The organism is Subdoligranulum sp. APC924/74 (assembly GCF_003324125.1).
GTDB classification, from domain to species: Bacteria; Bacillota; Clostridia; order Oscillospirales; family Ruminococcaceae; genus Gemmiger; species Gemmiger qucibialis.
This window is the reverse complement of the sequence record NZ_PSQF01000015.1, coordinates 1-46,462: the sequence shown is the minus strand read 5'-3', so window position 1 is coordinate 46,462 and position 46,462 is coordinate 1. Positions and strand designations below refer to the sequence as shown.

Genomic DNA, 46,462 nt, shown 5'->3' with positions numbered 1-46,462 from the left:
ATTATCTGCGCTTTTGGCTTAGCAGCTGCCGCACCTCGCTCGCCGTATCGGCACTTAGAATTATGCGGTATTGCCCTAAAAGTAAAGAATAAAAATAAAAAAGCCCCGCCTGCCGGGCAGAACATTCTGCATCCGGCAGGTGGGGCTTTTGGTTGTTGCAAATAGATAAATGAAAATTTACTGCCTTTTCTGCATCCGCAGCAGGCTGTACGGCATCAAGGGCGTGGCACAGGGAATGGTATACTGCATCATCGGGTGCGGGGTGGCATCCACCGCTTCCCCTTCCGCGTTTTTGATCCATTCAGGGGTTATGGGCACGACCGAACCATCTGGCTGCAAAATTTCCAGCGAATCTCCCAGGCAGAACTTGCTGCGCTGGGTGCAATGGGCAACGCCGTCTTCCCACGAATCCACAGTGCCGATGAAATCCCAATCTCGCACATAAGTATGGCTGGGCGTCTGCAGGGCTTTCTCTTTGCCAAAATAGAAACCGGGTGAATAATGGCGGTGGCTGGTACGGTTCAGCTCATCCAGCACGGAATCCGGTAAATCAAACGTATCACTGGCGGGGTTTGCCAGGTACTGGTCCAGCGCTTTGCGGTAAGCGGCGGTAACGGACGCAACGTAATAGAACGTTTTGGCGCGCCCCTCAATTTTCAGAGAATCCACACCAGCCTTGCAGATCAGGTCCAAAAACGGTGCGGTGCATAGGTCGTTGGCGTTCAGGATGTAGCTGCCTTCCTCATTTTCGCCAATGGGCATATACTGGCCGGGGCGGTTTTCTTCTACAAGATAGTATTTCCAGCGGCAGGGCTGGGCACATTCGCCGCGGTTGCCGCTGCGCCCGGTCATATAGCTGGAAAGCAGGCACCGACCAGAAACGCTCATGCACATGGCGCCGTGCACAAAGGCTTCCAGTTCCAGCTCCGGCGGGGTGTTATCGCGGATCTGGGCAATATCGGTCAGGGTCAGCTCGCGCGCCAGCACCACACGCTTGGCGCCCAGGTTGTAGGCCATGGTTGCAGCAGCATAATTAGTGATGCCTGCCTGGGTGGAAAAATGCACATCCACATCCGGGGCATACTGTTTGGCAAGGCTCAGTACGCCAAGGTCCGCAATGATAAAGGCATCCACCCCGGCTTCGGCCGCGTCCTTGATATACTGCGGCAGCTCGGAAAGCTCATCGTTGGTGGGCAGGTTGTTCAGGGTCAGGTATACTTTTTTGCCGCGAGCATGGGCAAAAATGCAGCCATCATGAAGCTCGCCAATGGTCAGGTTGACCGGTGCGGCGCGCATACCAAAGCGCGGCAGTGCGCAGTATACGGCATCGGCACCATACATGACGGCATATTTCAGGGCTTCAAGGCTGCCGGCAGGCGACAGCAGTTCCGGACAGGACAACATAAGATAACGGCTCCTTTGTTCAGTGAAGTTCAGCTTTTATCAGCCCCAACCGGCGATGATGCAGTTCTGATGGTGTTCATCTGCCGTTTTGGCATAGAAATATTCGCCAGGGTGGTCGCCGTTCGGGTTGCCGGTAACAAAGAAATAATAGCCTTCGTCCAGATATTCCTGGTCGGGATTCAGCGCGGCGGCAATGGCATCAATACCGGGATTGGTGATGGCACCGGCGGGCAGGCCGCTGATGCGGTAGGTGTCGTAATGAGCAAGCACATCATCCGGAACAGCACCCTGTTCCGGCCAGCCGTAATAAGCGGCGGTGGGCGAATTCCACAGGTAGTTATTGTCGCTATCGTTCATGATATAGCTGCTGGCATTGGATTCCAGCTTATGCTCTGCCCACTGCGGGTCATCGGATTCCAAACGATTGTGGAAGCAGGCGGAAACCTTGGCGTCTTCTGCGGGCATACCGGCTTCTTCCTGAATAAAGCTGGCCAGAATGACAACATCATTCATTGTGGTGCCCTTTTCGTTGATGGTATCCCACAGGTCGGAAGTTTTGGCGTCGAATTCTTTATAGAAGGTGTTGACGTAATTATAGACCGAGTCATCGGTGAAGAACTCGTAAGTGTCCGGGAACAGGTAGCCCTCGCACTTCATCAGGCGGCCTTCGGTATCCGGGATGGCATTCCAGAAATCATACTGGCTGAAATCGGAACCATCCTCGCCGTTGGCGCAGGCAAGGAAATCATCCACCGAGCACAAGCCATTTTCTTCCATCTTCTGGGCAATAGCAACGGCTGTGTAGCCTTCGGGGAATGTGATGGTAATGGTCTTGCGCTTGACCTGCTGCACGCTGAGGGTTTTCAGGATCGTGTTATAATCCATGCCGGAGCGCAGGGTGAAATCGCCATACTGCAAACCGGAAGCGCGGCCGCTGTATTTGGCATACAGCTTGAACAGCCAGTCATACTGGATGACGCCATCCTCTTTCAAAACGTTTGTGATGTCTGCAACAGTGGAACCCTGTTCAATGGTAACGGTCTGCTCCGGGCCAAGTTCGCCGTTGCCGGCAACTTCGCCGTAGAACTGGAACACTTTCCAGCCGCCGATGCCGACGATAGCCAAAATGACAACAAGAACCACAAGCCCAATGGGAAAACGGCGGCGGACGGGTTCATCATCGTCATCCTCTGCGTACTCGACTGGACCTTCGGCGTCTTCGTACAGGTCCTGCGGGTCAGGATCAGGCTGTACCGGGCGCTTTGGTGCGGGGGCTGGCGCAGCATGATAAGCCTGGCGCGACTGCGAGCCCTTGTCCTGGGAATCACCACGATTGATTTTCATTCCAAATCTCCTTTACCAGGCAGCAGAACTGCCCTGTTTCACATATGCACGGTCTTACAGCAACAGGCGGAAATAAACGTCCGTAACAGGGAACGGCTGCCCAAGGTAACAAATCATGCCGTAACCACAGCGCTTACCCTCGCCCAGGTACAAAAACTGATTTTCCGCCAGCAGCAGCCGTGCTTTGGTCAGACCGGTATGTTCCCGCGCGGCCTGCAGCAGAATATCAGCCGAATGGTCGTTATCGGCCTGCAGCTCCATAAAAAGCAGCTCGTCCTTTTCCTGGCAATAGAGGCCGTAACCGCGCTGGTTGGAAACAATGGTCATACCGCGGCGGTAGAGCCGGGTGATCATGGTGTTCATGCTGCTTTCCGGCAGGGCGATGCAGGCGGGCTGGTAGCGCATGCGGGTGTCGATCAATTTGCGGACTGTCAGGTTATCAAACTCTGCTCGTGCCCACAAATTGTGTTCAATGGGCTTGCGGATGATGCGCAGCGGGAAGCGCCCCTGAAAATTCAGCTGGGAAAACGCTTTTGCGGCCCGCGTGCTTTGCGGTGCCGCCACAGCGAAATCACACCCTTTGGCGGAAAAGGCGCGCAGGCAGGTTGCCAGCAGTTTGGGCATCAGCCCGCGCCCCTGCAGGGACGGGTCCGTTGCCATGCAGCAGAGCCATACGCCGTGGTGGTGCCCGCATTCCACTGGAACCGCACCAATCATGGCGGCTGGGATGGGCTTTGCACCGGGGGCCGGGTCCCGGGCAAGGATCAGGATATTATCCAACCCCACAATTCCACAAAGCCAGTCCAAAGCATCCTGGCGGGTTCCGCCATACGTTTTGCGGCGGAACGCAACCATCTGCTCCAAATCAGCTTCCGTTGCTTTGCAAAGCATGTTCTATCCCCTCCTTGCCGTATTCAACATGTGGCTTTTGCTGCCAACGGTTTTAGCTCAAAATCCGCTCCAGGTATGCCATCACTTCGGACTGAATATCCTCCGGCGTGCGGATGGTTTTCTGGCCGTCTACCGTTGTGGTACACTCAATGCGGTGCCAGCCCAGCTTGCGTGCGCAGTATTCAGCGGCGGCGCGGGAACGGGCCAGGTATTCGGTATCGCGTTCCTGAATATCTTTTTTGCTTTCATCGCCGTGGTAGCGCTGCGCAATCAGGCGCTGGCTGACATCGGGATCAACCGCAAGGTATACAACCGCATCCGGCGCAGGCAGGCCGAGCTTTTTGTACTCGAACTCAAACAGCCACTCCAGAAAGCCATCCCAGTGCATCGGCGGCAGTTTGGAACATTGGTGAACAGCGTTGGAGGTGGTGTAACGGTCAGAGATGATTAGCCCATTCTGGCGGTAGACATTGCCCCACCTGGTTTTGTAACTGGCAAAGCGGTCAACAGCATAAAACGTTGAAGCTGCATAAGCGTTCACGTCATCCGGGCGCTGGCCGAACTCGCCGGAAAGATACATCTTGACCAGTGCGGAGGACGGACTATCATAATCTGGGAAGCTGATTTTCAGCGGGTCATACCCTTTGCTATGCAAATTCTGGCAGGCAAGTTCTGCCTGCGTGCCCTTGCCGGAACCATCCAGGCCTTCAAAAATAATCAGTTTACCCATGGTTTTCAGCCTCCTGTTTCAGTGTTGCATATTTATCACGCACGGCGTTCTGCTTGCCGCAGCACATACCGCCCTCCGGGCAGGGACCCGCCAGGCAGCGGGGACCAGCTGCGGCAAAAACATGCGGCGCAAGCGGGTATACAAGGCGCAGCATTTCATCGGCAACGGCACGGATCTCCCACTGGGCACGGTTGCAGCAGCGCAGGTTGAAAAAGTTGTTCAGGCTGCGGCAGTTCATGGTCATTACCATTTTTGTCTCGCAGGCGTTGGGCAATACAAAGCGGGCGTCCTCGTTTGCCATTTTGCTGGCTTTGGCGCGGGCGGTCTTTTCCGGCATGCCCTGCTCCATCAAGGTGTGGGTATGCTTTTCTTCCAGTGCTTTGACCAGCTCCAGGTAGTGTTTGGCATCGGCGTTCATTGCATCAATAAAAGCCGCTTTGGCCGCAGGGTCAGCCTCAATTTCCGGGGGAATCACATAACGGAAATCTTCCAGCCGCACATAGCGCTGGCTCTGCACACTGAAACTTGCAATGCGGTGGCGGGTGACCTGTGCCAGAAAGGTGCGGGAAACGCCCTCAATGCCAAAGGTAAAGCTGGCATGTTCAATGGGGCTGGCGTGGCCGAAGTCATTCAGCTTTTGCAAAAAGGCTGCGGTCTTTTCCGGTGTTAGGCCATCCAGCAGGGTTTCGATATGTGCATCAGAATAGCACAGCTTGGCGGCTGCGGCAATGGTCTTTTCGGGGTCATTGGTGTGGGCGATCAATGTTACAAGCATGGGCCCGTTCCCTCTTTTCCTTTTTTATCAGTGGTTTATTCTTCGCTGGTCAGCTTGGTCAGCGGGGCGTAATTGGCCATTGTTTTTTTGATGCCAACGCGGTCAAACTGGATTTCTACAATACAGTCCCCCGCAACCGGCGTTACTTTCAGCACCTTGCCGCGGCCAAATACCTTGTGGTCCACAAGGTCCCCGGCTGCAAAGTTGGCGGCCTTTTTGCGTGCGGGTGCGGCGGGCGCAGTGGTAACGCCACCGCCCGCCGGAGCAACCGGAGCACCGGAATGATGGTTGACGCGGCTACTGCCATACCCGGCGCCAAAGCTACTGCTTTGGACCGTGTGGCGGCCGCCGGGGTAGTTCGGGCTTTCGTGCCCGCCGGAAGCAAACCCACTTTGGAAGCCGCCGGCATACTTGCTGCCAAAGCCGCCGCGGTTGTATTCACTGTTCAGATACCCGCGGGAAGCCCCGGAGTATCCGCTGCGCCCGCCGGGAACATTGGTGCTGTAGCTGCCGTACCCGGCGCCAAAACCGCCGCTGTAAGCAAGCTCTGGGCTTTCGGTTTCGTCCATCACATTGGGGTCAATCTCATCCAAAAAGCAGGAAGGCGGGTTGCGGCGCGTCTGGCCGAAAATCATACGGCTGCGGGAGGAAGAAAGATACAGCTCTTTCTTGGCGCGGGTAATACCGACATAGCACAGGCGGCGCTCCTCTTCCATTTCTTCCTCGCTGTAGCGAGCAAGGTCACCGGGAAAAACGCCATCCTCCATACCAATGATAAACACATACGGGAATTCAAGGCCCTTGGCGCTGTGCATCGTCATCAGGGTAACGGAATCAGCATCTTCATCATAGGAATCAAGGTCTGCAATCAGGGCAACTTCTTCCAAGAAACCGGAAAGGGTTGCGTCTTCCCCGTTCTGCTCCGCATAAGTCTTTACGGATGAAATCAACTGGCCCAAGTTTTCCAGCCGGGTCTCGCCCTCTTCTTTCTGCGCTTTCAGCATGGCTTCGTATCCGGTCTTGCGGATCACTTCACCGGCAAATTCATCCAGCGGAAGGGTGACAGAAAGATCACACAGTTCACGGTACATGGAGTAAAACGCGTTCAGCGCGCTGGCGGCACGGCCCAGTGCGGGATAAGAAGAAGCCTCCCGGATGATCTCCATCATCGGCACGCCGTTGGCGGCGGCCAGTTCCCCGATCTTATCAATGGTGGTGGCACCAATCTTTCGTGCAGGTTCATTGATGATGCGGCGCAGGCGCACGTCGTCCCGCGGGTTGACCACAACGGCCATGTAAGAGTTGATATCCTTGACTTCCTTGCGATCAAAGAAGCGTTGGCCACCCACAATGCGGTACGGGATACCGGCACGGGCAAAATAAGTTTCGATGGGGTTGGACTGCGCATTCATGCGGTACAAAACGGCATGGTCTTTTAAGGATGCACCATTTTTCAGGTTCTGGCCAATAACCTCGGCCACATGGCTGGCCTCATCCTGTTCCGAAGCCGCCGTATAATGGTGAACTTTGTCACCATCGCCGTTCTGGGTCCACAGGGTCTTGCCCTTGCGGCCGTTGTTGTTCTTGATAACGCTATTGGCCGCATTCAGAATGTTGGAGGTGGAACGGTAGTTCTGCTCCAGGCGGATGGTTTTGGCCCCGGCAAAAACTTTTTCAAAGTTCAGGATATTTTCAATGGTAGCACCGCGGAACTTATAAATGCTCTGATCGTCATCGCCAACAACGCATACATTGTTGGAACCACCGGCCAGCAGGCGCACCAGGTGGAACTGGGCCACGCTGGTATCCTGGTATTCGTCCACCACGACATAGCGGAACTTCTGCTGGTAGTATTCCCGCGCTTCGGCATCGGTTTTCAGCATCTGCACGGTATGGAAAATCAGATCGTCAAAGTCCATGGCACCAGCCGTGCGCAGCCGGTTGGAATAGGCGGTATAGATTTTGGAAATCAAAGCAGCCTTGGTATCGCGCGGCGCTTCGGCGGCGACATCTTTGGCGGAAAGAAGTTTATCTTTGTAACCGCTGATCTGGGAGATGGCTGATTTGACCGGCAGGAACTTGTCATCAATCATCAGTTCTTTGTAGATCTGCTTGATGACACGCTGCTGGTCGTCGGAATCGTAAATCGTAAAGCTTTTGGGGAAGCCAATGCGTTCGGCATCGCGGCGCAGGATCCGTACACAGGCAGAGTGGAAAGTGGAGGCAAATACATCCCCGCCCATGGTATCGCCCAGCATGGCTTTCAGGCGTTCTTTCAGCTCTCCGGCGGCTTTATTAGTAAAGGTAATGGCCAGCACATTCCACGGGCGGGCCGGGGCAACGCTCATCAGCGGCATCAGGGACTGCGGAACCGGCTGGCCGCACATGATGGCGGTGCGCAGCTGCTCCAGATCACTCTGCGCAACCGGGCGGCTGACCTCTTTGGAGCCATAGGCGCGGCCAAAACGGATGATATTGGCAATGCGGTTGACCAGAACGGTGGTTTTGCCGGAGCCTGCACCTGCCAGGATCAGCAGCGGGCCTTCGGTGGTAAACACAGCCTGCTGCTGCACCGGGTTCAGCTTAGTAAAGCAGGAAGCGATATAGCGGTCCCGCAGGGCCAGAAATTCAGTGGTAATGGTATCGGGCATAATGAACCTGTCCTTATATTATATGGCAGAACCAGCCCGGAACCATGCAGGGCTGGGAATTTTGGCAAACGCTGTATAGTATAGCACACTTTTGCCGGATAGAAAAGTAGGCTGGCGGAGGTATCCGCAGAAAATCATACTTTTTACAACCTGCACAAAAGCTGCGCTTTAATTGGAAAAACCTTCTGGGGATTGCAGTCGGTTATGCCACGCTCTGGGGGTGGCATCGCGGAAACCGGCTGTCAGGTATTGGCCCAGCGTTAAGCTGGCTGCGGTTCCGCGTGCCACACAGTTGATGGGGTCTGGTGCGATGGCAACATCCACATGCAGCTCCCCGGCAATATAACCAGCCAGGCCACGCAGCATGGAGCCGCCGCCAGTCAGCAGAATGCCGTTCTTGGCAACATCAGCGGCCAGTTCCGGCGGGGTGCTTTCCAATACATTGCGGGCAGTGGCGGCAATGCGGGCGGCCAGTTCCTGCACGGGCAGGTACAGGTCCCGCGTATAGACAAGGCGGCGGGCGGGCAGGTTGGTCTCCCAGGAATGACCACGGATCTCCATTACGCCCTCAAACTCGCTTTTGGTGCAGCAGGCAACCTGCTTTTTCAGCGCTTCGGCGGTTAGAGGGCCGATGGCAATGTTGAATTTTTCCTGAACATACTGGGCAATGCACTGGTCAAAAGCGTTGCCGGCGACCGGCAGGCTGGCGGCGCGCACCCGCCCACCCATGCTGATCACGGCGATATCCGTGGAGCCGCCGCCGATATCAATCACCATGCAGCCCATGGGTTTGCGGATATCCAGCCCTGCGCCAAGGGCGGCGGCGACAGGCTCATCCACAAGGAAAACCTGCCGTGCCCCGGCTGCCATAACGGCTTCTACCACGGCGTCAGCTTCAATGCCGGTAATGGCTGCCGGAACGCAGACCGATACGCGCGGCTTGATGATGCGCGAACGGCATACCTCATTGATAAACCGCACGATTAGTTCGTTTGTCATGCGGTGGTCCTGAATAATACCGTCCCGCAAAGGGCGGATGATATCAATATAAGAAGGCACACGCCCCACCATGCGCAGGGCTTTGTCCCCCACTGCCAGAATGGTGTTGCTGCGGGTATCAACAGCACCAATGCTGGGCTGATGGAACACAACTCCCTGTTCCTGTGTGGCAATGATAATGGAAGTTGTGCCAAGATCAAGGCCGATATCATATTGCTTCATGTTTATCTGGTACTCCTTGCTGCCAGAAGCAGCACTTTGTTATCTATTGTGAATTGCCATCAACCATCCGGCAGATAAAAGTTATTTGCTTTCTTTTGGTGTTCCGGCGGCACCGTGGCTTTTGGGCATCAGTTCCGTCGCTGCAACACACACGCCGTCCACACTCACAGCGCCACCCTCCAATAGCGCTTTGGCGCAGGCAGAGATGGTGGCACCAGTGGTGATCACATCATCCAGCAACAGCAGCCGCATTCCGGAAAGGTCAACCCCAGTACGGCAGGCGTAAGCATCCTTGACATTGGCAAAGCGCTTTTGCTGGTCCAGCGATTTTTGCGGTAAAACCTGCCGGGTCAGGCACAGCGGCTGGATGACCGGAATGTGCAGGATGCGCCCAAGGCGCTGCGCTAGCAAAAGGGGCATATTTTCCGCGCGGTTCTTCTTTACGCGCGGCGGCACCGGAACAATGGCGCTGTACAGCGAAATGCCGGATAGATTCTCGTATACCGGGCGGTACCCTGGGGCACGGGCGGGCTGTGCGCCAAAAATCAGCACAGCCATCAAATCCGCCAGTTCTCGCGCATACCAGGGGTTGCCGTTCTCCTTGCAAAGCAGGATAGCATGGCGCACACTGTCTGCATAGTAAAAGGCAGCTGCGCAGGTGTTGACAGCGTAAAAGGCGTGCTCCGTTACAGGCAGACGCGGTGGAAGATGCCGCAGACGCTCGGCTTCCGGTATACAGGAACGGCACACGGCGGCTTTCCAGGCGCTTTGCTCAAGTACCGTGCCGCACAGCGGGCAGTGCCGCGGATAGGCAAGGGCCAGCAGCGGTTCCAGAGCCGTTCGCCCACGGTCCAGCCAATCCAGAGATCTGCGTTTTCTCTGTTTCATCTGCGTTTTTCAGCCGGAGTGACTGCCTCGCGCAGCAGGTAGCGCAGCCCGCTGTAACGCATGTTCTGGCGCACATTATCCACCATGGCCTGCTCGGTGCGCCGGGTTCCCGCCAGAATGCACAGGCGGCGTGCGCGGGTAACCCCGGTGTACAACAAGTTGCGGTAACAAAGGCGCGCGGGTACATCTGCCACAGGCATAATGACGGCCGGAAATTCAGAACCCTGGCTTTTGTGCACTGTTACAGCGTAAGCGGGTTCCAGCTCGGCAAGCTGGTCAGCACCGTAAATATACTTTCGGTCATCCATCTGTACCGTCACAGCACGGCTTTCGGGGTCAACGGCAGTAATAATACCCATATCCCCGTTATAGGCACCCACACCGGCTTCGGCACCGTCCCGCTCATAGGGAATGTCATAATCGTTTTTGATCTGCATTACCTTGTCGCCACAGCGCAGCACACGACCGCTTTGCTCCCAAATGATCTGCGGCTTATCCGGTGCAGGCGGGTTCAAAATGGCCTGCAGGCGGCGGTTCAGTTCTACGCTCCCGGTGGGGCCAACCTTGGTGGGGCAAAGCACCTGGATGTCCCGCACGGGGTCATAGCCATAACTTTTGGGCAGCCGGGTACTGACCAGGTCGCAGATCAGCCTCTGGCAGGCAAGACCGGTGGATTCGATCATGAAAAAGTCATCATTCCGCCCGCCTTTTATGGGCATCTGCCCTTCCACAATGCGGTGGGCGTTCTGTACAATCATGCTTTTCTGCGCCTGGCGGAAGATCTCATTCAGCCGTACGGTGGGCAGAACGTCTGCCTGCAAGATCTCCCCCAGCACACTGCCGGGGCCAACGCTGGGCAGCTGGTCGGCATCACCTACCATAATAATGCGGCAGTGGTAACGCGCGGCGGCCAACAATGCCTGGAACAGCTTGGCATCTACCATACTCATCTCATCCAGAATGATAACGTCAAACGGGAGAAGATTCTTTTCATTATGAATAAAACGCACGCTGCCGGTAGAATAGTCCACTTCCAGCAATCGGTGGATGGTGGAAGCGCTGTGGCCGGTCAGCTCGGTCAGCCGCTTGGCGGCGCGGCCAGTGGGGGCACACAGGGCAACCCGGTCATAAATACCTTCATACAAATTCAGAATCGCTTTGACCGTTGTGGTTTTGCCGGTACCGGGACCGCCGGTCAAAACCATTACGCGGGAAGAGAGTGCTAAGCGGATTGCTTCTCGCTGCAAAGGGGCATATTCAAAACCTTGGGTCAATTCCAAAACGCGGATATCGCTTTCCAGCGTTTTGGGGCTTTCTGTCGGGAATGTGGCAAGCTCCCCCAGCCGCGCAGCAATATCCTGCTCTGCGCTGAGCAGATCTGGCAGGTAAATATATTTCGTTCCGTCAAAGGTGCAGGCGCGCATTTCGTCATGCTCCAACAGGCTTTGCAGCCCGGCCTTTACGGCATCCGGCTCCACCCGAATAAAGCGCGCAGTGCTTTCGATCAGCTTATCTGCGGGCAGGCAGGTGTGGCCGTTGTTGGCGTTGTGGCGCAAAGCGTACAAAAGCCCGGCGGCAATGCGCAGGTCGCTGCCCTGTCCTACCTGCAGCTGGGCGGCGATACCATCGACCTGGCTGAATTTCAGGTTCAGCGGCTCCCCGCACAGCATGTAGGGGTTCTTTTTCAGTGCTTCTACCGTGGCGGGGCCAAACGCGCGGTAGGCTGTAACAGCCATCTGGGCGGAAAGCCCAAACTTGGCCATCCAGGCAACCACTTCCCGCACACCGTACATACGTCGGAACTCGTTGGAGATGGCGGCGGCCTTTTGCGGGGTGATACCTTTTAGCTCACAGAGTTTGTCCGGCGTTTCGGAGATGACGTTCAATGTATGCGCCCCAAATTTTGCCACAATCTTTTTTGCTGTGGAAGGCCCGATATAGGGCAATACCCCACTGGAAAGGTAGCTCAGCAAAGCCGCGGTATCCTGCGGCAGGCTGGCCTCACAGGTTTCGGCACGGAACTGTTCGCCATAGCTGGGGTGGTTGACCATATAGCCATACGCCGTAATGGACATACCGTTATCCACGCTGCCCACGTTGCCTGCCACCACAATATCGGTGCCACCGGCATCCACTTCAAACACGGCATAACCGGTATCCGGGTTTTCGTATATCACATGCTCAACAACGCCCTCTAATTTGAGCATCTCAGCAGTTTGTGTTGTACTATTTGTCTGTAAAGTATCCGTGCTTGCCACCTCCTTCCGGGTGCAAATGGGGTAAAAACCGTTCAATACACAATTTTTTATTTTATATTATAGCCTATTTGTATCTCTTTGGCAATTTTTTTGACAACTTCCCCTTGTAGCTGATATAATAAATGTCCTTTTGCGGTTTTGAAGTGAGTGCAAAAAGAAGGCGCTGGGCAAGGAGGCGAAGCTGGAATAAAATTGCATGGATCGAATTTTCTGGCAGCGGCAAGTCCACAGTGGCGCGGACGCTGAGGTAGGAATACGCGGTGTAAATGCCTTGCAGCTTGACTGCGTACAGCATATACTGGGCAGGCAGGTACGCCCGCTGGAAGAAAAGCGGACAGCCGTACCCGCAGGCAAACTGAAAAAATCGCCAGGTTTTTGCGCAGTGCCCGAGGAAGTGCGTGTGATCAAAAAAGCAGGGAGAATTGGATGAATTTTACCGGGAAACGGGAATGCGGACAGAGCAGACTTTGCATAACATATGTTTGCACAGGAGCAAACAACGGGAAAAATAAGAGCAATTTATACATCAATGGTAAAAAATGTTTTGAGAAATTGTTATCACTTGCGGAAGGGATGCAAACAAAATTGTGTATTTTGCCAAAAATCAAGACATTTCGATGTACGGTTGAAACACACCTGAATTTGTGCTAAAATCATGTTAGCTATCTGTGGCCAAATTGCCGTAAAGCACAACTACTTTACATAAACATGCGTGCTAAGATTTTGCATGTGGGGCAGCTGCGGGCCCCAATTGTAAGAGTGGTGCTTTGCGTCAAAAAGCCGACCGAAGCGGCAGACCTGGCCAACCATCTTTGACTGGAAAACAGGAATTAAGAGATTAGAGAGGTGCCTTTTGTGGATAACGAAGAAAATGAAGTAATTGACCTAACAGAAATTTTAAGTGCGGTTCGCCAGCATCTTCTTGAACTGATTTTTGTAACTTTGGTTGCTGCGCTGGTTGGCTTTACGGCGTCTAAGTTTTTGATGAACCCAAAGTATGATTCTTCTGCCCTGATGATTGTCAATACCCGGCAGGATGTCAACGCCAATGTTACCAGTGACCAGATCAATTCTGCAACCAAGCTGGTTTCTACTTACAGCATTATTATCAAGAGTGATACGGTTCTGCAGCAGGTTATTGATAACCTGGGCCTGAACCTGACTTATGCTAAGCTGAACAAGCGCGTTACCGTAGCAGCTGTGGACGATACCCAGGTTATGAAGATCACTGTGCAGAGCGACAGCCCGGAATGGGCACGGCAGGTGTGTGAACAGATCATTACAGTGGCTCCGGATGTGATCAAAGAGGCTGTTGAAGCGGGTTCCGTCAAAGTGATCTCCAATGCTTCTTTGGCAACGGAGCCGGTTTCCCCCAACATTAAGAAGAACACGATGTTGGCCGCAGCAGTTGGTTTTGTTCTGGTGATTGGTATTATTGTGCTGCAGGTTTTGCTGGACAATAAGATCAACACGGAGGAAGATGTTACCAAGTATCTGGATATGACTGTTCTGGGCGTGATCCCGCAGTATGATCAGGGAGGTAAAAAGGAATGAGTAAAAAGCGTGAACATCATAAGCTGTTTATGGTTGGCTCAGATGCACCGTTCCAGTTTACAGAAGCTTACAAGTCTCTGCGAACCAACCTGGAGTTCCTTGCCGCAACCAGCGATTGCAAGACTATCCTGATTACCTCCTCTGTCCCCGGTGAAGGGAAGAGCAACGTCGCAGTAAACCTTGCGATTACCCTGGCAGACAGTGGCAAGCGTGTGGTGCTGGTTGACTGCGATATGCGTAAGTCTACCATCTCCCGCTACCTGCATATTCCGCGTGATCATATCGGCATTACCAACACCATTACGGGCAAGGACCGTACCCAACTGGCCAATGCACTGGTCAACTTCAAAGACCTGGGCATTGTGGTGCTACCTGTTGGCACTATCCCCCCGAACCCATCGGAATTGTTGGCAACGAAGGCGATGGAAAATACCTTTGAGGCCCTGAAGCAGGTATACGATTATATTATTGTGGATACGCCGCCGGTTTCTGTTGTTACCGATGCTGCAGTATTGTGCAAGTATGCGGATGGGGCATTGCTGGTTGTACGCCCGGGTGTTACCACCATTGAAGGTGCCCAGCTGAGCAAGAAAAACCTGGAAGCTGTGAATGCCCGCATCCTTGGCGTAGTAATGAACGGATACAATGTTAAAAAAGCCGGTAAGAAAGATGGCTACTACTATTCTTATTCTTACGGGTACAGCAATGACGACGCAGCTGGAAAGAAGAGCCGGAGTAAGGCATAATGAGTTCGCAACTGGTTGATCTCCATTGTCATATTTTGCCTGGCATTGATGACGGTGCCAAAAACCTGGATGTTTCCATGTCCTTGATCCAGAAAGAAATGGAAGACGGGGTTGTTGGCATTGTGTTCACACCGCATTTCCATTATGAGCGCATTACGCTGGATGCTTTTGTTCAGCAGCGCAAAATGGCTTATCGCAGCGTTGTGGCGCAGCTGGCAGAACGCAAACTTCCTCTTGCCGTCAAATTGGGTGCAGAGGTCTATTTTACCACAGCTTTGGCCAGCCTGGATCTTTCCAAATTGGCATTTGCAGGGTCGCGGTATATCTTGATTGAATTCCCGACCAGCATCCATCCCGGTGGAATTGAGGATACCCTGTTTGCGGTGCAAAACCGTGGGTATACTCCCATTTTGGCCCATGTGGAGCGCTACCCCTATGTTACCGAGGATCCTACCCTGCTGTACCGCTGGGTCAGCTCCGGCGCATTGGCGCAGATCAATGCTTCGGGTTTGGTGCGCAGTGGACATACGGCCAAATGGCTGCACAAACTGCTGGATTGGAACTTAGTTCATCTGATGTGTTCTGACTGCCATTCTGTTACAACCCGCCCGCCAAACCTGAAAGACGGGATGGCACAGATAAGCAGTTCAACGGCAAAACTTTTACAGAAAAATGCCATTGATGTCTACCTGAACAAAGAAATTTCCATCAAAGAACCAATTGAGCCAAAATTCCGCTTTGGGCGCTGGGTATAATAGGCTTGCAAGTTACGGTTTGCTGCTCTACTATATTCCGGGGCCATCATGCGTGGCAGAAAGCCCGTTTCACATGCCGCAAAGGGAACGGTCTTTCTTCATACTCTTGCGGCTTTTAATTGTATCATGAACCATTCTACATCAAAAATACTGCATATTCTGGATGCTTTTCTGGACTTTTTCCTGCTGTTGGGAGCGTATGAGGTTTCCAGCCTGCTACGTATGCACAGCCCCTGGGGTGAAGCGTTCTGGTGGGTCGATGTTGCCCGCTTCCGCCCGCTGGCACTTGTATACGCAGCGGCAATCATTCTGATTTATATTGCACAGGGTGAATACCGCACTTTTAAGCGGCGCGGCTTAGTGAGAGAACTGGCAAAAGCCCTTTTGGGAAACCTGGGCGGCTTTGCGCTGGCAGCAACCATTTTGTATGTATTCCAACTTTCGCAGTTTTCCCGCCTGCTGCTTGTTTACTATTACCTGCTGTCCAGCGTGGTCATTACGGTCAAGCGGTTATTGCTGCACCGGATTAGCCTTTGGTATGCAAAGCGGCGCCATATTATAGCCCGCGTTTTGCTGGTCGGCAATGGAAACCTGGCATTACGCTATTATAATGATGTTGTAAAGGGCAAGGATGTATCGGCAGAGTATGCCGGCTATGCAGCGCAGAACCCGGTAGTGGAACTGCCGAATTACCTTGGCACAGTAGCCGATCTGCATAAGATTCTGGAAAGTACCCGGATTACCCATATTGTGATTGCGGAGGAAACCCAGAACCGCAGCGAGTTGCTGCAGATCACCGCGATTGCAGAAAATTACGGCATTAAGGTTAGTGTAATTCCGGTCTATTCGGACTTTCTCTCTTCCCGCACAATGGATAATACCGTAAACGGGTTGTATGTGATCGACCTGAAAATGCAGGAAAACTGCGATATTATGGGTGTGAACATTGTGGTAACGGACATGGACAAAACCATGACGCTGCTGGAAAGCCAGCTGGAACAATGGCGTGGGAAATATATCTGCGTGGCCAATGTACATACCACCGTAACGGCGCACGAGGATGCCGAGTACCGCTATATTCAGAACCATGCGGTCATGGCGCTGCCGGACGGCGGTCCCCTTTCGCAGTTCAGCCGCAGGCAGGGGTATGCTGCTGCGCAGCGCGTTACGGGGCCGGATTTGATGAAGCAGGTTTTGGCGGTCAGCGCAGAAAAAGGCTGGCGGCACTATTTTTATGGCTCTACCCCGGAAACGTTGCAGTTGCTGCGCAAAAAGGTGGAAGAGCGCTACCCTGGTGTTGTGATTTCCGGTATGATGTCGCCACCGTTCCGCGAGATGACCCCGCAGGAGGACGCTCAGGCGGTAGCGGAAATCAACGCAACAAAGCCGGACTTTGTGTGGGTTGGCCTTGGTGCCCCCAAACAGGAACGCTGGATGGCCGCCCATGAGGAGCGCGTACAAGCCTTGATGATCGGCGTTGGTGCGGCGTTTGACTATGAGGCGGGCAACATTAAGCGTGCGCCCATGTGGATGCAGAAGCACAACCTGGAATGGCTTTACCGATTGATGCAGGACCCGAAGCGCCTGTTCCACCGCTACCTGAAAACAAATGTAAAATATCTTTTGTGGACCTGGCGCAGCGGCGAATAACGGAAAAGATAAAACAATAGCAAAAATACCATGCTGTACATTGGAAGGAGGAACCGGCCCCGGTTCCTTGCCCGATGCGCGGCATTTTTTATGGCTTTGGGGCGCCGACCGACAATCTGATTCTATGTAGAATAAGCAAACAGATTCCGGTTGTGCGACAAATCAGAATCGAAGAATCTCGACTTTTTTCTCAAGCCCCCTACCTATTTGCCGGGAGCTATGGTATAATATCTGTATATGCTGTTATATATGCAAATTTAGATGTTTGGGAAGGAGCTACTACATGCAGCAGGAAACTGTCATTGTGTTGGACTTTGGTGGCCAGTATAACCAGCTGATCGCCCGCCGTGTCCGTGAATGCAACGTTTATTGCGAAATTTATTCTTACCGTACTGACCTGGCCAAAATCAAGGCCAAAAATCCGAAGGGCATTATCTTTACCGGTGGTCCCAACAGCGCTTACCTGCCGGATTCCCCTACCATCGATCCCGAAATATATACTTGGGGTGTTCCGGTACTGGGCATCTGCTATGGCAGCCAGCTGATGATGCATATGCTGGGCGGTAAGGTTTGCAAGGCTCCGGAACGCGAATATGGCAAGACGGTTGTGGATCTGGATACCACCAGCCCGCTGTTTGACGGCCTGCCGAACCAGAATGTTTGCTGGATGAGCCATAATGACTATATCGAGCAGGCTGCCCCCGGCTTTGATATTATTGCCCACACCCCCAACTGCCCGGTTGCCGCTGCACAGGATGCCGCCCGCGGCCTGTACTGTGTGCAGTTCCACCCGGAAGTGCTGCATACCGAAAACGGTACTAAGATTCTGCATAACTTTGTTTACAAAGTTTGCGGCTGTGCCGGTACCTGGAAGATGGACTCCTTTGTGGAGCATAGCGTGAACGCCCTGCGCGAGAAGATCGGCAATGGCAAGGTGCTGTGCGCTCTTTCCGGTGGTGTGGATTCCAGCGTATGTGCTGCCATGCTGGCAAAGGCCATTGGTAAGCAGTTAACCTGCGTGTTTGTTGACCACGGCCTGCTGCGCAAGAACGAACGTGAGCAGGTTTGCGAAGTGTTCGGCGAGGGCGGCCAGTTCGACATCAACTTTGTCTGCGTGGACGCCCGCGAACGTTTTTACAGCAAGCTGGCCGGTGTTACCGAGCCGGAGCGCAAGCGTAAAATCATTGGCGAAGAGTTCATCCGTGTGTTTGAGGACGAGGCCAAGAAGATCGGTGCTGTAGACTTTTTGGCACAGGGCACCATCTACCCGGACGTTGTGGAAAGCGGCCTGGGCGGTGAATCTGCTACCATCAAGAGCCACCACAATGTTGGCGGCTTGCCGGATTATGTAGACTTTAAGGAAATTGTGGAGCCGCTGCGCGACCTGTTCAAGGATGAAGTCCGCCAGGCTGGCCGTGAACTGGGCTTGCCTGAATATCTGGTCGCCCGCCAGCCGTTCCCCGGCCCCGGCCTTGCGATCCGCATTATCGGCGATATCACCCAGGAAAAGGTTGCCATTGTACAGGATGCTGATGCAATCTGGCGCGAGGAAGTGGATAAGCTGCCCGCCGCTCAGCGCCCCAGCCAGTATTTTGCCGCGCTGACCAACATGCGCAGCGTTGGTGTTATGGGTGATGAGCGCACCTATGATTACGCCATCGCCCTGCGCGCTGTGACCACGACCGACTTTATGACCGCGGAAGTTACCCTGCTGCCCACCGAAACCATTACCACCGCAGCAAACCGCATCGTAAACGAAGTAAAGCATATCAACCGTGTTCTGTTCGACTATACCACCAAGCCGCCAGCAACGATCGAGTTTGAATAATTTGAAATGCTTTAAAAATCCAGTGTTTATGCGGGTTTGAGGTACTTCAAGAAGTCTTTTGATAACAATTTGATAACGGTTGCATGAGAGCTATTATTCTTGTAAGCCAATGGTTTTGGGGTTAGAGAATGATTGACAGGTGGTTGTGCAACAAATAAATCCATATTATTTATTTAGAAAGCCCTTAGCTGTGGGTAAAAACTCATAGCTAAGGGCTTTTTGTCGTCTCTATTTATCTGGTTTGAGCTGGTCTTGGAACATTAGACCAGCGCGTCGCTAAGTGCCTGCGATGGTACTTTCACCCAGATTTGCGTAGTATCAAACTCCGGGTAATGGTAACGCCACTCATCGTATTTGTCTTTACTGATTTCCTCGGAAGATAGCTTGTCAGCCTGCTCTTTCCAGGCATACAGCATTTTCCGGAGTTCGTGAGCGGTCTTTGCCTTTGGAAGTATCGACTTTCAGACAGATTTCTCCGTCTGATTTACTAACAGTCAGACCGTACAAATCTTCAAGGGTATGTGCTGACCAATGCGCTACAAGCCCGCGGCGCGGCGACGGAATCCCTGATTGTCAATATCTCCCGTCAGGGGCTGATCTACATTCCGTCTATGTTCATCCTTGGGGCAATCTTTCACGAAACAGGACTGATCTGGGCACAGCCTGTGGCGGATACCTTGTTTCTGCTGTTGGCTATTGGGCTGTATTTCCGCATGTCGGGCAAAGGGAACGATTAAGTTCAAAAGGGTTTGGGACTATCCCAAAAGTCATAATTTCCGGCTAAGCCGGAGGCTTGAGTAAGCCCTAGAAGGGCTTTATACCGGCGCGTATCTCAAGATGCACCGAAAAATCCTTCACTTGCATCACTCGTACCGCTGCCCACAAGTGGGCAAAACTACATTTGCTGCATGCTACACCAAATCCGACTTTTAATCACAGTTTGCTTCGCTCATTGCTGTAAATGCTAAAGCTTACAATAAAAAGTTCCTGAAACCATACAGCAACCTGCTGCGATTTCAGGAACTTTTTATTTGTGATTTATTCGGCCGGGAGCGGATCAATCAAAACTGAGCACGCGCAGCAACATTGCTGCGCACCAAAGCACGTTTCAAGCGGGCCTGGGCAAGTTCCAGCTCACGGGCATCCAGGTTTTTCTGGGCCAGCAATTCCTCGGCGCGGGCTTTGCTGCGCTCAGCACGTTCTTTGTCAATGGAATCGGCCCATTCAAAGGTGGTGGCCAGCAGGCGGCATTCGCCGCCAAACATGCTCAACATACCGCCCATGCAGGCGGCGCTGCGCTGGGTGCCATCCTCCAATGTGATGTGGGCCTCCCCCATGCCAAGGGCAGTGCAATAATCGATGTGACGGGCCATCAACTGAACCTGCCCGGTGATGGTCCGGCAGGACACCGACTGTACCTGCCCATCAAAAGCAGTGCCGTCCGGCGTCATGATTTTAAGTGGGAAACTGGACATGGTCCTGCCTCCTTACTGTTGCTTGGCCTTAGCCAGAACGTCATCAATCGTACCGGCAAACAGGAAGCAGCTTTCGGGGATGGAATCACATTCGCCGTTCAAAATCATCTTGAAGCCGCGCAGGGTTTCTTTCAACGGCACATACTGGCCGGGCATACCGGTAAACTGCTCCGCAACATGGAACGACTGTGAAAGGAAACGCTGTACCTTACGGGCGCGGTTGACGGTGATCTTATCGTCCTCCGAAAGTTCATCCATGCCCATGATGGCAATGATATCCTGCAGTTCCTTATAGCGCTGTAAAACCTGCTGCACGGCGCGGGCAATCTGGTAATGCTCCTGCCCGACAACTTCCGGGGCCAGAATGCGGGAAGTAGAATCCAGCGGGTCGACAGCCGGATAAATACCCTGAGAAGCAATATCACGGCTCAGAACCGTGGTAGCATCCAAATGGGTGAAGGTCGTGGCGGGAGCCGGGTCGGTCAAGTCGTCCGCAGGTACATAAACAGCCTGAACAGAAGTGATAGAACCCTTGCGGGTGGAAGTAATACGTTCCTGCAGTGCACCCATTTCCGTTGCCAGCGTGGGCTGATAGCCAACGGCAGAGGGCATACGACCCAGCAGTGCCGAAACTTCGGAGCCGGCCTGGGTAAAGCGGAAGATGTTATCAATGAACAGCAGAACATCCTGATGCTTGACATCGCGGAAGTACTCCGCCATGGTCAGACCGGACAGCGCCACGCGCATACGGGCTCCCGGCGGTTCATTCATCTGGCCATAGACCAGCGCAGTCTTGCTCAAAACGCCGCTTTCGGCCATTTCGCCGTAAAGATCGTTGCCCTCACGGGTGCGTTCGCCAACGCCGGTAAAAACAGAATAGCCGTTATGGGCGGTAGCGATGTTATAAATCAGTTCCTGAATCAGCACGGTTTTGCCGACACCGGCACCACCGAACAGACCGATTTTGCCGCCCTTTGCATAGGGGCAGATCAGGTCAACGACCTTGATGCCGGTTTCCAGCAGTTCAGTCGAAGATTCCTGTTCATCGAAAGCAGGGGCCGGGCGGTGGATGGGCCAATGCTCTACCCCGGTGGGGGCAGGCTGTTCATCAACCGGTTCACCCAGCAGGTTGAACACACGGCCAAGGCACGCATCGCCAACGGGAACCTTAATCGGCCCGCCGGTATCCACGGCTTCGGCACCGCGCACAAGGCCATCGGTGGCGGCCATAGCAATGCAGCGCACCACGTTATCGCCAATATGCTGGGCAACTTCTACAATCAGCGGTTTGCCGTTGTTCTGCAGTTCAATCGCATTCAGCAGTTCCGGCAGCTCGCCGTCGGCAAAGCGGATATCCAAAACAGGTCCCATGACCTGCACGACCTTACCGATGTGTTTTTCTGGCATTGCACACACTCCTTTGAGTGAATTTTTAGCGTGCTGTCGGGCTTGTTTCCGGGTGTGTCTGAAAAAACTCTCAGCACTGTTGCATCAGATATTGCCCAAAGGCATACCTGAAGGCAAAGAAATCGGATAAAATTTCGGCTTTTCTGGTGCGCCCTAGCTTTCAGCATCTGCACCGGCCACTATTTCGGTGATTTCCTGCGTGATTGCTGCCTGACGGGCGCGGTTATAATAAAGGTTCAAATGCTCGATCATTTCGCCAGCGTTCTTGGTGGCAGAGTCCATGGCGGTGCGGCGTGCACCCTGTTCACTGGCAACACTTTCACACAAAGCGCCATACACAACCCCGGCCAAGTATTCCGGGATAATGGCATCAAACACGGCGGCGCTGTCTGGCTCATAGAGCATCAGACTTTGATGCTCGTGGCCCGGCTCCGGCGGTTCGGCATCAAACGGGAGAACCGGCAGAATGATTGCAGTTTGGGTCAGCATGGAAATAAACTGGGTAAAGGCAATGCGAATTTCGTCAAAAGCGCCTTCCAGAAACTTCTGGCACACAAGGCGGGAAATTTCAAAGCAGTCGCTGACCGAAATATCCCCTGCGATGGCAAAAGAATCCGTCAGAATCCGGATCTTGTGGCGCTCAAAGTATTCCACTGCCTTTTTGCCGATGGGCAGCACACAATATTCCCGCCCTTCAGCATCCGCCTCCACGGCTTTTAAGATATTGCTGTTATAGCCGCCCGCAAGGCCGCGATCACCTGCAATTACAATGTACAGGCAGCACTTTTTCTCGCATTTGGCCAGATATGGGCTATTGAACTCAGAATCCGCAGCCGCAATATCAAACAGCGTGGCATAAAGCGTTTCGAAATAGGGACGGCTGTTTTCCACCCGTTCCTTGGCGCGCCGCAGCTTGCTGGACGCTACCAGCTCCATGGCTTTGGTAATCTGCATGGTGCTTTCCACGCTTTTGATGCGCAGCTTGATTTCTTTCATGGAACCAGCCACCGGCAGCACCCCCTTTGGCGTATTTTGTAATTATCCGGCATTTTTGATAAAGTCTGCCGTGAATGCGGCAAGCACATCTTTCATCTGCTGTTCGGTATCCTGCTTCATATCGCCTGTGGTGCGGATGGCTTCCATCACACCGCCAGCGGTTACATTTTCATCAAGGTACTGATACAGCGCGCTTTCGTACGCGGCGATATCCTTTACGGCAATGTCTTTCAGGTAGCCGTGGACTGTTGCATACAAAATGGCAACCTGCTTTTCTACCGGGATTGGGCTGTTGCGGTCCTGCTTCAGGATTTCCACAATGCGCTCGCCCTGTGCCAGACGAGATTTGGTGTCGGCATCCAGGTCGGAGCCAAACTGGGCAAAGCCCTGCAGCTCGCGGTACTGGGAGTAAACCAGTTTTAAGGTACCGGCAACCTTTTTCATCGCCTTGATCTGCGCATTGCCGCCGACACGGGAAACAGAAATGCCGGGGTTGACAGCCGGGCGGATGCCGGAATGGAACAGCTCGGTTTCCAGGAAGATCTGGCCGTCGGTAATGGAGATGACGTTGGTTGGAATATAAGCGGAAACGTCACCAGCCTGCGTTTCAATAATGGGCAGAGCTGTCAGCGAGCCGCCGCCCTTTGCATCGCTCAATTTGGCGGCACGTTCCAACAAACGGCTGTGCAGGTAGAAAACATCGCCGGGGTATGCTTCGCGTCCCGGCGGACGACGAATCAGCAGCGACAGAGCACGGTAGGCAACCGCATGTTTGGAAAGGTCATCATAGATAATAAGCACATGCTTACCCTGATACATAAAGTATTCGCCCATGGCGCAGCCGGCATAAGGCGCAATATACTGCAGGGGCGAAAGCTCCGAAGCTGTGGCGCACACTACAGTGGTGTAAGCCATGGCTCCGTTTTTCTCGAGGTTTTCAACCAGAGAGGCCACAGTAGAACGCTTTTGGCCAATAGCAACATAGATGCAAAGGACATCTTTGCCTTTTTGGTTGATGATCGTATCCGTAGCAATCACGGTCTTACCGGTCTGGCGGTCGCCGATAATCAGCTCACGCTGGCCGCGGCCAATGGGAATCATTGAGTCAATGGCCTTGATGCCGGTCTGCAAAGGCTGCTTGACGGGCTGACGGTCCAGGATGCCGGGTGCCGGGGATTCAATGGCGCGATAGTCGGCAGCATCAATCGGGCCTTTGTCATCAATAGGCTGGCCCAGGGCGTTGACAACGCGGCCAATCAGAGCATCACCGACCGGAACCGACACAACTTTGCCGGTGCGGCGGATGGTACCGCCTTCTTTGATGCCGCTGTCATCGCCAAGCAAAACGATTGATACGCTGTTTTCTTCCAGATTCTGCGCCATACCATAGGTTCCGCTATCAAACTGCACCAGCTCACCGGCCATACAGTTATCAAGGCCGGCGGCGCGGGCAATGCCATCGCCTACCATCGTAACAGTACCGGTCTCCGTCTGCTCAATGGCATTCTGGTAGTATTTGATCTGGGAACGAATAATGCGGGAAATCTGTTCAGGTTCCAGTTGCACTGTTTGGTTCACCACACAATCTATAAAATGAAGGTGGAATCCGGCGGCAGGTGCAAATCAAATCACCACACCGCTGATTTCATTGCGCAGACGTTCCAGCCGGCCCTGCACAGTGCCGTCCAGGCGGGTTCCGCCAAGATCCAGCCGCAGACCGCCCAGAACACTGGGGTCCACTTTTTCCGTCAGGGTAATGGTTTTGCCGGTTACACGCTGCAATTTTTCCTGCAGTCTGCTGCGGGCACTTTCGTCCAGTGCAACAGCAGATACTGCCGTAACTTCCAAAATGTTATGGTCCTGGTTGTATCGGTCACGGTAAGCTCTTGCGCAGGCAGGCAGTTCTGGCAGAATGCCTGCTTCGCACAAAATCTTTAAGAAGTTGACAAGATACGGATGCGCCTGCGCAAACGCCTGATCCAGCAACACACAGCGCTCTTTTTTGGGGACACTGGGCGTCATCAACAAGCGCAGATAGCCGGGCTCCTGCATTGCGTTGACAGCAACATCCAGCTCCGCCAGAATCCGTTCGGTCAGGCCCTCTTCCGCAGCCAGTTCATACAAACTTGTGCCATAACGCTTTCCGGTTTCGGTCATGAGGCATCCCCCACATTCCGGATAAATTCATCGATCAGGGCCTTGTGGTCCGTCTCGTTGATTTCGCGCTCAACTACCTTGCCTGCAATATCAACAGCAATGCCGCCAATTTCATTTTTTAGGTCGTTGACTGCTTTCTTGCGTTCCTGTGCAATATCAGCTTCAGCAACAGCGCGCAGGGCGGCTGCTTCGGCACGGGCCTCGCCAACAATTTCTTCTTCGCGCTTCTGGGCGCGGGCGGTTGCCTCACGCAAAAGCGTATCGCGTTCATCCCGGATGCTTTGCAGGTGCTGCTGGTATTCCTGTTCCAACTCGGCAGCCTTCTGTTTGGCTGCATCCGCATCGGCGTACATGGTATCAATTTCCGCCTGGCGGTCGTCGATCATCTTTTTGACCGGTTTGAACAGGAACTTTTTGAGCACCGCAAAGGTGATCATCATATTGCAGAAAGTGAACAGCGCTGTCCACGGGTCGATGCCAACAAAGCTTTCAAAGCCCGTCACGAGCCATTCCTCCTTTCCTTTTCGGCTATCGTATCCATCAGAAGACGAACAGTAACAACAGGGCGATAACCAGCGAATAAATGCCGGTGGATTCGGTAATGGCGCAGCCAAGGATCATGTTGGTACGCAACAGGTTTGCCATTTCCGGCTGGCGGGCCATGCCTTCCAGCGCTTTGCCAACGGCATTACCTTCGCCAACTGCAGGGCCGATAGCGCCAAACCCCATTGCGATACCTGCACCGATTGCACAGGCGGCTTTTACGATTGCTGTTTCCATACGAGGTATCCTCCTAAATAAATAAAATTTTACGTTAACCTTCTTCAGGCGGCGGGCAGGCATTGCTGACATAAACCATCGTCAACAGGCTGAACACCAGGGCCTGCACCCCACCAGAAAATACATCGAAATAAAGGCTCATGATGCCGGGAATGCCGACTTCCAGATACGGCACCCCTGCCAAGCCCAGCAGGGACAAAATTCCGGTTGTGGCAAACACCGCACCAAAAATTTTGTAAGCCAACTTTTTCTTGCGCACACCCAAAACCAGCAGCGCCACACCACCCAAAAGAATCAAGATTCCGACCGCAATGCTTTTGCCAACCAGGCCCAAAAGAGCGGCGGAAGCCGTTGCCAGAGCGGAATAAACCAGGCTGGTCAGAACGTTGCCGCCCGCAATGTTGCCAAAGTGACGGAATGCCATTGAGATGGGCTGCGCGATTTCGGAAACAAGGTTCATCGGCGTCATAACGACAACCGGTTCAGTAAAGCCTTTCAGCCAACCGAGCACACCGTTTGCTTTAATGGAGCAAGCCCAGCAGATCACGCTTGTCATTAAGGCCCAGGTAACGGTGGTGGAAAGATCCGCTGTGGAAGAGCGGAAAATACCGGTCATTCCGATGTAGGAACCGAAAATGGAAGACAGGAACAATGCCCCGATATAAGGTGTCCAATAGGAATTATGCTTGCCCATGGTGTCTTCTACCATGCCGTACAACATAGTAACACCTTTTTCTACCAGTACCTGGCGGCGGCTGGGACGCTTTTGCAGGTTGCTGCCCAGCACAATACCGGCAATACAAAGCAGCAACATAACCGCAAACGAAGAAACCGTTGTCTGCGTGATGGGTATTCCACCAAACAAAGGGATCGTGAAATAAATCTTAGGCCCGTTCATGGCACTGCATCACCGCCTTTGGAATCTTTGCGGAAGAATTCAATCAGCTTAATGGCAGCCTGTGCAAACAGCAGTGGCAACAATGCTGCCAGCGGATCACAAACTTTGGCATGGAACAGCAGAACATAAATGACTGCCAGAATTGCCGTGCGCACAACGCTGGAACTTTGAATGCTCATGCACGCTTTTACGGAATTATCCCCTGCCGCGGCACGGTCCAACGCGTTAGAAACGGTAATGCTTAATGCCAGAAAGTTGCCTACAGCAATCACAGTGCCCAGCAGGCCACCCAGCAATACCGCTGTGGTAAACCGCCCAACCACTGCATAGATGGCCAGCATAATGGCGGAACAACCGGCGGTTGCCAAAGCCATGCGCCCAACCTGCTGCAGAATGTCCTGATGCTTTTGCATGGATACAGGCTCCTTCCATAACAATTAGTGTTGATTGAACGAGATAGGCGGCGGCTCCTGCTTTTTTTTCGGGGCCCTGCCCTGCCGCTCAATTGTCTTTAATGAACTGCGCAGGCTGCCGATGGCAGCCACCATGCCGAGCGCGAACCCAACCAAGATGACCCAGCCGCCAAGGCCGAATTGTTTGCGTAGCCAGACAGCCCCCAAAAGAAACAGCACCGGCGGAAGCACAACCGATAAACCAAACTGTGTCAGCCAGACAAGGTGCCGTGCGGCATCATAAAGATCCTTCATATGATTTACTGTTCCCATTCTTTCGCTTTGTATCCGCGATGGTTCTAGTATAAACTCTTTCTGCAACAATTTCAACATAAATTTTGCATGCTTTTATATAAATTTTGTAGTCAAATAAGCAAAAAACAGACAATGTTTTTCAAAATTGCAGGTTCCCCCTATGATGGAAGCAAAAAAGCTCTGCCAACAGCAAAGCTTAAAATGTGTATAATAAAAGCGCAATCGAACAAATCCGATATTTTGACCAATTAGAACGGCTATCTTTATCCAATCGGGCATTAAGGCAATACCGCATAATTCTAAGTGCCGATACGGCGAGCGAGGCGCGGCAGATGCCAAGCCAAAAGCGCAGATAATACTGGATGTCTTATCGAGCATTTTGGCAACGCAGATGCCGTGCCGCAGCTGCCGGAGCGGTGCTTAAGCCGCAAGGCGGGAATTGTGCGGTGTTGCCTTAAGTGGCTCGACCGGGATTTTCCCCAAGGCAAGAAGGCGTGTCAGACACGCACCGCCCAGAGAACAGCCATCCGGACTCATTGCTTCTCTTTGAAATTCCGTTGCTTTTTCGACATGATCGCACCTCTTTGATGCGTGCCAAATCGGCTTCCGCCTGCTGTGCCGGGGCACCGGGCGCAGAGCACCTTCTTTTGCCGTGGGGATATAGCTGTGGTCGTGGGAATCCGTAAAATAAGGGCGAAGGGTATTGTGATTTTCGCCGGTTTTCCGCAAAAGCTCTGCAGACCAACGGTTTCGATTTCATGAACCCCAAGTTTCCCATAAACCACGAGCATTCCTGCTTGATACTGTGCCATATTGCTCCTCTTTCATCCAGATGGAACAGCCTGTACAAAACAGTCTTTCCAGCGTACTTTTGCGCTCCACCTTATTGTGCCACGGCTGGGCGACTGGCTTCCAAGGGCATCTTCCACGAAGTTTTCCTCGTGCAATCTGCGCAGAATGCCCAGTACAATTCTTGTGCAAAACTGCCTTTGCAAATTCCCGGCAGGCAGGCTATAATAATTTCGTACAACGAGTAGCACTCATGCGTAAAACCGGTTGCATGAGGGCTGCCCGTTGTTTTTTTGTCCTCAAAATGGAAAGGTAAGGTGAATCCCATGGAAAGTTCCAATCAATTTCTCGGCACGGAACGCATCGGCAAGCTGATGCAAGAGTATGCGATCCCGTGCATTATTTCACTGCTGGTCGGCGCACTGTACAACATCGTGGATCAGATCTTTATTGCAAACGCCAGCTATCTGGGCTCCTACGGCAACGCCGCCAACACCGTCGTGTTCCCCCTGACGATGGTAGCGCTGGCCATTGCCGTGATGATCGGTGACGGCTGCTGCGCCTTCGTCAGCATCAGCCTTGGGCAGAACGAGGTTCCCAGGGCAAAGCGGAGCGTCGGCAATGCGGTGGTGATGTGTCTGGTCAGCAGCATTGTGCTGGCCGCGCTCTATCTGATTTTTGCGGACACCATTCTTGCCATGTTCGGCGGAACGGTGAATGCCGAGACCTACCACCACTCCCAGGAGTATTTCTTTTATATCACGCTGGGCGTGCCGTTTTATATGTTTGGGCAGGCCATGAATCCCATCATCCGTGCCGACGGCAATCCTCGGTTTGCCATGGTGTCCACCCTTGCGGGTGCGGCGCTGAACATCATTCTGGACCCCATCTTCATTTTCGGCTTCCGCTGGGGCATGATGGGCGCAGCGGTGGCTACCGTCATCGGTCAGCTGGTCACGGCAGCGCTGGCAGTGTGGTATCTGCTGCACATGAAGATCATTCGCCCTGAAAAGAGTGACTACCGGCTGAAGGGCTCCATCTGCGGCCGTACCCTGACCCTTGGCATGACCAGCTTTCTGTCTCAGATCAGTCTTGTGGCGGCTATGGCAGCCATCAACAACATGATCCGCAAATACGGCGCACTAGATGCCGTGTTCGGGCAGGAGCAGTACGCCCAGATCCCTATGGCGGTGGTGGGCATCGTGATGAAGTTCTTCCAGATCGTCATCTCCATCGTGGTGGGCATGGCGGCTGGCTGCATCCCCGTGGTGGGCTTCAACATGGGCGCCAAAAAGCCCACCCGTGTGAAGGAGCTGTTCACGAAACTGCTGCTGGCAGAAGCCACCGTGGGTGCCGTTGCACTGGTGCTGGTGGAGCTGCTTCCCCGGCAGCTGATTGCCCTGTTCGGTGCCGCCAACGAGAGCGTTTACTACACCGATTTCGCCGTGAAGTCCTTCCGCGTCTACCTGTGCATGATCATTCTGGCCTGTGTCAACAAGGCGTGCTTCATCTTTTTGCAGGCCATGGGCAAGGCGGCGGAATCCACCGCCCTGTCCATGGTGCGTGAGGTGGTGTTCGGCGTGGGCTTTGCCCTGCTGCTGCCCCGGTTCTTCGGGCTGGACGGCGTGCTGTACTCCATGCCCATGTCGGATATCCTCACATTCCTGATTGCAGGCTATCTGATCTGCAAGACCTACCGTGAACTGAGCACGAAAGGAGAAGTCTAATGGAAAAACGCATCATTACCATCAGCCGCGAGTTTGGCAGCGGCGGCAGAACCATCGGCAAACTGGTGGCAGAGCATCTGGGCATCCGGTGCTACGACGCCGAACTGATCCAGAAACTGGCTGCCGAAAGCGGCTTTGACGAAAACTACGTCAAGGAGGCCGGAGAGTACACTCCCGGCGGCTTCCTCGCCTCTGCCTTCACTGACCGCAGCTTCGGTCCCACTAACGAGGACCTGCTCTGGAAGCTGCAATACCGGATCATCCGGGAGCTGGCAGAAAAAGAGCCCTGCGTCATCGTAGGACGCTGCGCCGATTTTATCCTGCAGGACCGCACCGACTGCCTGAAGGTCTTTGTCCACGCGGACATGAAGTTCCGGGCTGACCGCATCGTGCGGGTCTATGGGGAACGGGAGAAATCGCCCGAAGCCCGACTGAAGGAGAAGGACAAACGCCGTGCTGCCTACTATCGCTTCTACACCGATATGAAATGGGGCGATGCCGCCAACTATCATGTCGCGCTGGACAGCGGGGTAATTGGAATTGAAAAATGTGCCAAAGTCATTGAAAGCCTAGCATAAGCTGTAAATTCCGACACCGTCCCTGAGACAATAGAGCAAAACACCGCCCACCTGAGTTCCGTTACGCAGATGGGCGGTGTTTTTTGTTAATGGCAGTTCTATGGGAAGATCAATCTTCTAACCCATGGCTCCCGGCCACATTTTTCAAGTATTCCTCTGGATTACCATTCAGAATCAAATCTGCATAGCCCAGTGGGTCATTGTAGATAAGGTAGCCCAACTCTGACCGCTGTGCCATGGTCACATCCAGTTCATCCTCGACCACGGTGCAGTCACTGAAGACTTTTCTCCCATCCCGGAGCAGCAATTTCACGCACCCAGTGTCCATGTTAAAATGGCAGGCTCTTTCATCGTACTTCATGTTCGTGGCCTTTCTACCTTACGGCACCTATACAGTTGTGACGTTACCACGGATAAACCGTGTTCCTTACACAGCCGGTCGCTGGTGCGCCGGATATAGGCATACGACCCAGCCGCCGGGACGTTTGCAAACTGGTTGATACAGACCCAGCGGCGGCAGATACAGCGCGCCTTGACCAACGGCCATGAACGCGGCGAGGACGGCAGGCAGCACAAGGCCAGCGCCGACCCGCTGAACCACTGCACAAGCCTTGATCTGCCCCTTGATGTGGAGGACAGCGGCAGTACAACCATGGGCGAACAGCAGGAAGACCCGGCAGCGGCTTTGCCGCCTGGAAGCACGGCGGCAGCGTAGAAGAATGCCTAATTGAGTATCTGGACGCGAAAGGCGCGTACCTGTACGGGGTGTGGTAAACGCTGCGGTACAGCAAAAAGAAAGCACCTAAAAACTTACGTTTCTAGGTGCTTTTCTTTGGTGCGGATGAAGGGATTTGAACCCACACTCTTTTAAGGGAACTAGAACCTGAATCTAGCGCGTCTGCCAGTTCCGCCACATCCGCTTATTTTGTTTTGCCGCCTCACCGGCGACGAGTATTATTATAACCAGCAGTACCACTTTTGTCAACAGATATTTTCATATTTTTTTTAATTTTTTCAAATTTGTTTCGCAAAGCAAGAAACAAAACGGTAGAACGTCGCTTCCCGCTTGCCTATCTTTTGCTTTTGCCTTTTCTTTCACACAAAAGTGTTTCCTTTACTTCGTGTGCGGCTCCGGGCTGCTGTCAATCAGAGCTTGGCGCAGCGGAAGGAAGCTGAAATGAAAGTCATCATACCCGCTCTTGCACTCCTGCAGATAGCGGCGGGAAGGAACACCCAAGGGGTGGCTGGCGGGCAGGGTGTAAAGGATTGCTTCAATATTATGCAGAACTTCCCGTCGCGTAGTGACGTCCCAGACGCACTGTACCTGCATTGTCTGCTTCTGGTAGAAATAAGGAACCCCCGCATAGACATCCAGAGCCTGCTCGTCTTTATCAGAAATCTCATAAACCCCGCAGCCCACCATAGACGGGCACCAGGGCTGCTGAAAATCCGTGGTCAAAAAGCAGCCGTTCTTGGAACCACGGAAGACCAGGCGCACACCGAATAAATATGTATACCCGACCACACGGGCATTGGGGCAACGCTGGCGCATCTGCACCAGGTTGAGATTGGGACCGTAAGCCAAGTAATACTTCATTTTCAGTTTGCCTCCATTTTACAATTCCGTAATAATTATATTGTAATTCTGATATGTCGATAATGCAAGGCACCAAGTTACACAAACTTATTACCTTGGGATTGTTGGGGTTTCTGTTGTTCCGCTGTTTTTATGAGCAATTACGGTATAAATAGTTTAGATTGTGAGATTTCACCTCAAAATCGGACGGCAACGGCATGACTGGATGGTTCTAAGATCATATCGTTTTTTCATGTGTTTACAGCTTTTCAGGCTGGTGAAAATATGCTATGATAAAGTTGTTCATTTTGGATTGCGGCGTTGGAAAAATCGGGGCTCTGTCCCCTGCCGAATCCGCAGCAGGCCGTGGTAGTGGCGGCTGAACATAATGATGGCCAGGGCCAAAGTTAGAATGCCGCTTTCTGGGCCATAGGAAAGCCACGCGGGCAGGATGGCCAGCGCTGGGATCACCACAGCCCCCAACGGCAGGTAGCCGAGCCACAGGACCAGTGCCCCGCCAGCGATGCAGCAAAGCGTGCCCCAAAACGGAAGATACAAAACGAGCCAAACGCAGGTTACCGCAACCCCCTTGCCGCCGCGGAACCTTGCCCATGCGGGATAGTTATGGCCCAGCACTGCGCCAAGCCCGGCATATAAAATCGACGCCTGCCCGATCAGTGGTGCCGTAGCATAATACGCCGCACCGCAGGCAGCAACCGTTTTTAACGTATCACCTGCCAGGGTTAGCAGCCCGGCCCCCTTGCCCAGTTGGGCCATGATATTAGCCATGCCGGGGTTGCCGGTGCCAAGCTGCCGCGCGCTTTTGCCGGAAACAACGCGGGCGACAACTTCTGCCGTAAGAAAACTGCCGAACAGATAACCCAGCAGGATACAGGCCAGCCGGGCGGCCAAGGCGTCTGGATGCATAAATGATAGCTCCTTTTTACCACTGTTTGGGCAGCGGTTGTCTTTTATTATATTATAGTCCCCTGTGCAAGGGGGCAATACGAGGGATATTCATGAATTTTGATGAGCTGAAACAGCAATGCCTGGCGTGCCAGCGCTGCGGATTGTGTGAGACCCGCACCCATGTGGTGTTTGGGCAGGGTGTGCCGGACGCCGAGGTTCTTTTTGTAGGCGAAGGCCCCGGTGCCAACGAGGACGCACAAGGCCTGCCGTTTGTGGGCCGCAGCGGCCAGCTGCTGGACCATTACCTGGAAGCGATTGACCTTGACCGCAGCAAAAATATTTATATTGCCAATATTGTTAAGTGCCGCCCGCCAGAAAACCGCGACCCTGCCCCGGAAGAATCCGCCGCCTGCCTCCCGTGGCTGCGCATGCAGTTCCGGTTGCTGCGCCCAAAAATTGTGGTGTGCTTGGGCCGCATTGCCGCCCAGCAGATGATTGGAAAAGACTTTTCCGTCACGCGGGACCACGGTAAGTTTTTTGATAAGCAGGGCACATTGTTTATGGCAACTCTGCACCCGGCAGCGCTGCTGCGCAACCCAAAAAGCAAAATATCCGCGTTTGAAGATTTTGTAGCCCTGCGCGAGAAAATTGAGCAGGTGTGTGACCATACCTATAACCGCAGCTGACTGCCCCTGACAGGAGGACGAGCCCTTGCAGGAACCTGTATCCCCAATACAAATCACGCTGCCGGTGCGCCAGCTGGTGGAATTCTTGCGCCGGGTTGGCAGCATTGACAACCGCTTTACCGGCTTTGACCGCGCCAATGAGGGCGCACGCATCCACCGCAAATTGCAGCGCGCCGCTGTAAAAGAACATGCCGATTACGCCGCGGAGGTATTTCTTCGCGGTATTTTTGCGTATGAAGAAATTGAATTTACGCTGGAAGGCCGCGCCGATGGCATTTTTACCGCAGCGGACGGTGTTACCGTGGTGGATGAGATCAAGACCACCGTATGCCCGGCGGCAGATATTACCCCGGATTTTGCACCGGAGCACTGGGCACAGGCTATTGTGTATGCAGCAATTTATGCGGCACAGCATGAGTTGGAAGAGATGCGGGTTCAGCTGACCTATTTCCAGGTAGATGAAGAGCTGATTCTGCGGTTTGAGCGGCATTACACCGCGCAGCAGCTGCAGGAGGAAGTGGAAGCCCTGCTGGCGGAATATGCCCCCTGGGCGCGGCGGGCGTTTGAGTGGAAAAAGGCCCGGAACTCGGATTTGCAGGCCATGCAGTTCCCTTTCCCTGCGTATCGCCCCGGGCAGCGTGCGATGGCGGGCGAGGTATACAAAGTGTGCCGGGACGGCGGCCGGCTTTTGTGCCAGGCACCAACCGGGATTGGTAAATCCATGAGCGTGCTGTTCCCTGCCCTGAAATCTATGGGCAATGAGAGTGTGGGACCGATTTTTTATTTAACGGCCCGCGGCACAACCCGTACGGCAGCGGAAAACGCACTGGCTATCCTGCGCGATACCGAGCCGGAACTGCACCTGCGCAGTGTAACGCTGACAGCGAAAGACAAGATCTGCCTGTGTGAGACGCGGGAGTGTACCCCGGAAGCCTGCCCCTATGCCAACGGGTATTATGCCCGCATCAAAGGTGCTCTCTGGGATGTGCTGGATGTCCCCTGCCTGACGGCGGAAACCTTGCAGGAATATGCAGAACGCCACACGGTATGCCCATTTGAGCTGGGGCTGGACAGCAGCCTGTGGAGCGATGTGATTATTGGGGATTACAATTATCTGTTTGATCCGGTTGTACATCTGGTGCGATTTTTTGAATCTGCCGGGGATTATATCTTCCTGGTGGACGAAGCGCACAACCTGCCGGGGCGTGCGCGGGAAATGCACAGTGCTGCCCTGACCAAAACCAGCTTTTATGAAGCGAAGAAGCTGTTGGGCAAAGGCAAAAGCAGCCTGAAAAACGCTCTGACCAAAGTAAATGATGTATTTATTGAATGGCGCCACCGTGCCGAGGAAGAAACTGCCGCCAGAGATGGACGGTTTGGCAAAACATTCTTTCTAAAAGAGCGCAGCGAGGAGTTTGATCACCTGCTGAACCGCCTGTGTGAACCGTTGGAAGCATGGCTGGACGACCACCGAGAACCGGATGAAACCCACACGGCACTGCTGCAGTTGTATTTTGATGTGCGGGCCTGGCTGCGCGTAGCGGATACCTTTGACGATCATTTTGTGCTGCAAATCACGGCATCCGGCAGCGAGGTGCGTGCAGCGCAGCTCTGCCTTGACCCCAGCGCCTTTTTGGCGGATAGTTTTGCCCTGGGGCGCGCCGCGGTGCTGTTCAGTGCAACGCTGGCCCCGGCCAGTTATTATAAGGACCTGTGCGGCGTGCCGGAAGCACGGGCCGTTGCCCTGCGCAGCCCCTTCCCCGCGGGCAATCAGGGACTGTTCTGCATCGGCAATGTCAGCACCCGGTATAAGGACAGGGATGCAAGCCTTGCCATTGTGGCGGAAAGCCTGGCGACGATGGTGCGGGCGCACTGCGGGAATTATCTGGCGTTTTTCCCCAGTTATGCGTATATGGAGCAGGCTTATGCACAGTTCAAGGAGCACTGTCCGGAAATCAACTGCATCAAGCAGGAAAACGCGATGGATGAACAGCAGAAAGCGGCCTTTTTGGCCCAGTTTGTGCCGGGTCCCAGCCAATCCCTGCTTGGCTTTGCCGTGATGGGCGGCGTATTTGGGGAGGGCGTTGACCTGACCGGCGACCGGCTGATTGGTGTAGGCATCGTGGGCCCAGGGCTGCCGCAGGTTGGACCCCGGCAGGAGCAGCTGCGGGACTATTTTGAGCAGACACGCGGTTCCGGCTTTGACTACGCCTACCGTTACCCCGGCATGAACAAGGTGCTGCAAGCTGCCGGGCGTGTGATCCGCACCCCGCGGGACAAAGGCGTGGTGCTGCTGATCGATAACCGCTTTGCCATGCCGGACTACCGCCGCCTGATGCCCCCGCATTGGAGCCACCTGAAAATGATTTATGATACAGAAAAGCTGGAACGGGAACTCTGGCGGTTTTGGGAAGAATAAAAACAAAACAGCACCGCAATCTTTGCCGTGCACATCGTCTTACTTGACTGTGTGTGCAACAAACTGCGGTGCTGTTTTTGCTTTGCTATTTAGAAGGTGGATTATTTCAGGGTGCTGGCCCACTCGTCAGGCTTGAATCCGACAAGGACAAAATCATCCCCGACCACCAAAGGCCGCTTGACAAGCATGCCATCTGTGGCAAGCAGGTGCAGCTGCTCATCCTCGGTCATGGTGGGCAGTTTGTCTTTCAGGGCAAGCGATTTATATTTCAGGCCGCTTGTATTAAAAAAGCGGCGCAGGGGCAGCCCGCTGCGAGCGTACCATTCTTTCAGCTCTTCATAGGTGGGGGGCTGCTCCAGAATATGGCGGTCGGTGTAAGCAATGCCGTTTTCATCCAGCCAGCATTTGGCCTTTTGGCAGGTAGAGCATTTGGGATATTCAATAAACAGCATGATAAGCTCCTTTGGGTTATTCAACCGGGATTTTGGCTAGCTGGGCATCCAGCTGATTCAATGCGCTTTCCGGCAATGCCGCCTGCAGGAAGCCGGAAATTTCGCGCAGGCTGATTCCCTGGGAAAGTGGGTTAGACACAATGGCCTGCCACATATCCCCCAGCACAGCCTGCAGCAGAGCGCTGGCCTGCGGGTTCTTCATCAACCTGCGCACCGGCATATTCAGGCTGAGCGGCCCGGCGGCAAGCTGGGCGGCAAGCTCGGTATCCGGTGCGGTAACGCCCAGGCAGCCCCACAGCTTTTGCAAAAAGTCAACGCTCATCGGCAGCCATTGGGCGGTTGCCGGGTTGACACGGGAAGCTTCCGGCCCGGAGGTACAGGCAGTGGCAAGGGAAATGCCGTGTGCCCCGGTCGGGAAGATGTGTAGCGCAAACGGGATGCTGTGGTCAGCCAAAGCATCTGCAAAAACAAGGCTGTTCTTAACAGGAACCAGCGCGTCCCCCTGGGTAGCAAACAGGAATGTGGGCGGGGTGTCATCATCAACCAGCGCGTGCAGGTCGGGCTCCTGGCGGCCAGCGACGGTCCACATTGCACCCAGCGTTGCGGCATAGCCCAACACAAGGGCGTTGGGGCGCTGTGCCTTGGGCAGCAGTGTGCCCAGCGAAGCAACCAAATGCCCACCGGCAGAAAAGCCAACAGCGGCGATCTGCTGCGGGTCAATTTCCAGCTCCGCGGCGTTGGCGCGCAGGTAATCCATTGCGGCGGCACCATCCTGTAATGCTTTGTCAATCGGGGTGGTTGCATCTGCCGTATAGCGCAGAACAAACGCATTGAACCCCTGTGCCATATAAGCCAGGGCAACCGGTTCGCCCTCACGGTCAGAGCAATACTGGTAGCCGCCGCCGGGCACGACCAGCATAGCCGGGCGGATGGCGGCATTTGGCATTTTGGGGCTTTGGTCCTGCAGATAGCAGGTCAGAACAGCCTGGTTAGGAGCAAGTGTAACGGTGATGATTTTCACGGAAATCCCTCGCTTTCGCGCACATATTTAACATTTGACTGTATTGTAGCATTTGTGCCGGAAAACGACAAGCGAGATTGCGAAAGTTTTGTTCAAATTTTATATATTGTCCATATCACTTGTGATTTAAGGGGTGCAGTTCTTCCTGCTGCTCCTGCAAGGTTTTGCCGATGGTGTGCTCCATGGCTTTTACATCCTGGTGCAAAGCGGCGGCTTCCCGCTGCAGTTCAGGGTTCTCTTCAATGTCTTCACGGATAAACATGAAGCTAAGGCTGACCAGCAACGAAGCACAGCAGAGCCAGATCACACGGTTGCCAAAATGGATGGTCAGCAGACTGCCGGCAGCGGCCCCCACAGCAAACAGTGCAATTACAGCAAAATACTGCATGGCGCGGCGCAATACAGCGCGGTCTTTTGTGTGCAGGCCGGTGTACAGGTACTGCATACCGCTGCGCATGTTGCCAATGCACATGGTGCTGGCATATGCATTGCCGTGCACCTTGCGGAAAGATTGTACCTGCATGGCGCAGACAAAGCTGACCAGCATATTGGCCAGCCAGTCCAGATTGTTGGGGATAAAGCCAACAACAAACAACAGTGCAATCTCAATCAGCAAAATCAGCTGGCGCCAGTGGAATCTCTCCATCAGGTGGTAGCGGTTGCGGATGCCCTCGGCAAAATAGACACCGGCGGCAAAGGCCAGCAGCGGCAAAAGATACCGCAGCGCTTTGGCAAAATCACCCTCGCAAAAATTGGTGGCCATCAGCACGATATTGCCGGTTTGAGCGTTGGCAAAAACCTTGCCGCGGCCCATGTAGGTGTAAGCGTCCTGAAATCCGCCGGACAGGGTTAGAAATACTGTCGTACGGAATGCATCGGACATTTGGCGGCTATGTGTAGCCATGATGATACCCCTCCCCGCCTGCTGTTTGGGCAGGCTGTTTTTCTCTTTTTCTGGTTGTCCTAAATACTTTTAATTTCTTATTGCCTGGTGCGCTTCCCTGTATGGAACTGCGCTGCGGCAAACTTAAAATTCAACGCCTTTTCTTGCCGGAATGCCTTTTTCGTATGGGTGGCGGCGGCAGCACATTTCAGTAATGTAATCTGCGACATCCAGCATCCAGGGGGCCGGGTCGCGGCCGGTCATTGCCAGTTCCTGTCCGGCAGGCTTGTGCAGTACGGCGTTTTGCAGCAACTCTCGGTCCACCATGTTCAGATTCCAAGCGGCGCAGGCTTCGTCCAGAATCAAAAGGTCCGCCGGTTCGGCAAGCGCCCGGCGCAGGTTTTCAGTTTGCAGGGCACGGGTGGCGGCCTTTTCTTCCTCATTCATCTGGAATACAAACTTCTGCCCGGCTTTGCCGCGGTAGAAGGTAGCGCCAAGGGTTTGCAGCGGTTCCAGTTCCCCGGTTGCACCGCCTTTCAAAAATTGCACGATCACCACGCGCCGCCCGCAGCCCAGCGCCCGCACAGCCAGGCCCATGGCAGCTGTGGTTTTGCCCTTGCCGTCACCGTGGTATAAATGAATCAAGCCATTGCTCATAAGGCTGCCTCACTTTGTGTGGCTTTGGTATACTGCACGGTTTCCAACAGCTGCAAGGTGTGGTCTGTTTGCCAGTTGGCGGCATCCAGGCGGTAGCCGCCCGCGTTGGGACCGCACCAGTCGTGATAATCCCGCCGCGGCAGACCGTAACGGGACATAACCGCCATCTGGATGCCGCCGTGCGCTACAATCACCAGCTGCTGTTTGTGCTGCGCAAGGCTTTCTTCCACCAGTTTGGCAAAGGCGGCACAGCTGCGGTTACAAAAATCCTGAATGCGCTCCCCATCCGGGCGGGCAGCAGTCTTGTTGGCTTCCAGCCAGGCAAGGTAGTCGGGGTCGTGCTCAATGTGGATATAATGCCGCCCCTCAAAACTGCCAAAGCACATTTCCCGCAAGTCCTGTACAATGATCTGCGGGCAGCCGGGGAAAAAGATTTCCGCCGTCTGCCGTGCGCGGATGAGCGGGCTGACATAGGCAACATCCGGCATAAACCCGGCCGGGCGCAGCTGGGCGCGGCCCGCGGCGGAAAGCGGGATATCCTGTTGACCCTGGTACCGGTGTTGGGCGTTATATTCTGTCTGCCCATGCCGCAAAAGGTAAATCTGCATGATTTCACATCCTGATATCAATTCTTTATCAAGCTGGCAGTTGCTGCCAATCCCTGCCCGGCTCCGGCGCAGCGGGCCCAAAGCCGCCGAAAGTCGAAGTATACAGGAACAACTTTATTATAACATTTTCCCCTTCCTGTGCAAGCCCCGTTGGTACATTGTGCGTATAATGCACCGCTGGTGGGGCCACAATAAGGTTACCATGCGGGTTGCATGGCAAATGATAAGGGAGCGGATGGGAAAGATGCAGGCAGTGCAGGAAATTATCAATGTGTTTGTTGCCAGTGTGGTTTCGCTGGCGGTACTGTTTATTTTAACGCGGCTGGGCGGCAAACGGCAGATTGCCCAGATGAACTTGTTTGATTATGTCAACAGCATTACCATTGGTTCTATTGCGGCAGAGATGGCCACCAACCTGGAACAATGGTACCGCCCGCTTACCGCCATGATCGTGTATGGTATCGCAGCTTTTGCGGTGCATTACGGCACCTGCAAAAACCGGAACGTCCGCCTTTGGTTGAGCGGACAGGCCATTCCACTGATGGAGAACGGAACGATTTATAAAGCGGAGCTGGACCGCGCCAAAATAGACCTGAATGAATTTTTAGCACAAGCCAGAGTAGCCGGATATTTTGATTTGAATGAAGTGCAGTGTGCCATGCTGGAAACCAGCGGCCAGATCAGCTTTTTACCCAAAAGCTTCAACCGCCCGGTCACCCCGCAGGACCTTGCCATCCAGACAGATCCGGCCAGCAAGTGGTATGACCTGGTGTTGGATGGCAAGCTGATTGAGGAAAACTTGCACACCAGCGGAAAGGACCGCACCTGGTTGAACACCCAGCTTTCCCGCACGGGCATCGGCCAGTTGAGCGAAACGTTTTATGCTGCCTGTGATAATCAGGACAACTTTTTTGCCTGCCGCGGAGAATAAATACAGGGCAACACCGCACAATTCCCGCCTTGCGGCTTAAGCACCGCTCCGGCAGCTGCGGCACGGCATCTGCGTTGCCAAAATGCTCGATAATGTCGGGTTGCGGTACCCGCATCGTGCTTCGGGGGCAAAAGCCCCTCGCACTCTGCGACCGCTGCCCCTGCTTCGGTTCGCTGTTTCCGCCACTGGCGGCGCTCACCTTTGCAGCATCCAGTATTATCTGCGCTTTTGGCTTGGCATCTGCCGCACCTCGCTCGCCATATCGGCACTTAGAATTATGCGGTATTGTCACAGAAAAAATGACAGCAAAAAGGGGCCGGTGTTACCCGACCCCCCTTGCGGTTTAGGAATTCAATTATTTGAAGTAACGGTCCAGCAGACCCTGCATGCCGCGGCCATGGCGGGCTTCGTCCTTTGCCATTTCATGCACGGTGTCATGGATGGCATCCAGATTCAGAGCCTTTGCCTTCTTGGCCAGCTCCATCTTGCCTGCGCAGGCACCAGACTCGGCATCCACACGCATCTGCAGGTTCTTTTTGGTGCTGTCGGTCAGGACTTCGCCCAGCAGTTCTGCGAACTTGGAAGCATGCTCAGCTTCCTCAAAAGCGTAACGCTTCCAAGCTTCGGCGATTTCCGGGTAGCCTTCACGGTCGGCAACGCGGCTCATGGCCAGGTACATGCCAACTTCGCTGCACTCGCCGTTAAAGTTCTCGCGCAGGCCCTGGATGATATCTTCCGGAGCGTCCTTGGCGATACCGACAACATGCTCGGTCACATAGGAATTATCGGTCTTTTCGATGAACTTGGAAGCGGGAGCCTTGCAGACGGGGCAGAAATCGGGGATGGAGCCCTCAGCAATGTAGCCGCAGACAGTGCAAACATACTTTTTCATAAGAAATACCTCCGAATCAAAATAATGGTTTGTTCTTGGTTTTTAGTTTTATGAGCCGCACAAGACGTTCACTTTTTTTTGAACTCGTTCCCTGTGCTATGGTTATATTATAGCCGCAGAAATGTGAAATGTCAACACTTTTTTAAAAAATTTTAAGACGCCATCTTAAAATGTAATTTTGCTTTCCGCTTTGCTCTTCGGCGGAATAATTCTCTTGACAGCGGGAAAAATCAGGCGCGATACCATATAGGTGCAGGAACCAACGATAAGACCCGCTATCAGCAGCATCGGCGCATAGGTGATTGCCATTTTGTCTGAAAGCAGCGCTGCAGCCCCCAGCAGCTGGCCGCAGTTGTGCGCCAGTGCCCCGCTGACCGAAAAAATGTAGCCTGTGATGGTGAATGGCAATGCCAGAAGCAGGCAGAACATAGCCAGGGAAAGCGCGCCCCCGCACAGCGAAAGAAACCCGGCTGTAACGCCGCGGGTAAGCAACGCAAACAACGCCTTGAGCAGCACAAGATAAAGCGCCGAACGGCGGTTCAAAAACAAAACGGCGTACATGACAACAATATTGGAAAGCCCCAGCTTCATGGCGGGCATCAGGCCAAAAAACGGGGTAAGCATGGATTCCAAAAAAGAGAGCGCCATGGAAAGGGCGAACAGCATGCCAAGCAGGGCGGTTTGTCTGGCTTTGTAGTTCTGCAAGGGGGATTCCTCCATTATTTTATAAGTTACATGGATTCTGTATTTCAAAGTGTAAGGTGGCGGGCGGAGTTTGTCAAGCGCCGGTATTTTTGCGCAAAATTGTGGATGTGAAAGTGTGTGAGATTTACCCTGCGGGACTTGAAAAACAGGTGTAAATCGTGTATCCTATATAAGTACATTATTCTGGTGTACTATAGTAGGTGATCTAAATTCCCAGAGGGCCAAAGAGATAAATTTGAACCCCGAACCAACAAAGGAGAACTATATTATGAAAAAATTGATTTCTGCCTTGGCGGCAGCCGTTTTGTTTGCTACCCTGCTGGCTGGCTGCGGCAGCGGCGCTTCTTCCTCTGCCAGTGCTTCTTCGGAAGCCGCCAGCAGCACAGCTTCTGAGGCAGCCAGCACCGATGCTTCCTCCACCGAGGAGGCCACTGCCAGCGTGGATTTGGGCGCCATCGTGACCGCCATTGAGGCTGTGAACGAAGTGCCCAATGCCCGTGCCATCGATGACTTCTCCATGGAGAACGAGATGAACCTGACCCCGGATAACATTGTTGCTTTCCAGGGTGATGTGACCAACGACCAGGCAGACTGTGCTCTGGTATTCGCCGCCCAAGTCAAAGATGGCACCGCTGACGCCGTGAAAGCTGAACTGGAAGCCTATAAGGAATCAATGAGCAGCACGCTGTATGCTGACTTTGCTGATAAAGTTGCCAAGGCACAGGATGCACGCATTGTGGTAAAAGGCAATGTTGTGGTCATGGTCATTGCCGGTGTGAATGGCCCGGATTATTCCGCAATCGACACCGCCATTGACGGGGCACTTGCCTGATAGCACAAACCGATACCAAACAGGCCGCGCCCCAACAGGCTGCGGCCTTGTTTTTTGGTGGGCTGTTCCCCACACTCCCTGAACCAAGAGAGGAGGAACCGCTGTGAATTTTAACAGCGTTGTCTTTTTATTCTGTTTTATGCCGCTGGCGCTGGGGCTGTATTACCTTGTGCCGGGTAGGGTCAAAAATGCGGTGCTGCTGGTGGAAAGCCTGCTGTTTTTCTGCTGGGGCGGTATTACATGGCTGCCGCTGGCCGTGGGCATGGTTGCCATTAACTATGCGGCGGGGCTTCTGCTTGCCAGCCTGCCCGCCGGGGGCAAGCGAAAAGCCGTGCTGATTGCTGCCATTGTGCTGACGGCAGCGGCGCTGGTCTACTGCAAATACACGAACTTTTTGCTGGATACGCTCAACGTTATCGCTTCCACCGGGTTTGCCAAGCTGAGTTTTTTGGATGTTTTGCCACTGGGCATCAGCTATTATACGTTTAAGCTCATCAGTTATACTGCGGATGTGTATACCGGCAAGGTAAAAGCGGAACGCAGCCCGGTGGTCTTTGCGGTATATGTTCTGATGTACCCGCAGCTGATCGTTGGCCCGATCGTGAAATACCGGGATATGGCGGATGTCCTACACCAGACACAGGGACGCTGCACCCTGCAAAAAGCGCAGGATGGTGCTGAAATGTTTGTGTTCGGCCTTGCCAAAAAGGTGATTTTGGCGGATTCCATTGCGGCACTTTGGCAGGATATCATCGGAACGGGCGGCATTGGGCTGGCGAACGCTTCCCTGCCGCTGGCATGGCTGGGCATTATTGCGTACTCTTTGCAGCTGTACTTTGACTTTGCGGGTTACTCGGAGATGAGCAACGGCCTGAGCCTGATGATGGGCTTTGAATGCCCGGCGAACTTTAACTTGCCGTACATTTCAGGCAGTATTACCGAATTCTGGCGGCGGTGGCACATCAGCCTTTCCGGCTGGTTCCGGGATTACATTTATATCCCGCTGGGCGGCAACCGCTGCAGTGCCGGGCGCCAGATGCTGAACATGCTGGCCGTCTGGGCGCTGACCGGCATCTGGCATGGTGCAAACTGGAACTTTATCTGCTGGGGCCTTTACTATTTCGTGCTGCTTGTCATTGAAAAGAACTTTTTGATGAAGTACCTGAAAAAAGGCAAGGTCTGGCCGCACATTTACACATTGTTCCTGGTGGTACTGGGCTGGGGGCTGTTCACCTGCAACGCCCCCGGTGCACCGCTGGGGCTGCTGCTCAGCCGGTTGTTCATCCCGCAGGGCGGTGTTTCGGCGCTGTATTTCCTGCGCAATTATGCGGTGCTGCTGGTTGTGTGCTGCGTTTGCTCCACCCAACTGCCGGGGCGGTTCTGGCAGTGGTGCAAAGGCAAAGCCCCGCTACGGGCAGCGCTTTGCGGCGTCTGCTTTGTTCTGTGCACGGCGTATGTGGTAGCAGCAACGGGTTCCACCGCACTGTATGCAAACTTTTAAGGGGAGGGATGGCTTTATGGAAAAATATGTTCACCGCAGATCCGACCGTCATCTGCCGCCAGTTTCCCTGATTGTTTTTGCCGCCTTGCTGTGCGGGTTTGCACTGGTCAACCTGTTCTGGCCCAAGCGCGAGAACTCGGAGCTGGAAAACCGCAAACTGGCGCAAATGCCAGTGTTCAGCGTAAAAACTTTGCTGAACGGCAAATGGCAGGATGATTTTTCCACCTATCTGCAGGACCAGGTTGCCCTGCGCGATGGGTGGATCAACCTGGAAAGCGCCGTCAATGCCCTCGCGTTTGGCAAAACGGAGGAAAGCGGCATCCTAAACGGCAAAGATGGCTGGATGTTCACCAAGCTGTTTACCGTCAGTACGGATACTGAGAAGCAGCTGGGGAAAAATATCAGTGCCGTCACAAACTTTGCCCAGCGCTACCCCGGCCGGGTCACTTTTTTGCTGGCACCTTCGGCCAGCGATATCTACCCGGAAATGCTGCCGGCCAATGCCCCCATGGTGGACGAAGATGCCATGCTGGATGACATTTTTGCCCAAGTGCAGGCCAGCGGGGCGGATGTGATCGATATGCGCGACGATTACCGCGCCAATAAGGACCAGTATCTGTACTTTAAGACCGACCACCACTGGACACCGGATGGTGCTTACCGCGCTTACCAGCAGTTCTGCACGCTGAAAAATCTGACGCCGTTTGACTGCAATGTCTATACCAAAATTACCGTCCCCGATTTTTACGGCACGCATTATTCTGCTACGCGGCGCTGGAATGCACAGGCGGACAGTTTCAGCTATTATGATCTGCCCAACCAGATGACGGTTTATAAAGTAAACGGCGAAGCAGATTATGAACCGGTGAAAACCGAGGGCCTGATGAACCTTGCCAAGCTGGATACTCGTGACAAGTATGGCGCTTTTTTGGATGGCAACAACGGTTATTCGGTGATTGAGGGCAACGGGACGGGCAGCATCTTGGTGGTAAAGGACAGCTATGCCAACAGCTTTATCCCCTACCTGACGGCGAATTATGCGAAAATTGGCGTGGTGGATTTCCGCGGGCTGGCCTATGGGTTAGATTCCACGATTGAAAAAGAGGGCTATGACCAAATCTTGATCCTGTATAACTTCCAGACTTTTATTTCTGACAACAAAGTGATTTATCTGGACCGCCCCACAACGCTGAAGTAAAAACGCCGCAGCCCGCCTGCATTTTGCAGGGCATCCAGCTTGTGCCGGGGAAATGTGATTTTGCGGGAACCTGCAGGAATCCATTTTGAACAGGCGGCCAATAGAAATGCCGATGCTTTAGCCTACGAATCTCACTGTGAGGTATACCGCATGGAACACCAACCTTTTACCATTGCGCAAATGCGCCCCATCCGTGATTGTATGACAGTCTCCCGCCCGGCAAACCTTGGCAAAGAGGTGCCGGTCACCTGGTTTTCCCTTGGGGCGGGTACTACCATTACGCCGGAAAGCTATGACTGTACGACCCTGTATGTGGGTGCTATGGGCAACGGCCGCTTTATCTTAGGCGAAGATAGCCGGGCAGTTCCCTTTGCGGGGGATGATTTTCTGGCTGTTCCGCCCAAAACACTGTGTGGAACCAGCACGGATATCGGTATGATCTATACTGAAATTATTTTGAAAAAGGAGAATACTATCCTGAACAACATCATCAAAGCTGGCCAGCCCACAGCCCTGAAAGACCTGATTTCTTACGAAGAGGTCAGCATTGCCAATGTTGACCTTGTCCACGCAGACAACATGAAGTTTGTGCTGATGGCATTCGATGCGGGCACCAGCCTGCCCCCACACCGCGCCCCCGGCAACGCCATCCTGACCGCACTGGAAGGCAAAGCAATCATTGACTATGAGGGTCAGGATTACGAGCTGAACGCAGGCGAAAGTTTCCGCTTTGACAAAAACGGCCTGCACAGCGTTATCCCGCAAGGCAAGTTCAAAATGAGCCTGCTGCTTGTGATTGAGTAAAATCAAACCATAAATCGCATTCCCCCGATGCAGAAGATAACCCTTTTGCATCGGGGGAATTTTTATTGGGAAAGCAGCGTGGAATAGTACGGTTCAGCCCTTTAGGGCAATACCGCATAATTCTAAGTGCCGATACGGCGAGCGAGGTGCGGCAGATGCCAAGCCAAAAGCGCAGATAA

The 46,462-nt window shown here is 53.8% G+C and carries 47 protein-coding genes, 1 tRNA gene and 1 pseudogene; 16 read left to right on the top strand and 33 right to left on the bottom strand.

Annotated elements, in window-relative coordinates:
• Positions 1 to 177: 177 nt before the first annotated feature.
• The 9 genes from C4885_RS06230 to C4885_RS06190 all read right to left on the bottom strand — a co-directional run bounded on the left by C4885_RS06230 (position 178) and on the right by C4885_RS06190 (position 12,111).
• Complete coding sequence (locus C4885_RS06230) at positions 178 to 1,404, bottom strand: U32 family peptidase (RefSeq protein WP_113999504.1); 1,227 nt, start codon at positions 1,402 to 1,404, stop codon at positions 178 to 180.
• A gap of 39 nt (positions 1,405 to 1,443) precedes the next feature.
• Positions 1,444 to 2,748 (bottom strand): endolytic transglycosylase MltG, encoded by a 1,305-nt coding sequence (gene mltG, locus C4885_RS06225; protein WP_113999503.1) that lies wholly within the window; start codon positions 2,746 to 2,748, stop codon positions 1,444 to 1,446.
• A 54-nt stretch (positions 2,749 to 2,802) separates the two neighbouring features.
• A complete protein-coding gene (locus tag C4885_RS06220; protein WP_113999502.1) occupies positions 2,803 to 3,639 on the bottom strand; it encodes a GNAT family N-acetyltransferase in 837 nt (278 codons plus the stop codon).
• Between the two features lie 52 nt (positions 3,640 to 3,691).
• The gene (locus C4885_RS06215; protein WP_113999501.1) at positions 3,692 to 4,369 is read right to left on the bottom strand and encodes a thymidylate kinase; all 678 of its coding nucleotides are present in this window, start codon (positions 4,367 to 4,369) and stop codon (positions 3,692 to 3,694) included.
• Positions 4,362 to 5,144, bottom strand: coding sequence for an FAD-dependent thymidylate synthase (gene thyX, locus C4885_RS06210; RefSeq protein ID WP_113999500.1), 783 nt, complete (start codon positions 5,142 to 5,144; stop codon positions 4,362 to 4,364). The genes C4885_RS06215 and thyX overlap by 8 nt, the downstream gene beginning before the upstream one ends.
• Before the next feature lie 35 nt (positions 5,145 to 5,179).
• Positions 5,180 to 7,795, bottom strand: coding sequence for an ATP-dependent helicase (locus C4885_RS06205; RefSeq protein ID WP_113999499.1), 2,616 nt, complete (start codon positions 7,793 to 7,795; stop codon positions 5,180 to 5,182).
• A 168-nt stretch (positions 7,796 to 7,963) separates the two neighbouring features.
• Positions 7,964 to 9,016: a rod shape-determining protein gene (locus C4885_RS06200; protein WP_113999498.1), complete on the bottom strand. Its 1,053-nt coding sequence runs from the start codon at positions 9,014 to 9,016 to the stop codon at positions 7,964 to 7,966.
• A gap of 81 nt (positions 9,017 to 9,097) precedes the next feature.
• Positions 9,098 to 9,904: a ComF family protein gene (locus C4885_RS06195; protein ID WP_113999497.1), complete on the bottom strand. Its 807-nt coding sequence runs from the start codon at positions 9,902 to 9,904 to the stop codon at positions 9,098 to 9,100.
• On the bottom strand, positions 9,901 to 12,111 hold the full coding sequence (locus C4885_RS06190) for an ATP-dependent RecD-like DNA helicase (protein WP_113999496.1): 2,211 nt from the start codon (positions 12,109 to 12,111) through the stop codon (positions 9,901 to 9,903). The genes C4885_RS06195 and C4885_RS06190 overlap by 4 nt, the downstream gene beginning before the upstream one ends.
• 906 nt (positions 12,112 to 13,017) lie before the next feature.
• Here C4885_RS06190 and C4885_RS06180 point away from each other — a divergent pair.
• From C4885_RS06180 to guaA, 5 genes are all read left to right on the top strand, one after another.
• Complete coding sequence (locus tag C4885_RS06180) at positions 13,018 to 13,716, top strand: YveK family protein (protein WP_158538822.1); 699 nt, start codon at positions 13,018 to 13,020, stop codon at positions 13,714 to 13,716.
• Positions 13,713 to 14,462, top strand: a complete 750-nt coding sequence (locus tag C4885_RS06175) for a CpsD/CapB family tyrosine-protein kinase (RefSeq protein ID WP_113999493.1) — start codon at positions 13,713 to 13,715, stop codon at positions 14,460 to 14,462. The genes C4885_RS06180 and C4885_RS06175 overlap by 4 nt, the downstream gene beginning before the upstream one ends.
• The gene (locus C4885_RS06170) at positions 14,462 to 15,217 is read left to right on the top strand and encodes a tyrosine-protein phosphatase (RefSeq protein ID WP_113999492.1); all 756 of its coding nucleotides are present in this window, start codon (positions 14,462 to 14,464) and stop codon (positions 15,215 to 15,217) included. The genes C4885_RS06175 and C4885_RS06170 overlap by 1 nt, the downstream gene beginning before the upstream one ends.
• A gap of 126 nt (positions 15,218 to 15,343) precedes the next feature.
• Positions 15,344 to 16,867 carry a WecB/TagA/CpsF family glycosyltransferase gene (locus C4885_RS17295; protein WP_158538821.1) on the top strand — a complete coding sequence of 508 codons (1,524 nt, stop codon included), beginning with the start codon at positions 15,344 to 15,346 and terminating at the stop codon, positions 16,865 to 16,867.
• Between the two features lie 283 nt (positions 16,868 to 17,150).
• Positions 17,151 to 18,695, top strand: coding sequence for a glutamine-hydrolyzing GMP synthase (gene guaA / locus C4885_RS06160; RefSeq protein ID WP_113999490.1), 1,545 nt, complete (start codon positions 17,151 to 17,153; stop codon positions 18,693 to 18,695).
• Between the two features lie 228 nt (positions 18,696 to 18,923).
• Here guaA and C4885_RS16975 read toward each other — a convergent pair.
• A pseudogene (locus C4885_RS16975) lies at positions 18,924 to 19,214 on the bottom strand (transcriptional regulator); the annotation flags it as partial.
• Positions 19,215 to 19,216: 2 nt separating this feature from the next.
• Here C4885_RS16975 and C4885_RS06150 point away from each other — a divergent pair.
• Entirely contained in the window at positions 19,217 to 19,432 is a 216-nt protein-coding gene (locus tag C4885_RS06150; RefSeq protein WP_113999489.1) for a hypothetical protein, read from the top strand.
• Positions 19,433 to 19,756: 324 nt separating this feature from the next.
• Here C4885_RS06150 and atpC read toward each other — a convergent pair whose 3' ends face one another.
• From atpC to C4885_RS06095, 11 genes are all read right to left on the bottom strand, one after another.
• The gene (gene atpC / locus C4885_RS06145) at positions 19,757 to 20,170 is read right to left on the bottom strand and encodes an ATP synthase F1 subunit epsilon (protein WP_113999488.1); all 414 of its coding nucleotides are present in this window, start codon (positions 20,168 to 20,170) and stop codon (positions 19,757 to 19,759) included.
• Positions 20,171 to 20,182: 12 nt separating this feature from the next.
• Positions 20,183 to 21,577, bottom strand: coding sequence for a F0F1 ATP synthase subunit beta (atpD, locus tag C4885_RS06140; protein WP_113999487.1), 1,395 nt, complete (start codon positions 21,575 to 21,577; stop codon positions 20,183 to 20,185).
• A 153-nt stretch (positions 21,578 to 21,730) separates the two neighbouring features.
• Entirely contained in the window at positions 21,731 to 22,573 is an 843-nt protein-coding gene (atpG, locus tag C4885_RS06135; protein WP_345784365.1) for an ATP synthase F1 subunit gamma, read from the bottom strand.
• Positions 22,574 to 22,615: 42 nt separating this feature from the next.
• Positions 22,616 to 24,139: a F0F1 ATP synthase subunit alpha gene (gene atpA / locus C4885_RS06130; protein WP_113999485.1), complete on the bottom strand. Its 1,524-nt coding sequence runs from the start codon at positions 24,137 to 24,139 to the stop codon at positions 22,616 to 22,618.
• 57 nt (positions 24,140 to 24,196) lie between these two features.
• Positions 24,197 to 24,730 carry an ATP synthase F1 subunit delta gene (gene atpH / locus C4885_RS06125; RefSeq protein ID WP_113999484.1) on the bottom strand — a complete coding sequence of 178 codons (534 nt, stop codon included), beginning with the start codon at positions 24,728 to 24,730 and terminating at the stop codon, positions 24,197 to 24,199.
• Positions 24,727 to 25,233, bottom strand: coding sequence for a F0F1 ATP synthase subunit B (gene atpF, locus C4885_RS06120; RefSeq protein ID WP_113999483.1), 507 nt, complete (start codon positions 25,231 to 25,233; stop codon positions 24,727 to 24,729). The genes atpH and atpF overlap by 4 nt, the downstream gene beginning before the upstream one ends.
• A 37-nt stretch (positions 25,234 to 25,270) precedes the next feature.
• Positions 25,271 to 25,510 (bottom strand): ATP synthase F0 subunit C, encoded by a 240-nt coding sequence (atpE, locus tag C4885_RS06115; protein WP_113999482.1) that lies wholly within the window; start codon positions 25,508 to 25,510, stop codon positions 25,271 to 25,273.
• Positions 25,511 to 25,544: 34 nt separating this feature from the next.
• Positions 25,545 to 26,408, bottom strand: a complete 864-nt coding sequence (locus C4885_RS06110; protein WP_113999481.1) for a FoF1 ATP synthase subunit a — start codon at positions 26,406 to 26,408, stop codon at positions 25,545 to 25,547.
• Positions 26,405 to 26,821, bottom strand: a complete 417-nt coding sequence (locus C4885_RS06105) for an ATP synthase subunit I (RefSeq protein WP_113999480.1) — start codon at positions 26,819 to 26,821, stop codon at positions 26,405 to 26,407. The genes C4885_RS06110 and C4885_RS06105 overlap by 4 nt, the downstream gene beginning before the upstream one ends.
• 24 nt (positions 26,822 to 26,845) lie before the next feature.
• Entirely contained in the window at positions 26,846 to 27,115 is a 270-nt protein-coding gene (locus C4885_RS06100; RefSeq protein WP_147237782.1) for an AtpZ/AtpI family protein, read from the bottom strand.
• A 533-nt stretch (positions 27,116 to 27,648) separates the two neighbouring features.
• Positions 27,649 to 27,927, bottom strand: coding sequence for a hypothetical protein (locus C4885_RS06095; protein ID WP_242979499.1), 279 nt, complete (start codon positions 27,925 to 27,927; stop codon positions 27,649 to 27,651).
• 303 nt (positions 27,928 to 28,230) lie between these two features.
• Between C4885_RS06095 and C4885_RS06090 the strand changes: the two genes are divergently transcribed.
• Together C4885_RS06090 and C4885_RS06085 are read left to right on the top strand one after the other, a co-directional pair.
• Positions 28,231 to 29,631, top strand: coding sequence for an MATE family efflux transporter (locus tag C4885_RS06090; protein WP_113999478.1), 1,401 nt, complete (start codon positions 28,231 to 28,233; stop codon positions 29,629 to 29,631).
• Positions 29,631 to 30,209: an AAA family ATPase gene (locus C4885_RS06085; RefSeq protein ID WP_113999477.1), complete on the top strand. Its 579-nt coding sequence runs from the start codon at positions 29,631 to 29,633 to the stop codon at positions 30,207 to 30,209. The genes C4885_RS06090 and C4885_RS06085 overlap by 1 nt, the downstream gene beginning before the upstream one ends.
• Positions 30,210 to 30,318: 109 nt before the next feature.
• On the opposite strand, the gene C4885_RS06080 is transcribed toward C4885_RS06085, so the two are convergent.
• Entirely contained in the window at positions 30,319 to 30,570 is a 252-nt protein-coding gene (locus tag C4885_RS06080) for a DUF6061 family protein (protein ID WP_113999476.1), read from the bottom strand.
• A gap of 135 nt (positions 30,571 to 30,705) precedes the next feature.
• Between C4885_RS06080 and C4885_RS16270 the strand changes: the two genes are divergently transcribed.
• Entirely contained in the window at positions 30,706 to 30,924 is a 219-nt protein-coding gene (locus tag C4885_RS16270; protein ID WP_199488085.1) for a hypothetical protein, read from the top strand.
• A 118-nt stretch (positions 30,925 to 31,042) separates the two neighbouring features.
• On the opposite strand, the gene C4885_RS06070 is transcribed toward C4885_RS16270, so the two are convergent.
• The 3 genes from C4885_RS06070 to C4885_RS06060 form a co-directional block, all read right to left on the bottom strand.
• Positions 31,043 to 31,129, bottom strand: a tRNA-Leu gene (locus C4885_RS06070).
• Positions 31,130 to 31,323: 194 nt separating this feature from the next.
• Complete coding sequence (locus C4885_RS06065; protein ID WP_113999474.1) at positions 31,324 to 31,806, bottom strand: gamma-glutamylcyclotransferase family protein; 483 nt, start codon at positions 31,804 to 31,806, stop codon at positions 31,324 to 31,326.
• 282 nt (positions 31,807 to 32,088) lie between these two features.
• Positions 32,089 to 32,712: a glycerol-3-phosphate acyltransferase gene (locus C4885_RS06060; RefSeq protein ID WP_242979498.1), complete on the bottom strand. Its 624-nt coding sequence runs from the start codon at positions 32,710 to 32,712 to the stop codon at positions 32,089 to 32,091.
• Positions 32,713 to 32,804: 92 nt separating this feature from the next.
• On the opposite strand from C4885_RS06060, the gene C4885_RS06055 reads away from it, so the two are divergent.
• Positions 32,805 to 33,380: a uracil-DNA glycosylase family protein gene (locus tag C4885_RS06055; protein WP_113999473.1), complete on the top strand. Its 576-nt coding sequence runs from the start codon at positions 32,805 to 32,807 to the stop codon at positions 33,378 to 33,380.
• A 25-nt stretch (positions 33,381 to 33,405) separates the two neighbouring features.
• A complete protein-coding gene (locus C4885_RS06050; protein WP_113999472.1) occupies positions 33,406 to 35,799 on the top strand; it encodes an ATP-dependent DNA helicase in 2,394 nt (797 codons plus the stop codon).
• 101 nt (positions 35,800 to 35,900) lie between these two features.
• On the opposite strand, the gene C4885_RS06045 is transcribed toward C4885_RS06050, so the two are convergent.
• From C4885_RS06045 to C4885_RS06025, 5 genes are all read right to left on the bottom strand, one after another.
• Positions 35,901 to 36,251: an arsenate reductase family protein gene (locus tag C4885_RS06045; RefSeq protein WP_113999471.1), complete on the bottom strand. Its 351-nt coding sequence runs from the start codon at positions 36,249 to 36,251 to the stop codon at positions 35,901 to 35,903.
• Between the two features lie 16 nt (positions 36,252 to 36,267).
• Entirely contained in the window at positions 36,268 to 37,272 is a 1,005-nt protein-coding gene (locus tag C4885_RS06040) for an alpha/beta hydrolase (RefSeq protein ID WP_113999470.1), read from the bottom strand.
• 115 nt (positions 37,273 to 37,387) lie between these two features.
• Positions 37,388 to 38,176 carry a YoaK family protein gene (locus C4885_RS06035; protein ID WP_242979497.1) on the bottom strand — a complete coding sequence of 263 codons (789 nt, stop codon included), beginning with the start codon at positions 38,174 to 38,176 and terminating at the stop codon, positions 37,388 to 37,390.
• Positions 38,177 to 38,299: 123 nt separating this feature from the next.
• On the bottom strand, positions 38,300 to 38,812 hold the full coding sequence (locus tag C4885_RS06030; RefSeq protein WP_113999468.1) for a cob(I)yrinic acid a,c-diamide adenosyltransferase: 513 nt from the start codon (positions 38,810 to 38,812) through the stop codon (positions 38,300 to 38,302).
• A complete protein-coding gene (locus C4885_RS06025) occupies positions 38,809 to 39,420 on the bottom strand; it encodes a histidine phosphatase family protein (RefSeq protein ID WP_113999467.1) in 612 nt (203 codons plus the stop codon). The genes C4885_RS06030 and C4885_RS06025 overlap by 4 nt, the downstream gene beginning before the upstream one ends.
• Before the next feature lie 244 nt (positions 39,421 to 39,664).
• Between C4885_RS06025 and C4885_RS06020 the strand changes: the two genes are divergently transcribed.
• Positions 39,665 to 40,351, top strand: coding sequence for a DUF421 domain-containing protein (locus C4885_RS06020; RefSeq protein ID WP_158538820.1), 687 nt, complete (start codon positions 39,665 to 39,667; stop codon positions 40,349 to 40,351).
• Between the two features lie 355 nt (positions 40,352 to 40,706).
• Here C4885_RS06020 and C4885_RS06015 read toward each other — a convergent pair whose 3' ends face one another.
• Entirely contained in the window at positions 40,707 to 41,243 is a 537-nt protein-coding gene (locus tag C4885_RS06015; protein WP_113999465.1) for an NADH peroxidase, read from the bottom strand.
• A 165-nt stretch (positions 41,244 to 41,408) separates the two neighbouring features.
• Positions 41,409 to 41,948 (bottom strand): Gx transporter family protein, encoded by a 540-nt coding sequence (locus tag C4885_RS06010; RefSeq protein ID WP_242979496.1) that lies wholly within the window; start codon positions 41,946 to 41,948, stop codon positions 41,409 to 41,411.
• A 268-nt stretch (positions 41,949 to 42,216) separates the two neighbouring features.
• On the opposite strand from C4885_RS06010, the gene C4885_RS06005 reads away from it, so the two are divergent.
• From C4885_RS06005 to C4885_RS05990, 4 genes are all read left to right on the top strand, one after another.
• Positions 42,217 to 42,780 carry a DUF4358 domain-containing protein gene (locus tag C4885_RS06005; RefSeq protein ID WP_113999464.1) on the top strand — a complete coding sequence of 188 codons (564 nt, stop codon included), beginning with the start codon at positions 42,217 to 42,219 and terminating at the stop codon, positions 42,778 to 42,780.
• Between the two features lie 103 nt (positions 42,781 to 42,883).
• Positions 42,884 to 44,281: an MBOAT family protein gene (locus C4885_RS06000; protein ID WP_113999463.1), complete on the top strand. Its 1,398-nt coding sequence runs from the start codon at positions 42,884 to 42,886 to the stop codon at positions 44,279 to 44,281.
• Between the two features lie 16 nt (positions 44,282 to 44,297).
• Entirely contained in the window at positions 44,298 to 45,479 is a 1,182-nt protein-coding gene (locus C4885_RS05995) for a DHHW family protein (protein WP_113999462.1), read from the top strand.
• 150 nt (positions 45,480 to 45,629) lie between these two features.
• Positions 45,630 to 46,283, top strand: coding sequence for a cupin domain-containing protein (locus tag C4885_RS05990; RefSeq protein ID WP_199488084.1), 654 nt, complete (start codon positions 45,630 to 45,632; stop codon positions 46,281 to 46,283).
• Here the strand turns inward: C4885_RS05990 and C4885_RS16720 are convergent.
• A partial coding sequence (locus C4885_RS16720) for a hypothetical protein (RefSeq protein WP_207657582.1) occupies positions 46,252 to 46,462 on the bottom strand: 211 nt, incomplete at its 5' end. The two genes, C4885_RS05990 and C4885_RS16720, sit on opposite strands and share 32 nt — an antisense overlap.

Bases quoted from the DNA above. Each gene is read 5' to 3' on its own strand.
- C4885_RS17295 (WP_158538821.1), top strand. From the start codon at position 15,344: ATGAACCATTCTACATCAAAAATACTGCATATTCTGGATGCTTTTCTG.
- C4885_RS06100 (WP_147237782.1), bottom strand. From the start codon at position 27,115: ATGAAGGATCTTTATGATGCCGCACGGCACCTTGTCTGGCTGACACAG.
- atpD (WP_113999487.1), bottom strand. From the start codon at position 21,577: ATGCCAGAAAAACACATCGGTAAGGTCGTGCAGGTCATGGGACCTGTT.
- C4885_RS06015 (WP_113999465.1), bottom strand. From the start codon at position 41,243: ATGAAAAAGTATGTTTGCACTGTCTGCGGCTACATTGCTGAGGGCTCC.
- C4885_RS06205 (WP_113999499.1), bottom strand. From the start codon at position 7,795: ATGCCCGATACCATTACCACTGAATTTCTGGCCCTGCGGGACCGCTAT.
- guaA (WP_113999490.1), top strand. From the start codon at position 17,151: ATGCAGCAGGAAACTGTCATTGTGTTGGACTTTGGTGGCCAGTATAAC.
- C4885_RS06045 (WP_113999471.1), bottom strand. From the start codon at position 36,251: ATGCTGTTTATTGAATATCCCAAATGCTCTACCTGCCAAAAGGCCAAA.
- C4885_RS06110 (WP_113999481.1), bottom strand. From the start codon at position 26,408: ATGAACGGGCCTAAGATTTATTTCACGATCCCTTTGTTTGGTGGAATA.
- C4885_RS06060 (WP_242979498.1), bottom strand. From the start codon at position 32,712: ATGCATCCAGACGCCTTGGCCGCCCGGCTGGCCTGTATCCTGCTGGGT.
- C4885_RS06030 (WP_113999468.1), bottom strand. From the start codon at position 38,812: ATGAGCAATGGCTTGATTCATTTATACCACGGTGACGGCAAGGGCAAA.
- C4885_RS06220 (WP_113999502.1), bottom strand. From the start codon at position 3,639: ATGCTTTGCAAAGCAACGGAAGCTGATTTGGAGCAGATGGTTGCGTTC.
- C4885_RS06090 (WP_113999478.1), top strand. From the start codon at position 28,231: ATGGAAAGTTCCAATCAATTTCTCGGCACGGAACGCATCGGCAAGCTG.
- C4885_RS06025 (WP_113999467.1), bottom strand. From the start codon at position 39,420: ATGCAGATTTACCTTTTGCGGCATGGGCAGACAGAATATAACGCCCAA.
- C4885_RS06200 (WP_113999498.1), bottom strand. From the start codon at position 9,016: ATGAAGCAATATGATATCGGCCTTGATCTTGGCACAACTTCCATTATC.
- C4885_RS06065 (WP_113999474.1), bottom strand. From the start codon at position 31,806: ATGAAGTATTACTTGGCTTACGGTCCCAATCTCAACCTGGTGCAGATG.
- C4885_RS05990 (WP_199488084.1), top strand. From the start codon at position 45,630: ATGGAACACCAACCTTTTACCATTGCGCAAATGCGCCCCATCCGTGAT.
- C4885_RS05995 (WP_113999462.1), top strand. From the start codon at position 44,298: ATGGAAAAATATGTTCACCGCAGATCCGACCGTCATCTGCCGCCAGTT.
- C4885_RS06055 (WP_113999473.1), top strand. From the start codon at position 32,805: ATGAATTTTGATGAGCTGAAACAGCAATGCCTGGCGTGCCAGCGCTGC.
- C4885_RS06035 (WP_242979497.1), bottom strand. From the start codon at position 38,176: ATGGCTACACATAGCCGCCAAATGTCCGATGCATTCCGTACGACAGTA.
- mltG (WP_113999503.1), bottom strand. From the start codon at position 2,748: ATGAAAATCAATCGTGGTGATTCCCAGGACAAGGGCTCGCAGTCGCGC.
- atpE (WP_113999482.1), bottom strand. From the start codon at position 25,510: ATGGAAACAGCAATCGTAAAAGCCGCCTGTGCAATCGGTGCAGGTATC.
- C4885_RS06170 (WP_113999492.1), top strand. From the start codon at position 14,462: ATGAGTTCGCAACTGGTTGATCTCCATTGTCATATTTTGCCTGGCATT.
- C4885_RS06080 (WP_113999476.1), bottom strand. From the start codon at position 30,570: ATGAAGTACGATGAAAGAGCCTGCCATTTTAACATGGACACTGGGTGC.
- C4885_RS06105 (WP_113999480.1), bottom strand. From the start codon at position 26,821: ATGCAAAAGCATCAGGACATTCTGCAGCAGGTTGGGCGCATGGCTTTG.
- C4885_RS06175 (WP_113999493.1), top strand. From the start codon at position 13,713: ATGAGTAAAAAGCGTGAACATCATAAGCTGTTTATGGTTGGCTCAGAT.
- C4885_RS06020 (WP_158538820.1), top strand. From the start codon at position 39,665: ATGCAGGCAGTGCAGGAAATTATCAATGTGTTTGTTGCCAGTGTGGTT.
- C4885_RS06190 (WP_113999496.1), bottom strand. From the start codon at position 12,111: ATGCTCAAATTAGAGGGCGTTGTTGAGCATGTGATATACGAAAACCCG.
- C4885_RS06230 (WP_113999504.1), bottom strand. From the start codon at position 1,404: ATGTTGTCCTGTCCGGAACTGCTGTCGCCTGCCGGCAGCCTTGAAGCC.
- C4885_RS06005 (WP_113999464.1), top strand. From the start codon at position 42,217: ATGAAAAAATTGATTTCTGCCTTGGCGGCAGCCGTTTTGTTTGCTACC.
- C4885_RS06215 (WP_113999501.1), bottom strand. From the start codon at position 4,369: ATGGGTAAACTGATTATTTTTGAAGGCCTGGATGGTTCCGGCAAGGGC.
- atpC (WP_113999488.1), bottom strand. From the start codon at position 20,170: ATGTCCAGTTTCCCACTTAAAATCATGACGCCGGACGGCACTGCTTTT.
- C4885_RS06085 (WP_113999477.1), top strand. From the start codon at position 29,631: ATGGAAAAACGCATCATTACCATCAGCCGCGAGTTTGGCAGCGGCGGC.
- thyX (WP_113999500.1), bottom strand. From the start codon at position 5,144: ATGCTTGTAACATTGATCGCCCACACCAATGACCCCGAAAAGACCATT.
- C4885_RS06195 (WP_113999497.1), bottom strand. From the start codon at position 9,904: ATGAAACAGAGAAAACGCAGATCTCTGGATTGGCTGGACCGTGGGCGA.
- C4885_RS06095 (WP_242979499.1), bottom strand. From the start codon at position 27,927: ATGGCACAGTATCAAGCAGGAATGCTCGTGGTTTATGGGAAACTTGGG.
- atpG (WP_345784365.1), bottom strand. From the start codon at position 22,573: ATGAAAGAAATCAAGCTGCGCATCAAAAGCGTGGAAAGCACCATGCAG.
- atpH (WP_113999484.1), bottom strand. From the start codon at position 24,730: ATGACCGAAACCGGAAAGCGTTATGGCACAAGTTTGTATGAACTGGCT.